The 56,868-nt window shown below is 65.0% G+C and carries 51 protein-coding genes and 4 pseudogenes (1 of these 55 only partly in view); 18 read left to right on the plus strand and 37 right to left on the minus strand.

Translation table 11 applies throughout. The features are described from left to right. The first annotated feature begins 321 nt into the window (after window positions 1-321). Window positions 322-822 carry a sigma-70 family RNA polymerase sigma factor gene (locus tag QMG52_RS06775; protein ID WP_283559668.1) on the plus strand — a complete coding sequence of 167 codons (501 nt, stop codon included), beginning with the start codon at window positions 322-324 and terminating at the stop codon, window positions 820-822. After that, window positions 819-1,568 carry an anti-sigma factor family protein gene (locus tag QMG52_RS06780; protein ID WP_283559669.1) on the plus strand — a complete coding sequence of 250 codons (750 nt, stop codon included), beginning with the start codon at window positions 819-821 and terminating at the stop codon, window positions 1,566-1,568. Before QMG52_RS06775 ends, QMG52_RS06780 begins: the two co-directional genes overlap by 4 nt. 306 nt (window positions 1,569-1,874) lie before the next feature. Here the strand turns inward: QMG52_RS06780 and QMG52_RS06785 are convergent, their stop codons facing one another. Next, a complete protein-coding gene (locus QMG52_RS06785) occupies window positions 1,875-2,564 on the minus strand; it encodes a hypothetical protein (protein WP_283559670.1) in 690 nt (229 codons plus the stop codon). Window positions 2,565-3,244: 680 nt separating this feature from the next. On the opposite strand from QMG52_RS06785, the gene QMG52_RS06790 reads away from it, so the two are divergent. Continuing rightward, complete coding sequence (locus QMG52_RS06790; RefSeq protein WP_283559671.1) at window positions 3,245-3,553, plus strand: MmcQ/YjbR family DNA-binding protein; 309 nt, start codon at window positions 3,245-3,247, stop codon at window positions 3,551-3,553. Window positions 3,554-4,366: 813 nt separating this feature from the next. Here the strand turns inward: QMG52_RS06790 and QMG52_RS06795 are convergent. The 5 genes and pseudogenes from QMG52_RS06795 to QMG52_RS06815 all read right to left on the minus strand — a co-directional run. Further along, a pseudogene (locus tag QMG52_RS06795) lies at window positions 4,367-4,570 on the minus strand (helix-turn-helix domain-containing protein); the annotation flags it as partial. Window positions 4,571-4,736: 166 nt separating this feature from the next. After that, a complete protein-coding gene (locus QMG52_RS06800) occupies window positions 4,737-5,342 on the minus strand; it encodes a recombinase family protein (protein ID WP_283559672.1) in 606 nt (201 codons plus the stop codon). 488 nt (window positions 5,343-5,830) lie between these two features. Continuing rightward, a complete protein-coding gene (locus QMG52_RS06805; protein WP_283559673.1) occupies window positions 5,831-6,457 on the minus strand; it encodes a PIN domain-containing protein in 627 nt (208 codons plus the stop codon). Then, window positions 6,454-7,248 carry an ImmA/IrrE family metallo-endopeptidase gene (locus QMG52_RS06810; RefSeq protein ID WP_283559674.1) on the minus strand — a complete coding sequence of 265 codons (795 nt, stop codon included), beginning with the start codon at window positions 7,246-7,248 and terminating at the stop codon, window positions 6,454-6,456. The genes QMG52_RS06805 and QMG52_RS06810 overlap by 4 nt, the downstream gene beginning before the upstream one ends. A gap of 16 nt (window positions 7,249-7,264) precedes the next feature. After that, complete coding sequence (locus QMG52_RS06815) at window positions 7,265-7,609, minus strand: helix-turn-helix domain-containing protein (RefSeq protein ID WP_283559675.1); 345 nt, start codon at window positions 7,607-7,609, stop codon at window positions 7,265-7,267. A 264-nt stretch (window positions 7,610-7,873) separates the two neighbouring features. On the opposite strand from QMG52_RS06815, the gene QMG52_RS06820 reads away from it, so the two are divergent. Genes QMG52_RS06820 through QMG52_RS06830 form a run of 3 tightly spaced genes read left to right on the plus strand, consistent with a single transcriptional unit; the run spans window position 7,874 to window position 10,019 of the window. Then, window positions 7,874-8,602: a glycosyltransferase family 2 protein gene (locus tag QMG52_RS06820; RefSeq protein ID WP_283559676.1), complete on the plus strand. Its 729-nt coding sequence runs from the start codon at window positions 7,874-7,876 to the stop codon at window positions 8,600-8,602. A 14-nt stretch (window positions 8,603-8,616) separates the two neighbouring features. Next, window positions 8,617-9,264 (plus strand): TIGR04282 family arsenosugar biosynthesis glycosyltransferase, encoded by a 648-nt coding sequence (locus QMG52_RS06825; RefSeq protein WP_283559677.1) that lies wholly within the window; start codon window positions 8,617-8,619, stop codon window positions 9,262-9,264. Next, the gene (locus QMG52_RS06830; RefSeq protein WP_283559678.1) at window positions 9,261-10,019 is read left to right on the plus strand and encodes a class I SAM-dependent methyltransferase; all 759 of its coding nucleotides are present in this window, start codon (window positions 9,261-9,263) and stop codon (window positions 10,017-10,019) included. Before QMG52_RS06825 ends, QMG52_RS06830 begins: the two co-directional genes overlap by 4 nt. Here the strand turns inward: QMG52_RS06830 and QMG52_RS06835 are convergent. Together QMG52_RS06835 and QMG52_RS06840 are read right to left on the minus strand one after the other, a co-directional pair. Next, window positions 9,962-10,465: a hypothetical protein gene (locus tag QMG52_RS06835; RefSeq protein ID WP_283559679.1), complete on the minus strand. Its 504-nt coding sequence runs from the start codon at window positions 10,463-10,465 to the stop codon at window positions 9,962-9,964. The genes QMG52_RS06830 and QMG52_RS06835 overlap by 58 nt on opposite strands. Beyond that, on the minus strand, window positions 10,462-11,667 hold the full coding sequence (locus QMG52_RS06840) for a molybdopterin-dependent oxidoreductase (protein ID WP_283559680.1): 1,206 nt from the start codon (window positions 11,665-11,667) through the stop codon (window positions 10,462-10,464). Before QMG52_RS06840 ends, QMG52_RS06835 begins: the two co-directional genes overlap by 4 nt. Window positions 11,668-11,775: 108 nt before the next feature. Between QMG52_RS06840 and QMG52_RS06845 the strand changes: the two genes are divergently transcribed. The 4 genes from QMG52_RS06845 (at window position 11,776) to QMG52_RS06860 (ending at window position 15,501) form a co-directional block, all read left to right on the plus strand. Then, window positions 11,776-13,260: a glycosyltransferase family 87 protein gene (locus QMG52_RS06845; RefSeq protein ID WP_283559681.1), complete on the plus strand. Its 1,485-nt coding sequence runs from the start codon at window positions 11,776-11,778 to the stop codon at window positions 13,258-13,260. 5 nt (window positions 13,261-13,265) lie between these two features. Then, on the plus strand, window positions 13,266-14,129 hold the full coding sequence (locus QMG52_RS06850) for an MTAP family purine nucleoside phosphorylase (protein WP_283559682.1): 864 nt from the start codon (window positions 13,266-13,268) through the stop codon (window positions 14,127-14,129). After that, window positions 14,126-15,187: an NAD-dependent epimerase/dehydratase family protein gene (locus QMG52_RS06855; RefSeq protein ID WP_283559683.1), complete on the plus strand. Its 1,062-nt coding sequence runs from the start codon at window positions 14,126-14,128 to the stop codon at window positions 15,185-15,187. Before QMG52_RS06850 ends, QMG52_RS06855 begins: the two co-directional genes overlap by 4 nt. A gap of 95 nt (window positions 15,188-15,282) precedes the next feature. Continuing rightward, on the plus strand, window positions 15,283-15,501 hold the full coding sequence (locus QMG52_RS06860; RefSeq protein WP_283559684.1) for a hypothetical protein: 219 nt from the start codon (window positions 15,283-15,285) through the stop codon (window positions 15,499-15,501). Here the strand turns inward: QMG52_RS06860 and QMG52_RS06865 are convergent. Beyond that, window positions 15,498-16,322 (minus strand): shikimate 5-dehydrogenase, encoded by an 825-nt coding sequence (locus QMG52_RS06865; RefSeq protein WP_283559685.1) that lies wholly within the window; start codon window positions 16,320-16,322, stop codon window positions 15,498-15,500. The genes QMG52_RS06860 and QMG52_RS06865 overlap by 4 nt on opposite strands. Window positions 16,323-16,594: 272 nt before the next feature. On the opposite strand from QMG52_RS06865, the gene QMG52_RS06870 reads away from it, so the two are divergent. Beyond that, window positions 16,595-17,749, plus strand: coding sequence for a glutamate--cysteine ligase (locus tag QMG52_RS06870; RefSeq protein WP_283559686.1), 1,155 nt, complete (start codon window positions 16,595-16,597; stop codon window positions 17,747-17,749). 158 nt (window positions 17,750-17,907) lie between these two features. On the opposite strand, the gene tsaD is transcribed toward QMG52_RS06870, so the two are convergent. The 6 genes from tsaD to QMG52_RS06900 all read right to left on the minus strand — a co-directional run bounded on the left by tsaD (window position 17,908) and on the right by QMG52_RS06900 (window position 23,702). Next, on the minus strand, window positions 17,908-19,011 hold the full coding sequence (gene tsaD, locus QMG52_RS06875; RefSeq protein ID WP_283559687.1) for a tRNA (adenosine(37)-N6)-threonylcarbamoyltransferase complex transferase subunit TsaD: 1,104 nt from the start codon (window positions 19,009-19,011) through the stop codon (window positions 17,908-17,910). Beyond that, window positions 19,008-19,454 carry a ribosomal protein S18-alanine N-acetyltransferase gene (gene rimI, locus QMG52_RS06880; protein ID WP_283559798.1) on the minus strand — a complete coding sequence of 149 codons (447 nt, stop codon included), beginning with the start codon at window positions 19,452-19,454 and terminating at the stop codon, window positions 19,008-19,010. Before rimI ends, tsaD begins: the two co-directional genes overlap by 4 nt. Window positions 19,455-19,561: 107 nt before the next feature. Next, window positions 19,562-20,380 carry a tRNA (adenosine(37)-N6)-threonylcarbamoyltransferase complex dimerization subunit type 1 TsaB gene (gene tsaB, locus QMG52_RS06885; protein WP_283559688.1) on the minus strand — a complete coding sequence of 273 codons (819 nt, stop codon included), beginning with the start codon at window positions 20,378-20,380 and terminating at the stop codon, window positions 19,562-19,564. Window positions 20,381-20,389: 9 nt separating this feature from the next. After that, on the minus strand, window positions 20,390-21,013 hold the full coding sequence (gene tsaE, locus QMG52_RS06890; RefSeq protein ID WP_283559690.1) for a tRNA (adenosine(37)-N6)-threonylcarbamoyltransferase complex ATPase subunit type 1 TsaE: 624 nt from the start codon (window positions 21,011-21,013) through the stop codon (window positions 20,390-20,392). Between the two features lie 136 nt (window positions 21,014-21,149). Next, complete coding sequence (gene alr / locus QMG52_RS06895; protein WP_283559691.1) at window positions 21,150-22,397, minus strand: alanine racemase; 1,248 nt, start codon at window positions 22,395-22,397, stop codon at window positions 21,150-21,152. A 9-nt stretch (window positions 22,398-22,406) separates the two neighbouring features. Next, complete coding sequence (locus QMG52_RS06900; RefSeq protein ID WP_283559692.1) at window positions 22,407-23,702, minus strand: carbohydrate kinase family protein; 1,296 nt, start codon at window positions 23,700-23,702, stop codon at window positions 22,407-22,409. Between the two features lie 33 nt (window positions 23,703-23,735). Between QMG52_RS06900 and QMG52_RS06905 the strand changes: the two genes are divergently transcribed. Next, window positions 23,736-25,295: a family 4 glycosyl hydrolase gene (locus QMG52_RS06905; RefSeq protein ID WP_283559693.1), complete on the plus strand. Its 1,560-nt coding sequence runs from the start codon at window positions 23,736-23,738 to the stop codon at window positions 25,293-25,295. A 23-nt stretch (window positions 25,296-25,318) separates the two neighbouring features. On the opposite strand, the gene QMG52_RS06910 is transcribed toward QMG52_RS06905, so the two are convergent. The 5 genes from QMG52_RS06910 to QMG52_RS06930 form a co-directional block, all read right to left on the minus strand. Further along, window positions 25,319-25,720 carry a type II toxin-antitoxin system VapC family toxin gene (locus tag QMG52_RS06910; protein WP_283559694.1) on the minus strand — a complete coding sequence of 134 codons (402 nt, stop codon included), beginning with the start codon at window positions 25,718-25,720 and terminating at the stop codon, window positions 25,319-25,321. Beyond that, a complete protein-coding gene (locus tag QMG52_RS06915) occupies window positions 25,713-25,940 on the minus strand; it encodes a type II toxin-antitoxin system CcdA family antitoxin (protein ID WP_283559695.1) in 228 nt (75 codons plus the stop codon). The genes QMG52_RS06910 and QMG52_RS06915 overlap by 8 nt, the downstream gene beginning before the upstream one ends. Window positions 25,941-26,057: 117 nt before the next feature. Continuing rightward, the gene (locus tag QMG52_RS06920) at window positions 26,058-27,395 is read right to left on the minus strand and encodes an ABC transporter substrate-binding protein (protein WP_283559696.1); all 1,338 of its coding nucleotides are present in this window, start codon (window positions 27,393-27,395) and stop codon (window positions 26,058-26,060) included. A gap of 40 nt (window positions 27,396-27,435) precedes the next feature. After that, the gene (locus QMG52_RS06925) at window positions 27,436-28,431 is read right to left on the minus strand and encodes a carbohydrate ABC transporter permease (RefSeq protein ID WP_283559697.1); all 996 of its coding nucleotides are present in this window, start codon (window positions 28,429-28,431) and stop codon (window positions 27,436-27,438) included. Then, window positions 28,418-29,296 carry a carbohydrate ABC transporter permease gene (locus QMG52_RS06930; RefSeq protein WP_283559698.1) on the minus strand — a complete coding sequence of 293 codons (879 nt, stop codon included), beginning with the start codon at window positions 29,294-29,296 and terminating at the stop codon, window positions 28,418-28,420. Before QMG52_RS06930 ends, QMG52_RS06925 begins: the two co-directional genes overlap by 14 nt. 195 nt (window positions 29,297-29,491) lie before the next feature. On the opposite strand from QMG52_RS06930, the gene mshA reads away from it, so the two are divergent. Next, window positions 29,492-30,739, plus strand: a complete 1,248-nt coding sequence (gene mshA, locus QMG52_RS06935) for a D-inositol-3-phosphate glycosyltransferase (protein ID WP_283559699.1) — start codon at window positions 29,492-29,494, stop codon at window positions 30,737-30,739. A gap of 339 nt (window positions 30,740-31,078) precedes the next feature. On the opposite strand, the gene QMG52_RS06940 is transcribed toward mshA, so the two are convergent. Beyond that, on the minus strand, window positions 31,079-32,542 hold the full coding sequence (locus tag QMG52_RS06940) for a protein adenylyltransferase SelO (RefSeq protein ID WP_283559700.1): 1,464 nt from the start codon (window positions 32,540-32,542) through the stop codon (window positions 31,079-31,081). Window positions 32,543-32,927: 385 nt separating this feature from the next. Here QMG52_RS06940 and QMG52_RS21910 point away from each other — a divergent pair. Continuing rightward, a pseudogene (locus tag QMG52_RS21910) lies at window positions 32,928-33,137 on the plus strand (ABC transporter permease subunit); the annotation flags it as partial. A gap of 150 nt (window positions 33,138-33,287) precedes the next feature. Beyond that, window positions 33,288-34,975: pseudogene (locus tag QMG52_RS06950) on the plus strand (glycoside hydrolase family 13 protein). An 85-nt stretch (window positions 34,976-35,060) separates the two neighbouring features. Here QMG52_RS06950 and QMG52_RS06955 read toward each other — a convergent pair. From QMG52_RS06955 to glmS, 8 genes are all read right to left on the minus strand, one after another. Beyond that, complete coding sequence (locus tag QMG52_RS06955) at window positions 35,061-36,146, minus strand: inositol-3-phosphate synthase (protein ID WP_283559701.1); 1,086 nt, start codon at window positions 36,144-36,146, stop codon at window positions 35,061-35,063. Between the two features lie 205 nt (window positions 36,147-36,351). Beyond that, window positions 36,352-37,389 carry an L-glyceraldehyde 3-phosphate reductase gene (gene mgrA, locus QMG52_RS06960; protein WP_283559702.1) on the minus strand — a complete coding sequence of 346 codons (1,038 nt, stop codon included), beginning with the start codon at window positions 37,387-37,389 and terminating at the stop codon, window positions 36,352-36,354. Then, a complete protein-coding gene (gene treZ, locus QMG52_RS06965; RefSeq protein ID WP_283559703.1) occupies window positions 37,386-39,179 on the minus strand; it encodes a malto-oligosyltrehalose trehalohydrolase in 1,794 nt (597 codons plus the stop codon). The genes mgrA and treZ overlap by 4 nt, the downstream gene beginning before the upstream one ends. Window positions 39,180-39,201: 22 nt before the next feature. Further along, the gene (treY, locus tag QMG52_RS06970) at window positions 39,202-41,664 is read right to left on the minus strand and encodes a malto-oligosyltrehalose synthase (protein WP_283559704.1); all 2,463 of its coding nucleotides are present in this window, start codon (window positions 41,662-41,664) and stop codon (window positions 39,202-39,204) included. A gap of 73 nt (window positions 41,665-41,737) precedes the next feature. Continuing rightward, entirely contained in the window at window positions 41,738-43,930 is a 2,193-nt protein-coding gene (gene glgX / locus QMG52_RS06975) for a glycogen debranching protein GlgX (protein WP_283559705.1), read from the minus strand. 78 nt (window positions 43,931-44,008) lie between these two features. Then, window positions 44,009-45,778, minus strand: coding sequence for a bifunctional ADP-dependent NAD(P)H-hydrate dehydratase/NAD(P)H-hydrate epimerase (locus QMG52_RS06980; RefSeq protein WP_283559706.1), 1,770 nt, complete (start codon window positions 45,776-45,778; stop codon window positions 44,009-44,011). 1 nt (window position 45,779) lies between these two features. Further along, complete coding sequence (locus QMG52_RS06985; RefSeq protein ID WP_283559707.1) at window positions 45,780-46,127, minus strand: holo-ACP synthase; 348 nt, start codon at window positions 46,125-46,127, stop codon at window positions 45,780-45,782. Between the two features lie 273 nt (window positions 46,128-46,400). After that, window positions 46,401-48,305, minus strand: coding sequence for a glutamine--fructose-6-phosphate transaminase (isomerizing) (gene glmS / locus QMG52_RS06990; RefSeq protein ID WP_283559708.1), 1,905 nt, complete (start codon window positions 48,303-48,305; stop codon window positions 46,401-46,403). A 97-nt stretch (window positions 48,306-48,402) separates the two neighbouring features. On the opposite strand from glmS, the gene coaA reads away from it, so the two are divergent. From coaA to QMG52_RS07005, 3 genes and pseudogenes are all read left to right on the plus strand, one after another. After that, a complete protein-coding gene (gene coaA, locus QMG52_RS06995; protein ID WP_283559709.1) occupies window positions 48,403-49,371 on the plus strand; it encodes a type I pantothenate kinase in 969 nt (322 codons plus the stop codon). A gap of 2 nt (window positions 49,372-49,373) precedes the next feature. Continuing rightward, window positions 49,374-50,243 (plus strand): M15 family metallopeptidase, encoded by an 870-nt coding sequence (locus QMG52_RS07000; RefSeq protein WP_283559710.1) that lies wholly within the window; start codon window positions 49,374-49,376, stop codon window positions 50,241-50,243. 71 nt (window positions 50,244-50,314) lie between these two features. Further along, window positions 50,315-50,471 (plus strand): annotated as a pseudogene (locus QMG52_RS07005) (MscL family protein); the annotation flags it as partial. A gap of 55 nt (window positions 50,472-50,526) precedes the next feature. On the opposite strand, the gene glmM reads toward QMG52_RS07005, so the two are convergent. The 8 genes from glmM to rpsM form a co-directional block, all read right to left on the minus strand. Further along, window positions 50,527-51,879, minus strand: coding sequence for a phosphoglucosamine mutase (gene glmM / locus QMG52_RS07010; protein WP_283559711.1), 1,353 nt, complete (start codon window positions 51,877-51,879; stop codon window positions 50,527-50,529). A gap of 191 nt (window positions 51,880-52,070) precedes the next feature. Then, window positions 52,071-52,586, minus strand: a complete 516-nt coding sequence (rpsI, locus tag QMG52_RS07015) for a 30S ribosomal protein S9 (RefSeq protein WP_283559712.1) — start codon at window positions 52,584-52,586, stop codon at window positions 52,071-52,073. Between the two features lie 39 nt (window positions 52,587-52,625). Further along, window positions 52,626-53,069 carry a 50S ribosomal protein L13 gene (rplM, locus tag QMG52_RS07020; protein WP_283559713.1) on the minus strand — a complete coding sequence of 148 codons (444 nt, stop codon included), beginning with the start codon at window positions 53,067-53,069 and terminating at the stop codon, window positions 52,626-52,628. Window positions 53,070-53,408: 339 nt separating this feature from the next. Further along, window positions 53,409-54,299 carry a tRNA pseudouridine(38-40) synthase TruA gene (truA, locus tag QMG52_RS07025; protein ID WP_283559714.1) on the minus strand — a complete coding sequence of 297 codons (891 nt, stop codon included), beginning with the start codon at window positions 54,297-54,299 and terminating at the stop codon, window positions 53,409-53,411. A gap of 50 nt (window positions 54,300-54,349) precedes the next feature. Continuing rightward, window positions 54,350-54,955 (minus strand): 50S ribosomal protein L17, encoded by a 606-nt coding sequence (gene rplQ / locus QMG52_RS07030; protein WP_283559715.1) that lies wholly within the window; start codon window positions 54,953-54,955, stop codon window positions 54,350-54,352. Between the two features lie 81 nt (window positions 54,956-55,036). Further along, a complete protein-coding gene (locus QMG52_RS07035; protein WP_283559716.1) occupies window positions 55,037-56,047 on the minus strand; it encodes a DNA-directed RNA polymerase subunit alpha in 1,011 nt (336 codons plus the stop codon). Between the two features lie 153 nt (window positions 56,048-56,200). Next, a complete protein-coding gene (gene rpsK, locus QMG52_RS07040) occupies window positions 56,201-56,602 on the minus strand; it encodes a 30S ribosomal protein S11 (RefSeq protein ID WP_028265083.1) in 402 nt (133 codons plus the stop codon). Between the two features lie 52 nt (window positions 56,603-56,654). Then, window positions 56,655-56,868 carry the 3' portion of a 30S ribosomal protein S13 gene (gene rpsM / locus QMG52_RS07045; RefSeq protein WP_196396962.1) on the minus strand. It continues 164 nt past the right edge of the window, so the window shows 214 of its 378 coding nt (coding positions 165-378); its start codon lies beyond the right edge, outside the window; its stop codon occupies window positions 56,655-56,657.

Consider the following 56,868-nt stretch of genomic DNA (forward strand, 5'->3'; position numbering starts at 1 on the left):
ATGGAGCCTCCGCCCACCCGACACGACAACCGGGCTTTTGTCATGCCCGGACCCAAAAGTTGCCGAAATTCACGCCCCCGCCAGAATTCCGGCCTCAAAAAGCCACTACTCGCGGATCCGGGTCTGATGACAAAGACACCGGAGTCTTACCTGCGGGTCTTGCGGTAGATTGCACGGCGCAGGTACGCCGCTATGCAGTAAGACGCCATGATCGGAGACAATGGTTCAGCCGGGTGCAGGATCTCATGCGTACTGAACTTTTCCGGACCATCGGCCGTCTTACCGGGTAGGGCCATTCCACGCTGACGTCAGGGGGCATCCATGCCATTGCACGAGCAGGTAGTCGCAGAGATCTACCGGGAGCACGCGCCGGCGCTGCGGCGCTTCGTCATGGGAATAACATCCAGCCCGGACCAGGCCGAGGACGTCGTGCAGGAAACAATTCTGCGCATCTGGCAACGGGCCCCGGGAATCACCACCAGCATGCGCAGTTACCTTTTCCGGACGGCCAGAAACATCATTATCGATAATTTCCGCAGGCAGCAGCGCAGGGCACAGCAAACACAGACCGACGACCTGGAGCAGATGGCGGGTACCGTTGAGCACGTGGATGGGTTACTGACAAAGGTCCTGATGGAGGAAGCCCTGGCCCGGCTGAGCGCCGAGCACCGCGACGTCATCATCGCCTTGCATTACCGGCGTTTCACGGCGGTCGAAGCTGCCGGACAGCTCAACATCCCGACAGGAACGGTCAAGTCACGGGCTTTTTACGCACTCAAAGCCCTCCGCGCCGTTCTGGATGAGATGGGAGTGAAACCATGAACACAGACCCGGCAGACCACGAGGCTCTGCATCACCTCGTGGGCGCATATATTCTCGGCGGTCTGGACCCCCGGGAGCGGGGGTTTTTCGAACATCACCTTTCCCTGTGCCCGCTGTGCGCTGGCGAGTTGCTGTCGCTGCGAAGCCTGACCGGATTTCTTGATGCCGTGCCGGCGGAGGCCGCTATCGCCATCGGCTCCGCCAACCCGGCGCCCGGACCGGTGCCCGTGGCCGGGGTCGGTTCCGAGGACCGGGTCGATTCCGAGGACCGGGCCGGTTCCGAGGAGGGGGACCAGGCCGGGGTCGGGCCGCTGATGGCAAAGCTGGCCATCCGCCACCGGCGTGCCCGCTGGCGCAGTGCGGCACTGGTTTCCGCTGTCGCCGCAGCATGCCTGGCCATCGGATTCGTGGCGGGACCGGCCGTCAACGGACCACCGAAGCCAGAGGAGAGTTACACCATTAGCGCAGCCTCCGGGCCCCAGGTGCAGCTGGGTCTGCTGAAGAAGGCCTGGGGGACCGAGCTGTCACTGGACGGGCACAGCCTGCCCGCGCGGGGGGTTCTGTCCCTTTGGGTCAAGGACAGGGCAGGCAACTATGACCGGGCGGCCAGCTGGAGCGCCACGGCCCAGGGCCAGGCCAAGGTCACAGGGGCGACGCCGGTCACCATCGCGGATATGTCCAGCGTCGAAATCCGCGACGCCGGCGGCCAGAAAATCGCTGTCCTCTCCAGAGTGGCCGGAGACTAACGCACCGGCAGGACAGTGAACCCGCTTGGGTCCGTTCCTGCGCGCGTTCACCTTCGGCCAGCAAGGCGACCTACGGGTGCAAGAAGCAGCGGGCCGGCTACGGGTGCATCGGGGGCAGGTGCCTGAAGGCACTGATCGGCACCGTCACCACCAACTACAGTGTCGCTGACCCGGCACTGATGCTGGCGCTCTGACTTCCCGGCGCACGCCGCCGTCGGAGCAGCAACAGCAGGTTAAATATCGATGCTCCGTCTCCTCAGGTTTGCTGATGAGGAGACGGAGCATCGACGGGGTTTGTTGCGGGTGCTACTTGGTGTTCACCGTGATGGTGGCGACGCCGACAAGCATGCCTTCCTTCACAGCGTCCGTCTTGAACGTCTTGTTCAGCAGACCCGCGGCGACGTCGGAGATCTTCACCTCGGTTCCCTGCAGGATTGCGGTCTCGCCCTCGGTCTTGAGCGGCATCAGCGTGGAGCCGTCCAGGTTGAAGATGTAGGCCTGCTTCGCCGCGACGGTCCCGTTGACTGCCACATCGCCATAGAGCTTGGAGGTGCCCGGGTCAATGGTGAAGTTGGTCAGGTCCACCTTGGTGTCCCCGGCCGTCAAGGAGAAGCCTGAACCGGCGTGGCTGATCAGACCCTGCACAAACGGGCGGTAGGCCTCTGCCGGATCATAGTAATCAACCTTGCCGCCCGTGATCGGGAAGATCAATGAACCGTCGGTCAGCTGCGCGGTCCCGATGACTCCCGGGGTCAGGCCCAGGGTCTTCAGCGCAGCGCCGAAGGAAGCGTCGAGCTTCACCGCGGTGGTGGTGCCTGTCAGGGCCGGAATGGAGGCCAACGGCTTGGGCGTCGACGTCATCGCCGATGAGCTCGAGGACGCACTCGTCGTTGTGCTGGAGGCGGCCGTATCGGTACTGCTGCACGCTGCCAGCGAGAACAGGAGTGCTCCGGATGCTGCAACCGCGCCGACTGTGGTGAAAATTGATTTACGCATGATAAATAATCCCTAACTGTGTGATTGGTGTCCGTTGCCGAAGGTGTCTATCCACCGGCTGGCCTGTCACAGGTACTTCGCGGCGGCAGCGGGAGCGGATGGGGTCAGCTATTAACCGTTACCGTCCCGTTACCGTCAGGCCACCGGATGTAGCCGTCGCAGACGGACCCGTTCGCCCCACTCGATCCGGCCGCTGGGCTCGGCGCCTCGGATCCGCAGAGTGCCCTGGGGGCGGTTTTGGCGCGATGTGAGTTGGACCGCCACGACAACGATGGGCCACCCCTGGCTATGGGAGCCTTGTTTCTAATCTGGCGGGTTGCTTTAATCTGGTCCCTGTGGCTCTCGCGCAGAACCGTGATGACCGACCCGACACCCGGATCCACACCAGCCACAGACGGTTTCTGAAAGGACAATTTCCAGATGACGGGCATGTTTGCGGGCGACGGGGCGCGCCACGGGGTGCACTGCGGAGCCGGGTAGGCCAGGTCACACGGCCGTAGTCCGGGGAACCACAACGAAGTCAGGGTTCCGGCCACGGCATGGCTCTCGTCGAAGGTGAGATTACGCGGTGCGAGTCATTGTGGCATTCGTAAAGTTGGAGCAACCCACGGCTGCCCTCGATCAGCACCCTGTCATCCCAGCTAGTGGACGGCTGGTGGATCGGATGCCATCCTGATGCGATGGCCAACGAAGAGGACGTCCGGCGCATATGCTTTTCCCTTCCCGGCGTCAGCGAACGACCAAGTTGGGGACAGCCCGCCTGGTTCGCCCGCACCCTGATGGCCCGGATGTGGGAGGAAGGCGTACTTACGGTGAAGAGCCAGGAGCGAGACGCCCTCGCAGGCATCGCCCCGGATATCTACTTCTGGACTCCCCACCACCAACGTTCACCCATCCTTGTCCTCATCCGTCTCGACAAGATTGCGTCCGAGGAACTCCAAGAACTCCTGGAGGAGTCATACCGCATCGCCGGTGCGCCACAGCGGTAGCTGCATAGCAGGGATTTCGAACATGGCACACCCAGTCGCACCTTCGTTTTCAACCCCACCGGTTACCGGCATTGTTGCGGGACTGCTGGGCGCCGTAGCCAGCGCGCGGGTTCACGGTGCAACGGCTCCCCCCGCTGGTATCGAACGAAAGCCTCGACCTGATCTCCGGCCAACGCGGTAAAATTTCTGGTATACGCCGACCAGACCGAAGGACCTCAAACCAGGACCCTCATGGACGCCGCCAGCAAAGCTGGCATGCCGGTGGCCGACTTCATCGAAACGCTCCCGAAGGCCGCAATTATCTGCAATGGCGAGCGCCAACGTTGACCAGCTCGAAAAAGGTTCTGCAGGGCAGAGCCGCCCGTAAGCCGGTCCCTTCATCAGGCATTTTGCTGCATCCCCATAACACTCCGGCCATGGCAAGAGAAAGGCCATTTCAAGCCGCCCCGCACTTCTGCCCGGAGACCGGCCGCTGGCTGCAACAACGGGACGTCAATACCGGTCGATATCTTTAGTCCCGCTTGTTCAAGGCCGTGATGGCGGGGCGATTCTGTTCTGGACAATATCCATGACGGGCGGGATGGCCTCTGTCTGCCTCGCGGCGGATAGCAAATCGTGATGCATTCGAGATGCAGTGGAGGCGGGAACGGCATCTCCGGATCTTAACTTTCGGCGAGATCCGTTAAGGCGAGATCCGTTAAGTAGTCGATGACATCGAGATGATGGCGCGTTAGTGGACATATGGCCGTGCTGGCTGTTCAAGATGTCATTTGCAGAGGCGACGCCGAATCGGAGTCTGGGGAGGATCGGTAATTAAACTCGCACTACGCATGCGGACTCGTCTGCGCGTTTGATGGCACGGTAGACCGTTGAACGCGCTACTGCGAAGAGTTCGGCAAGTTCCGCCGTCGCGTGTGTCCCGGCCCGGTGAACCGAGAACAGGTGGGCTTCCTGTTTCTGTGAGAGCTTGGGTTGTTTCCCGCGCAGGCGGCCTTTTGCCTTTGCCAATCGGCATCCAAGTAATCGGTCGTCGCTTCCACGACCACGAAGTCCTGGCAGTCGCCAGAGAGCTCGAACGACTCAGCTAACAGCCCGAGCTGGGTGAGAGCTTAAAATGGGATCTCCCGGCGCTTTCATTTGTATTGCCGTGTTCCTGGTCCGGTGATTCCAGGCTTTGCTGTCGTCAGCCAGATTCCATGCTGAGGTAGCGGTAGACGGTGGCCCGGCTTGTGCCGATGATCATTCCGATGTCGGCCGGTTTTAGACCCTGGGTTTTTAAATCGCGGGCCCGCTTGACGTTGGGGTGGTTGGCGGTGATTTCCTGGCGCTCTGCCTTGCGGCCGTGGGCGGCGGCGACGGCCATGCCGGCCTTGGTGCGTTCGGAGAGTTGGTCGCGTTCGAGCTGGGCGAAGGCGGAGATGATGGTGACCATGGCTTGGGCCATGGCCCGGCCCGGTTCACTGGCGGGGTCTGTGGCGATGCCGTCGCGCAGCGAGCGGAACTTGATGCCGTCTGCCTTGAAGTCGTCGAGGAGTTCGAGCAGGTGGCGGGTGCGGCGTCCGAGGCGGTCCGGTTTCCAGGCGACGACTTCATCGCCGCGGCTGAGGCGCTCCAGCATCTTGTCCAGTTTGGGACGGCTGGTTTTGGTCCCGCTGATCCCATGGTCGCGGTAGATGCATTCACAGCCTGCAGCTTCCAGCTCCCTGATCTGCAGTTCGGTGTCTTGGTCCGCGGTACTGACCCGGGCATATCCCAGACGTGTAATGTGTCTTCCCCTCCAACGTCCCATCAAAGACTACTTTCCTGTGATGATGAGAATATAAGGATGAAACACATTGTTGAGACTTCCCAAGGTGCAGACACGCCGCAAACTCGAGGCGCAGAAGGTGGCGGCTCGTGCTCCGGTCAATGGTTCCTTTGACAAGACCGCCCGCCGTTGGCCCCATCGCACAGCAACTGTTAGTTACAGAAGACGCCTGCGCAGCCGCTCCGTGTCCGTACGGGTATCTCGGGATGAATGGCCTAATTGTCTTGGCTCAGTTGGAAGGGGTGTACCGTCCCTAATTTCAGGCTCCTAGCCTCAATTGCAGTGACACAAAATCACGCGGGTTGTCTCCTTGCAAGTGAGACACCCGCGCAAGGGTCACAACTAGCGCCTTGGCCGTAGCGTCCGCTGCTCATTGCCGGCGCAAGTAGCCGTCGTCCAGGTGGTCAACAAGACAAGGGGCAGTCACGACCGGAATCCCCTTCCGGTGGGGCGCGACTCTTACTGTGTGACTACGACTTAGGAAACTCGTCCTTTAAGTCAGTTTGCTTGAATGGCAGCAGTCCGTCGTCCTTCTCCCTGACGAAACCATAGAGTTTCTTGAGCTGAGTCTTGTCCGGGATAAGCCCGTAGGCAACACTCTCTTGAAATAACTGCACAGTGCTGAAGTTGGGGATGCCGGCCTTTGTAGCGAGGTCCACAGCGTCCTGGTCATCGATCATGGCTACGACGTCGAGACCGCGAGATTGGAGGACCCGAGCGTGAGCGATGAGTACCATTTCACCGCGGTTTTTGCCTGAGCCCAGCATGGACTTAAGGCAGTTGTTCGTTACCCACGCCCAATGGAAATCATAGTCGTCGTCTTGGTGCTTTTCGGGCGTCACGAGCGTGGTGATGTGATTGCCGCCGATGACGGTCAGAAGCTTCCTTCGGCAAGCGGCGAACCGCTTGTCCTTGCCCGACTTGTGCTCAACCTCGTCTACCACTGCGTCCGGGACAGCAATGCTGTTGGTCATCACTTTGAGGGTCTTAAGATAAAGATCCGTCGTGTCACTGCGGCCCATAAAGTTCAGGATTGGGCCAGCATCCAAGATGACTAGTTCGCTATGGTCCCGTTGGTTATCAGATTCGACCGTCACTTGCGGCGGCCGAACCTCGTCGGAGGCAGTGCCGCTTGTTTGGGCTGGATGCCGACATCGTCGAGTTCGGCTTTGAGATCTAAGGAACTCATGCCGCGAATTCTAGCGACCGCTTCCAGTCCTATCAGATTGTTCACGTATGCTTCCATGGCTTCTGCCACGATCCGCATCGGAGCTTGGGGCATCATTGCCTTCCGCTGTGAGGCTCGATGTTCGTCTGACCAGCCATAGCGGGCGGCCAACTTTCCGGTCGAATGAGATTTCCAAGCGTCCTTCTGACCTACGGCCAGCCATCCGGCATTCTCGAGCTGAATGAGAATCATCATGGGGGAGACCTCGAAGTATCGTACGAGATGAGCCAGGTCAGCCTCGTTCAACTGCTTGTGCTCTTTGTCGAGGCCTTCAAGGAATTCCGTCACTCCCTGCCGTGGGACCAGCAAATGACGAGCGAAGGTGTCGGCTCGGATTTCTTCAGGGTTCCGGGCGCCGCAATCGATCACGCCGCCGTTGGCGAAGTCTCCCAGTTCGAGATGGCCCAATTCATGTGCAAGTGTGGCTCGTTGGCGTTCCGCGGACGTGGTGCAGGCGACTGAGATGATTCTCTGGTGGGTTTCCGGGTCCTGAATGACCATGCCATCGAGCCCGTCGTCCATCTCCACGATTGCTACATCAATGCCAAGGCGACCCTCGATCAGATCGCTCAAGTCGTTAATCGGGGCGTTGCCTAGGTCGTACTTACGGCGGAACCTAGCCGCCGCGTTAGCGGCCTTGTCCTCATTGCTCGTCGTCATCGTCGGCTTCAGCTAATTAGGCAGGCTGGATGGCCTTGAGGGCACGAGTCAGGTAGTTGTCCATTTCGAGAAGGTAGAAAAGGTGATCCTTCACCGAGTCCGTGTCGGGGTATTTCCCAGTCGCCGTCCGAGCAGCGTACTGCATGCGATCGCGTAGCGGGTGGGTTTCCATGAGGCTCGATTCCGGGCAACCCAATGCCAATGCAATAGCCGAAAGCTCATAAGGTTTCACGGGGCGTTCACCGTTTTCGATGCGCGTGATCGTGGATTGGGAGAGGTCGATCTTCTCCTCCAAGGCACGCTGCGACATCCCATTTTGCATGCGGTAATGCTTAATGCGGTCGCCTGTCGTCATCGTCATTAGACTCGTCTCCTTGTATTGAACATCATCCTCTGAATCACAGGTTCGATGTTTGATTCAATCCTAGCGCGCGGGCTTAGCGGACGCCAGTCGGCGTGCCACTGAACGTCCCTCGTGGCAGGGCCATTTCAAAGTCCGTGAGTGTTCGGGCGATGTTGGGGTCCCGGCCGGTGCCCTTCCCTGTGAATGTGGTTTGATAACAAGCAGCCACGCCAACGTGCCGGGCGCCGGTCCTGGCCGGCCGCGACGGCATAGGGTTGAACTGTGAGTGATTCAGAAGTGCCCGTAATAGTTGATGTGATCCTTCCCTGCCTTGACGAGCGGGGCGCCCTGCCGTGGGTGTTGTCCCGGCTGCCGCAGGGGTACCGGGCCATCGTTGTGGACAACGGCTCAACCGACGGATCGGCGGACGTCGCCGCCGAGCTGGGGGCGATGGTGATTCGTGAACCGGTCCGAGGTTTCGGCTCGGCAGCCCATGCCGGGCTGCGGGCAGCAACGGCAGATTACGTGGCTTTCTGCGATTGCGATGGTTCCATGGATCCGGCCGCGCTTCCCGGGCTGATGGCCCTGGTTCTGGACGGAACTGCCGATCTGGTGATGGGCAGCCGGCGGCCAAAGCGCCGATCCTGGCCACTGCACGCCCGGATAGCCAATCTGGTGCTGGCCTGGCGTCTGCGCCGACTCACCGGAGAAGAAGTGACTGATCTGGGCCCGATGCGCTGTGCGGGCCGCGAGGCCCTTCTCTCGCTGAATCTGCTGGACCGGCGCAGTGGCTATCCGTTGGAAATGTTCCTCAAGGCCAGCCAGCGCCATTGGAGGATCAGCGAGCTGCCGATCAGCTACTCGCCGCGGACGGGTAAGTCCAAGGTCACCGGAACGGTCCGAGGTACCCTGACAGCTGTTATGGACATGTCCGCCCAGCTGCGAAGCGCCCGGCTTCTCTGTTGGGCGGCACCCGTCCAAAGTGTCCGCGGGAACGAAGAAGAGGAGTGATACGTGAAATTAACTTGACCATTGCAGTCATCGCCAAAGAGTGCCTCCCCGGCAAGGTCAAGACCCGTCTGTGTCCGCCTCTGACTGCGGAACAGGCAGCCAGCATTGCCCGGGCCAGCCTGAGCCAGACGCTTCAAACGGTCCGGGGAGTCGCCTCAGCCGAACGGCTGCTGGTACTGGACGGACGCCCGCAAGCACGGGATTCCGTCGGATTCCAGGTGGTCCCGCAGGCGGACGGTGGCCTGGATCAGCGGCTGGCCGCGATCTGCGACGCAGTCGTGGGACCGCTGTTGATCATCGGCATGGACACCCCCCAGTTGACCCCGTTCCATCTGCAGGGGCTGCTCGAAGATTGGTCCACCGGGGCACCCGTGCACGACGCTTGGCTGGGCTTGGCGGCTGATGGCGGATTCTGGGCCCTGGCCATGCGTGAGCCGCGGGGCGACCTCATCCGCGGCGTTCCGATGTCCACCGCCAGCACGGGTACCGTACAGCTCGCCCGGTTGACCGCCGCCGGGCTCAGCGTCGGCCTTCTGCCTTGTCTTCAGGACGTGGACACCTTCCCCGATGCGGTCGAGGTCGCGGCCCAAGCGGCTGGGACCTCGTTCGCTGCCGCCGTCGGATTCGTGGCCGATAACGTACTGGCGGGCGGGCGGTCATGAGCCAGGCGACGCTCACCCACAGCCTCCGCCCCGCCGCCGGCTACCCGCGGGGTGCGGCAGAACATACCGGCACGATGCCGCATTTCGGGCAAGGGTCGGCCGAGCCGTACGCCCGAGCGTTGGATCAGGGTAAGGGATCGCTGACGCTGTGGCCGTTGAACCCCGGCGACGGGCTGGAACCTGTTGTTTTCAACGTGCACAGCTGGTGCGCGCCCGCCACGGCGCTGGAGCGCGCCCTGTTGGGCAGCCTCGACGGGCCCCTGCTGGACATCGGCTGCGGCCCGGGCCGGCTCCTGGCCGCGTCCCAGTCACTGGGGATAACCGCGCTCGGGCTGGACACCAGCGCCCCGGCAGTACAGCGCGCCCTCAACCGGGGAACACGGGCTGTACGGCAGTCGGTCTTTGCACCCGTCCCGCACGCCGGCCGGTGGCGCGCGGGGTTGCTGCTGGACGGAAATATTGGCATCGGTGGGAACGTCAGCGCCCTGCTGCGCCGCTGCGGCCAGATTTTGGCCGCGGACGGAACCCTGCTGGTGGAGACCGATGCGGATGACAGCGTTGACGCAGCCTTCCACGCTGTAATGGAGGACGACGACGCGAACTTCAGCGAACCGTTCCGCTGGGCCCGCGCCGGTCTCACGTCCCTGACGGCGAAGGCTGAGTCCAGCGGTTGGCAGGTAACGACAACCCACCGGATTCAGGGACGGGTTTTCTGCCGCCTGAACCGTCGCCCGGTTCGCCGTTCCAGCAGGTAGATCACGGCGGCGGCGCCGATGGCGAGCGCCAGCCAGAGCCAGGCAAGATGGGCAGCGTAGTCCGCTTCCAGCACGCTGGTGTTCCGGGCCACGGATTGGGCCCAGACCAGCGTGAGCGTCAGCAGAGTCAGCACCGCACCGGTCATGAGCGCGCTCCGAAGGACGGCAGCCGAGGAGCTCCCCAGCCCGAAGGTGAATCGGTTCAGGGCGGCACCGACCAAGCTGGTCAGTGGGACCAGGAGCCCGTCATGGAGCAGTACCGCGCAGGCCAGCCAGAACAGCAGGCCCACCAGCTGGGCCACGCCCAGCTGCGAGGGCAGGCCTAGGAGCCCATAGGCGGCAATGCCCGCACCCACCAGTCCCAGGACCAGGCGGATCACATGAAGGCCGGTTCCGGTCTTCGGGTTCGGTCCCGCGGGCGTGGATTGTTGTACCGGCGTGCTCACAATATCTCCAGACTCTGCAGCCATTTGGTCTGCAGGACGCCCGGGCGGCCCGGGGCAATAATCCGTGCCGGATAGCCATGGTCCAGCTCCAGCACCCCGCCGTTGAGCTCCAGGGCCACCAGCGTCTGTTCGTCCGCCGTATACACGGCGGGCATGCTCATAAAACGGTAGGCGCCCTCTGGTTCCAGACTTGTCACCAGCAGATCCGATTCCGGCGCCGCCCCCATGGCCTGCACCAGGTCCCGGATGCGAACACCCCGCCACCGCGCGGTTTGGCTCCACCCCTCAACGCACGCTATAGGGAGTTCATGCTCCGCCTGCGGCAGGGCGCCCAGCTCTCCCAAGGTGTAGCTGCGGCTCTGCCCGCGGTAACTGATGTTCAGCTTCCAGCCCGGATTCTGCGCCAGCGGACCAACCTTGGCATCGGCTGCCGTGCGGTTCACTGGAACGCCCTGCGGACCCGTACCCATCTTCCGTGGAGCGAAGAAGTTGGCCGGTGAAAGCCAGGCGAAGGACTGGCCGGCGGTGCCGAGCACCACCGCACCCGTGGTCACGCCTACCGCTGCCAGAAAGCCGCGCCGGGACCAGCGCCCGGTCACGGCCGGGGGCTGACGGCCGCCCGGGCCCGCCGACGCCGCCGTCGTCCTCACTTGTGCCGCCGTCGTCACTTCTGCTTCCCGGGGCCGCCGTGCCCGCCGCCAGTGTCCGGCGATCAGCGGAAGCTTGGCGGCGATGTGCAGCAGCAGCGATCCCCAGACCACCCAGGACAGCCAGTAGTGCGTCTCGCGGAACGGGAAGGGCCACGGGTACCACTTGTAGGTGTTGATCAGCCCCGTCACCACCTGGACCAGCGACGACGCGACAAGCAGGGCAATGGACCCGCGCTCCAAGGCGTGGATCACGGAACGCACCGGAGGCCATTTGAGCAGTTCCGGGTAGACGGACCACAGTTTGGCCAGCAGCAGCGGGATGGAGGCGATTCCGGAGGTGATGTGCAGCCCCTGGGTCAGCTGGTAAATCCCGACCGGCCGGGTGGGGAACAACATCCAGGACGGCGGGTTCTGCAAGCCGTGACTGAACAGACCTGTAGCGAAGCACACCGTAAAACAGATCCCCAGCCACCGGCCCAGCACCACGGTCAGCCTGGTACTGCGCACCGGGGAGGCGAATTTGGCAGCGAGCGCATCGGTAAGCCTGTTCATGCGGAGGTTCTCACTACCGATCGGTGGAAGGACAAGTCTGCTCGTACCCGAAACGCACGAGACGCCAGATTGGTGCCCGGTTCCCTGCGGATAGGGCAGGATCGAAGGGTGGATGCACCCAAGAACACACTAGACGACGACGGCGCCGGGCGCCCAAAAGCGGCGCCGGTGCTGGCGCTGCTGCTTTTGCTGATGGCGGCCGTCTTATGGTGGACGGTGCAGCCGCACAACCCTTTTCCGTTGGCCGTGCTGGCCGGCACCCTCGTTTCCTGGCTGCTGTTGGCAGCCGCCGTACGGGCACTGCGCCGGATCCGGCCCGCCAGGACCAAACCCATGACTGTCGGCGCCGTCGTTATTGCCGGTTCCCTGCTCCTGGGCCTGGCCGTACTGAGCGCGCCGCCGGCCACCAGCAACGATTCGGCCCGCTACGCGTGGGACGGCATCGTACAGAACGCAGGGATCTCTCCCTACGCGCACGTGCCCCTGGACGAGTCCCTGGTTGCGCTTCGTCCCTCGTGGCTGTTCGCTCCCGGCACCGCCGCGGCGAAGGGCGAAACCCGCTGCGCGCCGGATCTGTTTGCCACCGCCCCGGTTCCCACCCGCGGATCACCGTCCGGGGAACCGCTGTGCACCGCCATCAACCGGCCCAACGTGCCGACCATTTACCCGCCGACGGCGGAACTGTACTTTCTCGGCATCAGGCTCGCGGTGCCAGATGCCGTGGGCTACCTGGCGTTCCAGGTCGGCGGGCTGCTGGTGAGTTTAGCGGTGACGCTCCTGCTGCTGGCGGCCCTCCCCCGTCTTGGGCTGCCGCGCTATGTGGCGGCGGTGTGGGCCTGGAGCCCATTGGTGCTGATCGAAGGGGTCAACAATGCCCATGTCGATCTGCTCGGCGGGGCCCTGCTGCTCGCGTCCGGGCTGCTGCTGACCGCGGGAAAGACGGTTAAACCGTTGCGCTCCGGAGCGATGTTCGGTGCAGCGGTGGCCACCAAACTCATTCCCGCCATTGCAGCCCCGGCGCTGCTGTTCCGGCGGCCGGTCAGGTTCATCGGTGCGGCTCTGGCCACCTTCGCCCTGCTGTATACACCGTATGTGCTGACGGCGGGCTGGAGCGTCATCGGCTTTCTTCCCGGGTACCTCAAGGAGGAGGGCTACAGCGACCAGATTGGCATCCGCTTCGCGCTGGCCCAATTCGTCTCCGGCGGACCCTGGCCGATGCTGCTCAGCGCGGTGGCGCTGCTGGCGCTGGCGCTGACGGTGCTGCGCAAGACGACGGCGCACAACGTGTGGGAACAGCAGACGCAGATGATCGGGCTGGCCTTGCTGATCATCAGCCCGAACTATCCCTGGTATGCCCTCATGCTGTTGCCCTTCGTCATTCTGAGCAGGTACTGGGAGTACATCGGCGTCATGATCGCGCTGAACATCATCTACCTGCTGCCGGGGGATCCGGTGTTCAGCGGCCCCGTCAACCGCGGCAGCCTTGCCGCCGCGGCCGCGGCCATCGCCGTGGGCGCCTGGCGCCGCCGTCGGGCATCCCACCTGGACTGTGCCCGCCACGGCCTGGAGACTACGCCTGAGATGGCAGGATAGACGCTATGCAACTACAGGACCACGGCCTCGCTCAGGCGCGTATCGGCATTATCGGCGGCTCGGGGACGGCGCGTCTCCTCGGGGCCCAGGTGCTGGACGTCATCACGCCCGATACCCCCTACGGTCCCACTTCCGGCCCCGTCACGCTGGCCTCGGTGGCGGGGCGGCCCGTCGCTTTCCTCGCCCGGCACGGTGCCGGCCATTCGCTGCCGCCGCAACAGATCAACTACCGGGCCAACCTTTGGGCGCTCAAAAAACTGGGCGCGGAAGCAATCATTTCGTCCTCGGCGGTGGGTGGGCTGCGCCCTGGTTACGCCCCGGAAACGTTTGTCCTCACCGATCAGCTGATCGACCGGACCGGCGGCCGGCGGGACACTTATTTCGACGGCGTGCTGCCGACCGGCGTGCGCCACCTGCCGGCCGCCGACCCGTTCTGCGGCACGCTCCGCGGGCATCTGAGCGACGCGCTGCTGGCGCGTGGCCTGCAGTTCCGCGACGCGGGCACCGTGGTCGTCATCAATGGGCCGCGTTTTTCGACCCGGGCCGAATCCGCTTGGTATGTTTCCGGCGGTGCTGACATCATCAGCATGACCCAGTATCCGGAACCCGTGTTGGCGGCCGAGCTCAACATGGGCTTCGCGAACCTTGCCTACGTCACCGACTCCGACACCGGCCACGATGGTTCGGCTCCGGTCACGGCCGAGGCTGTCTTTGACCGTCTGACGAGCGCCCAGCCGCACATTTTCGCGGTCCTCGAAGCGGCAGTCGGCAGCTTTGCTGACGGCTACCGTGCTCCGCAGCTGATGGATGCTGAGGCGGTCCGGATCATCATGGAACAGCCGGTTCTCAGCCCGGCGGCCAGCCGATGAGACTGCTGGTCACCGGAGGTGCGGGCTTCATCGGCTCCGCCGTCGTCGAGGCGGCACTGGCAAAAGGCTGGGACGTGCGGGTCCTGGACTCCCTGGACCCGCAGATCCACCCGCAGCCGCCCCGGCTTGATCCCCGCGTAGAGCTGACCGTCGGGGACACGGCGGACCCAGCCGCGGTCCGCGGGGCGCTCACGGGGATCGACGCCGTCTGCCATCAGAGCGCAAAGGTGGGTCTCGGCGTGAGCTTTGCTGACGCGCCCGATTATGTCAGGAACAACGATTTCGCCACCGCCGTCCTGCTGGCCGCAATGGAACAGTCGGGGATAAGGAAACTGGTCCTTGCCTCGTCGATGGTCGTTTACGGTGAAGGAGCATATCTGGATCCGGTCTCGGGACAGCCGGTTCGCCCCGGTCCCCGGCTCGTGGCGGATCTGGAAGCAGGTATGTTCGATCCGAGGAACCCGTCCACGGCAGAACCGCTCATCCCCGCCATGGTCACCGAGGCCGCCCGGTTGGATCCCCGCAATGTCTACGCCGCCTCCAAGGTCAGCCAGGAACACCTCGTGTCCTCCTGGGCGCGCGCCGTTGGTGGCGAGGCGATAGCACTGCGCTACCACAACGTCTACGGACCGATGATGCCCAAAAACACTCCTTATGCCGGGGTTGCGTCGCTTTTCCGTTCCGCGATCAGCAGGGGTGAGGCCCCGCAGGTGTTTGAGGACGGCCTTCAGCGCCGCAGCTTCATCCACGTCCGCGACATCGCCTCGGCGAACATCTTCGCCCTTGAGGCACTCCAGGACGGGTACGGGCGCCAGTTCGGAGCGTACAACGTCGGTGCCGATGCCCCGCAGACCATCGGAGATGTGGCGCGGGCGCTCAGCACTTTCAGCCACGCGCCAGCACCCGTTGTGACGGGGAGGTTCCGGCTCGGCGACGTCCGGCATATCACCGCCTCGTCGGAGCTGATCAAGAAGGAGCTCCGATGGCGCCCGCTCGTGGGCTTCGATGAGGGGATGCGGGAATTCGCCTTGGCACCCTTGCGTGGCGACGAAGAATAGCGTGGGCCGGATCTCCACGCGGCGCGGACCTGCTCCCGGCTCGGGCGCATGTCAGGACCCTCGGAGATTCCAGGTCAAACGCTGATACTTGAGCCATGTCCGAGACGATAATGAGCGACCGACGGGCCACTTGGGCCGAGGTCGCCGCGTGGCGCGCACAGTTGCGGGATAGGGCCCTGAGTTGTGGCGTCACTGACCCGCGACTTCGTGCCGACGGCGCCGTGATCATGCACCCGTCGGACGCCGGTTTTCAGCTCAACGACCACTTCGGAGGGCCGGCTCCCCTGCGCGGCGACGAGGGCCAGCACATTTAGGCGCGGGAAAATTCCGACGCCGCGCGCACCTGCTCCGGGCTTGGACGCACGCCGGTGTACAGCACAAACTGCTCCTCCGCCTGAATCGCAATGACCTCGGCACCGGTAATAACCTGCTTGCCGGCACTGCGGGCGGCGCTAATGAGTGGTGTTTCGGACGGCAGGGCGACGACGTCGAACACCTCCCGCGCGGCAGTCACGGCGTCGTCGTCGAACGACTGCACCCTTTCGTCTTCACCCCTCATACTCCCCCTCATGCCAAGAGGTGTGACGTTAATGATGAGGTCCGCCGTCGTTCCTCCCACCTCCGGCAGCCAGCCGAAGCCGTAGAGGTCCGCAAGTGCGCGGCCGGTTGTTTCATTGCGGGCAATGACGGTAACCGCAGTGAAGCCGGCATCGCGCAGCGCCGCCGCCACGGCCTTGGCCATGCCTCCGGAACCGCGCAGGAGCACGGAGTAAGCCGCGGGCACGGCGTGGTCCTTCAACAGCCGCGCAATCGCGAGGTAATCCGTGTTGTACGCCGTGAGGACGCCGCCGCAGTTCACTATCGTGTTCACCGATGCAATGGCCTCGGCCGACGGGTCCATCCGGTCCACCAGCCCAATGACGGCCTCCTTGTAGGGCATCGACACCGCAGCCCCACGGATCGGCAGGCCCCGGATCCCGGCCACCGCCGCCGCAATATCAGTCGGAGAGAAGGCCTTGTAGACAAAGTTCAGGCCCAGCTCCTCGTAGAGATAGTTGTGGAAGCGGGTCCCGATGTTGCTCGGCCGCGCTGCCAATGAAATGCACAGGGTCATGTCTTTGTTCAAAATAGGCACCCTCCCATTCTGCACCTCCCGTTCCACTCTCCCGGCAACACTCTGCCGGCAACACACTGCCGGCAACACACTGCCGGCAACACACTCCGGGCAAACGATTTGTTCCGAGCGCGTTCGGCGGCGGCATCCGGGCCGAGCTTTCCGCCATGGGATGAGCGTCACATCGGCTGCTGCGGCACCCGGTCCGGCGCACCCCTGCACTAGAATAGGCCAGTATTCGTGCGGCATTCGGGCCGCCTATTCCGGTCCCGGAGACGATGTGAGGAGAACATATGAAGATCGATTTCGCCTCATCGGCACAGTCCACATTGGGCGTGGAATGGGAACTGGCGCTGGTGGATTCCGGGACGGGCGAGCTGGTTCCGGTCGCCGACAAGGTGCTTGCCGCCGTGGGCCGTGCCCACCCCGAGCTGAGTGCGGACGAGGAACATCCGCACATCAAACAAGAGCTGCTGCTGAACACCGTGGAGCTTGTCACGGGCGTGTGCCATACGGTGGCCGAGGCCAAAGCCGATTTGTCCCGGACCCTGGCGACGCTGCGCGAAGCCACAGATCCGCTGGGGGTTGAGCTGCTCTGCTCCGGCTCGCACCCGTTCAGCCAGACCAGCCGCCAGGCGGTCACGGATAAGGAACGGTACGCCAAACTGATCGACCGCACCCAGTGGTGGGGCAGCCAAATGGTGATCTACGGCGTCCACGTCCACGTGGGTCTGGACAGCGTCCACAAGGCCATGCCGGTGCTGGACGGCCTGGCCAACTACTTTCCGCACTTTCAGGCACTCTCCGCTTCGTCGCCCTTTTGGAACGGTGAGGACACCGGTTATGCCTCCCAGCGCGCGCTGATGTTCCAGCAGCTGCCGACCGCCGGTCTGCCGTTCCAGTTCGCCACCTGGGCCGAGTACGAGGCGTATGTGCAGGACATGTTCACCACCGGTGTCATCGATTCGATCAGCGAAATCCGCTGGGACATCCGCCCGGTACCCGGATTGGGGACCGTTGAAATGCGCGTCTGCGACGGCCTGTCAACGCTGGAGGAAGTGGGCGCCATCGCCGCGCTCACGCAGTGCCTGGTGGACGACTTTTCCCGCACCCTCGACGACGGCGGCAGCATCCCGACGATGCCGCCGTGGCACGTACAGGAAAACAAATGGCGTGCGGCCCGCTACGGCTTGGACGCCATCATCATCCTCGATGCCGCCGGTAACGAACGGCTCGTGACGGAGGACACGCTGGAACTGCTGAACAAGCTGGAACCGGTAGCCAAACGCCTCAATTGCGCGGACGAGCTCGCCGATGTGGAGAAGATTATCCGCCGCGGCGCCGGCTACCAGCGTCAGCGGGCGGTGGCCAACGCGCACGACGGCGACCTGCACGCCGTCGTCGACGACCTGATCCAGCGGCTGCGCTCCGGCCCCGCCGCACGCTGACCCGGTCCGCTCCTCAGACGACCGTCGAGTGGACAGATCCGCCCCCAAAACGCGCTCTTTCAGGGCAGACGCACCCACTCAGCGGACGGACGGCCGGTGCCGCCGAGGTTACAGGCTGGGTGAGATTAGAGGCTGATGCGGTTACAGGCTGGATGCGGTTAGAGGCTGATGCTGCCGACCGGCATGGACGAGTCCGGGGCGAAGGAGATGCCGCTGGGACGGACCCCGTGCATCACCAGTTGGGCGCCTAGCGCGGCCACCATGGCGCCGTTATCCGTGCACAGAGCCAGCCGCGGTACCAGCAACCTGATTCCGGCGGCGGTGGTGCGTTCCTGAGCAAGCTCACGGAGCCTGCTGTTCGCTGCCACCCCTCCGCCCAGCAGCAGCGTGCTGATCCCCCGTTCACGGCAGGACAGCACGGCCTTGGCGGTAATGACGTCCAGCACTGCTTCCTGGAAACTGGCCGCGATATCCGCCAGCGGCGGCTGCCGGCCCTGCGCTTCGAAGGTTTCCACGCACCGTGCGACCGCCGTCTTGAGACCGGAGAAGGAGAAATCATAGCGGTGCGGACCCGGCGCCTCGGTGGTCCCCATATATTTGGGCGCGGTGAGCCCGCGCGGGAATGGGATGGCGCCGGGGTTCCCGGTCTTCGCCAGCGCATCGATGGCCGGACCGCCGGGGTAGGTCAGTCCCAGCAACCGCGCCACCTTGTCGAAGGCTTCACCGGCCGCGTCGTCGATCGTCGCGCCCAGCAGTTCAACGTCCTCGGCGATGCTGCCAACGCGCAGGATTTCCGTGTGCCCGCCGGAGACCAGCAGTGCACCGATGTTCTCCAGGCTTCCGTTCCTTAGCTCCCCGGCACCGGACTGAGCCGAGACTGCTTCGTCCAGCAGCGCCACGCCCACATGCGCCACCAGGTGGTTGATAGCGTACAGCGGTTTGCCTGTTGCCAGCGCCAGTGCCTTGGCCGCGCAGACGCCCACCATGAGCGCGCCCGCGAGCCCCGGGCCGCTGGTGACGGCGATCGCGTCAACGTCTGCGAGCGCAACGCCGGCAGCCGCGAGGGCCTGGTGGAGCGAAGGAATCATGGCGTCCAGATGGGCCCGGGAGGCGATTTCCGGAATCACGCCACCGAAACGGACGTGCTCCTCCATCGAGGAGGACACCGTGTTGGCGAGCAGCTGGGTTCCGCGGACTATACCCACGCCGGTCTCATCGCAGGAGGATTCGATGCCCAAAATCAGGGGTTCGGTCCGGTTCATGCCGTTACCTCATCAGTTGCCGTCAGCCGGAGCCGCATAATCAGGGCATCCGTTCCGTCCCGGTAATAGCGGGGTCGGGTGTGGATCTGCTCAAAACCGAAGCGCAGGTAGAGCTGCTGGGCCCGCGGATTGTCCGCACGGACCTCCAGCAGGACATCGGCAGCCCCGCGGCGGCTCGCCTCAGCCAGCAGTTCGGTCAGCAGCGCACGTCCGATCCCCCGGCCCTCGCACTCAGGCTGCACGGCGATGGTCTGCACGTCGGCAATGGGCAGGATGCACATCAGTCCGGCGTAGCCGACAATCCGGCCTGCCAGCTCGGCCACCAGATAGCGCCGCGTCTGCGGCTGGGCGAGTTCGTCCACGAACATCTGCCGCGGCCAGAAGTCCACCGGGAAAAGCGAGACCTCCAGCCCGCAGACCGTGTCAATATCCGCGGCCCTCATGTCCCGCAGCTGGTGCTCCGGAGCCTTGCGATGGCCCCGAATCTGGTCGTCGCCGGGGCCCGTGAAGTCCCCCGCGGCCGACGGCTCCCCGCACCCTCCCTGCCCGATCACAGCGCACGCTTCCGCGGCCCGGGGACCTTGGCGTCCGACTCCCGCAGGTACAGCGGGGTGCTCGGCAGCAGCGGGGCGCCCTTGGCATAGTCAGCTTCTTGAAGTTCGTCAGCCTTTTGACGTTCGTCAGCCTTTTGACGTTCGTCAGCCTTTTGACGTTCGTCAGCCTTTTGAAGTTCGACGGCGGCATAGCGTCCCAGCGATGCCGCCGTGGGCTGGGCCTGGGCCAGAGCCTGGGGCACGGTGCACCCGCCGCGCTCGAGAACGTCACGGTAGAGACCGGCACCCGCACCGAGGACGGGCAGCGCCGGCAGATCCGCCGCGGGCCCGACGTGGGGCCCCTCCAGCAACGTTGCATCCCGGGAATATCGGGCCCAGTACACTTCCTTTCGGCGTGCATCGGTGGCGATGACAAAATCCCGTTCCGGCTGCGGGGGTCCCTTTGCAGGGTCGTCGGCCCGGTATCCCGTACCGAAGACGACGTCCCAAGCCAGCGCGTTCAGGCTCATCACGCCATGCAGCGGAACATCCCAGACGTAGCTGAGCATCCGTGCCACCGCGATGCCCGAACGGAGCCCGGTGAACGGACCGGGCCCAACGCCGACGACGATGGCGTCCAGGGCCGCCCCCTCGGTGACCGGGTCACCGAACAGCGATTCAATGCCCGGCACCAGCACCTCCGCATGGCTGCGGGTATCCTCGGTGGCAAAGCTGGCAACGACGGCGGCGCCGGCCGGGCGGGAGCCGCCGGCTGCCGTCGTCCTGATCAACGCCGCGCTGGCGATGGCGGAGGTATCAATGGAGAGAATCAGCACTAACCCAACCTAGTCCATCGGTTCTGCGCCGGGCGGTGGCATCCGGCCGGTGCCGGACGCGAAGCCGGTGCCGGAGCGGGAGTCTGAGCCGGAGGGGGAAAGATCGGATAGGTCGGCTCCGTTCCACCGGGGACCGATGGCGCTGATCCGCAGCAGTCTCGGCTCGTCCGCGCCGTCGTCCGCGCCGCCTTCGTTCGGTGCTGCTCCGCCTTCGCCTGCCCCGGTGGCCCGCAACAGGTGGATTTCCAGCCGGCTCTCGGTCAGGTGTTCCACCCGGCCCGTGCCCCATTCCACCACCGTGACGGCGGAATCCATCGTATTCTCCAGGTCGATGTCGTCGACTTCCCCGGCGGATTCCAGTCGGTACGCGTCCACGTGCACCAGGTCCGGACCTCCCGGGTTGGGCCCATCGGCGAGGTTGGGATGGATCCTCACCAGCACGAACGTGGGCGAGATGATGCCTGGGCGGACTCCCAGTCCCCGGCCCAGTCCCTGGGTGAAGGTCGTCTTTCCTGCACCGAGCTCCCCACTGAGGACCAGCAGGTCCCCCGTGGCGAGCAACGCACCCAGCCGTTCGGCGATTGCCTGGGTCGCCTCCGTGGTTGTTACCCGAAATTCCCACATCCTGCTCATTCGACCCGCCAAGCCGAAATCCACCCTGCAGCCGCGGCCGCCTGTCGCAAGTGGCGCACACGTATGGGCTCCAGGCACACAAGAACGCACCCTGCGCCAACGCCGGGGCCAACTCCGCGCTGAACGATCCGAAGCATCAGGCTCGCTGCGCTTTCGTGGCCGCGTTCCCGGCTGCCGCCCCGGTTGAGGCAGCGTGAATTGAACCACTGGGAAGAGCACACCCGCGGGCTTCGTTGAGATAGACCCGCGGCACCCGGGGCCCGATCCGGGTAATGATTTCGTAGTTGATGGTGCCCGCAGCGGCCGCCCAGTCGTCCGCGGTGGGGCCGCCGCCGTCGCCCGTTCCGAAGAGCTCGGCTTCCGCGCCCAGCACCGATGCACCCCCCGCGACCGATGCATCCGGCCCCAGATCCACCACCATCTGGTCCATCGCCACACGACCCACTACAGGATATGTCTGTCCATTGATCCGCACCGGACCGCCGGTGGCCACCCGGGGGATGCCGTCTCCGTAACCCAGCGGGATCAGGGCCAGGGTGCTCGGCCGGTCCGTCACATAGTTCAGGCCGTAGGAGACGCCCTGATGAGCCGGCACATCCTTGCAGGACGCGACGAGTGTCTTGACGGTCATGGCCGGGCGCAGACCCAGCTCCGCCGAGGTCTGGTTTTCGAAGGGCGAGAGGCCATAGATACCCAGTCCGGCGCGGACCAGATCAAAATGCGCGTCCGGCCGGGAAAGAATGGCCGGGGTGTTGGCCAGGTGCCGGACCTCCAGGTCCGCGCCGGCGTCCTCCGCGACGGCGACCGCCTCCCGGAACCGCTGCAGCTGTTCGTCCGTTTCGACGCGGTCGGGCTCGTCCGCCACGGCGAAGTGAGTGAACACCCCCACCACGCGCAGCAGGCCCTGTTCCTGGTAGTCCATCGCCTCACCGACCAACGAGTCCCAGAGTGCGGCTGTGCTGCCGTTGCGGCCCAAACCCGTGTCGATTTTTAGGTGCACCCTGGCCGGCCGCTGCCGGTCGCGAGCGGCAGCAACAATGTGCTCCAGTTCCCAGCCCGAGCAGCCCACGTCGATGCCGGCCTCCAGCGCAGCTCCGAAATCGCTGGCCGGGGTGTGCAGCCACGCCAGCACGGGGGCGTCGATGCCGGCCCCGCGCAGCTTCAGGGCCTCGGAGATGTGAGCCACTCCCAGCCAGCTGGCGCCCGCTTCCAAAGCGGCCCCAGCCACCGGAACCATGCCGTGGCCGTAGGCATCGGCCTTGACCACCGCCATCAGTCTGGCCGGGGAAATGACGTCGCACAGCTGTCGTACATTGTGCCGGATCGCGTCGAGATCGATCTCGGCCCGGCGTTCGGAAAAGGCAGGCGCTTCGGTTGGAATCACCCTTCCATTTTAGGCATCCGATTGATGGGCAATGGTCGCCGAGGCGCGGCGCACCGCCTCCGCCGGCACATCCAACAGCACATCCTCAAGGAACGAGTAGCGGCGCAGCCACTGTTTCCGCATACCTTCGCGGGACGTGTTCACCCGGCGCCACCAGTCCGCAATGTCGCCCCACCCGGGCGCCGCCAGCGACCCGCCCACCTGCTGCACCGAGAGCGCTGCGCACAGGTTCGCGAAGCTCAGCCGGTCCGCCAGCTTCCAGCCTGCCAGGCAACCGACCACGAAAGCCGCCCCGAAACAGTCACCCGCGCCGGTCGGGTCAAAGGCATTCACCGGCAGCGCCGGCACCCATTCCTCCTCCCCGGTGATGGAGTCCACCGCCAGCGCCCCTTGGCCGCCCGCTGTAACCACCGCCAGCGGGACCTGGTCCGCTAAGGAGTACAAGGCGGCCCAGGGGTCATCCGTACGGGTCAGCGCCATGGCCTCCACCGAGTTGGGCATAAACGCGTGGAAATGCTTCAGATTCGCCAGCATGCCCCCGTGCCAGCGACCGCTGGGATCCCAGCCGACGGCGCCAAAGAGTTTGGTGCCGTTCCGCGCAGCTGCGAGCGCCCACGGCGCCAACTCCTCCTCCAGGGGCACGACGGCGGCCCGGGCTGTGGGTGGCGGGTCGCCGATGAGCTCGGAGGCGGACAGCGGGGAAGGGTGCCCGTGGGTCACCATGGAGCGGTCCTTGAGGACCGAGAGCGAGATGGTGACCGGTGAATGCCAGCCGGGAAAGCGGCGTGACGAGGACAGGTCCACGTGCTCGCGGGCGGAGAGGATGTTCCAGTTGAAGTCCCCGTAGCCATCATCGCCAAACGCGGCGGCCAGCGTGACATTCAGTCCCAGCCGGCTGGCGGCTATGGCCTGGTTGGCCACTCCCCCCGGGCACGATCCCATCCCCTCGGACCAGAGCTCGGTGCCCGGCGACGGGAGCTCCTGAAGACCGGTGAAGATGATGTCCCAGAACACCGAGCCGGTCAGGATCAGATCAAAGCGTTCCCGCTGCGTAGCGCGTTGGACGGCCAGCGGATCGAACCGGTGGTGCACCGGGTTTTGACGGCACGCGGCTCCGGAGGGGCCGGAGTCGGGAGCCGGTGCGCCGGCGAGCCCTGTGTCAGGGACCGATTCGCCGGCGGGACGGATGCCGGAAACCGGAGCCGCGGGCGGGGAAACCCGCGGGGGCGGAGCACCGAGGGACGGATTCCGCAGGGCTGGCGCTCGAAGGGATCGAACACCTTCTGGAAACTGGCTGGTACCCATGTACGGCACCCTACTGTACGGCACAATAAATGTATGCGGGCTCCCGGAACGGACGACACAGCTTCAGCGCCGAGACGGCCGGACGGCGCCGCGGCTCAGCACATCCGGGCGACCGGTGCGCGGCTGGCGGTTATTGGCGGTGGCGGCTTCCGCGTGCCGCTGGTCTACCGCGCCCTGTCCGGACCGCGGTATGCGGGACTGATAACGGACCTGGCGCTTTACGATCCGGATCCGGAACGGCTGCAGGCCATCCGGCGCGTGTTGGAGACCATGCCCGGCCTGAAGAATCCGCCGCGGCTGCAGCTGTGCACCGCGCTGGAACAAGCCCTGACCGGGGCGGACGTGGTGTTTGCCGCCATCCGGCCCGGGTCCACCGCCGGCCGGATAGTGGATGAGAAGGTGGCCCTGGACTTGGGGCTGCTGGGACAGGAAACCACCGGCGCGGGCGGCATCTCCTACGCGCTGCGTTCGATTCCGCAGATGCTCGCGGTGGCGCATGCCATGACGCGGATTTGTCCGGGCGCGTGGCTGGTGAACTTCACGAATCCCGCCGGCATGGTGACCCAGGCGCTGGAACCGGTCTTGGGCCCACGGGTGCTGGGGATCTGCGATTCCCCGATAGGCCTGGTGCGGCGCGCAGGCGGCGCCGCCGGGTTCAGCTTGTCTGGCGGTCCGGAGGCCGGCCGGTCCCCGGGCTCCGGTTCCAAGGGGTCCGGTTCCAAGGAGTCCGGTGGCACGCTGACCGGTGGCACGCTGACCGGAGTCGACTACGTGGGCCTGAACCACATGGGTTGGCTGCGCGGCCTCACCCGGGACGGCAAGGACTACCTGCCGGCGCTGTTGGCACACCCGGGCAAGCTTGCCGGGTTCGAGGAAGGCCGGCTGTTCGGCGCGGACCTGCTGCGGCTGCTGGGCTGCATTCCCAACGAGTACCTGTTCTACTATTACCGCCGGCGGCAGGCGCTGGCCGGCATCCTGGCCGCCGGGCAGACGCGCGGCGAATCCATTGACCGGGCGCAGGCGCTGCTGTATCCGCAGCTCGCCGCCGCAGGTCCGGAGGCCTTCGGGCTGTGGGACGCCGCCCGCACCGCACGGGAAGAAGGCTATCTGGCCGAGGCCCGCAACGTCTCCGGTACCTCCGATGCCTCCGGCGCCTCCGCGACCGGGGATACTTCCGGCGCTACCACGCACCGCGATACCAAGGATCTGGCCGGCGGCGGCTACGAGCAAGTGGCCCTGGATGCCATGCACGCCCTGCTCACCGGAACGCCCGCGGAACTGATCCTCAACGTCCGCAACGACGGCGCCGTTGCCGCCCTGCCCGACGACGCCATCATCGAGGTTCCCGCGCGGGTGGACGGCGGCGGTGCCCGGCCTTTGACGCAGTCCACTCCGGACCTGCATCAGCTGGGACTGATGCTGACGCTCAAAGCCGTGGAAACCGCCGTCGTGCAGGCCTCCACGGAAGGAAGCCGGGACGCCGCGCTGCGCGCCTTCACCCTTCACCCGCTGGTGGACGGCGCCGAACTGGCCCGGGCGCTGCTGGACGGCTACGAAAGGGCCTTCCCCGCGCTCGGCCGGATGTGGCGCTGACGGAGGGTGGCGACCAACTGCGGTCAGCGGCTGATGGCCTCCGCAATAGGGCAAGCACGGGCTAAGCGCCTGTCGGTGGTCAGCAGTGGTACGTCCATCCTGCTGGCGAGCCGCACGTAAAGTGCATCCGCCAGACGGATATTATCGCGGTACTCCCAAGCCCCGGTCAGCAGATCTCCCAGCAGGTGACGCGTCAGAGGGAGAGTCGCCAGCCACTCCAAGGCACCGCGGATGTCGGCATCGGAAAGCTTTCCCGCGCGATGCAGCTGGCCGAGCGCGGAGAGAACTTCGGCGTCGAGATGGGCCGGGGCATGAAGAACAGTGCCCCGCAAACGGGTGGCAGCAGCGGCCGCATAATCCGTACCCGCCAGCAAGTCCACCAGCACTGACGCGTCGACCACCACGATCTCGGCTGCGTCAATCATCGGTATGGCCGAATTCGGCACGGGCGGCGTCCAACGCCCCCAGAGCCGCGTCGTGCGGGACCACCTTTTCCCGGACGGGTAGGTTGTCCAGCCAGGCATCGGTGTCGCAGCGTTTCAGCTCCGCGGCAATCGCGGCCTGGGTCAGCGCGGAGACATTCAATCCACGTGCACGGGCGCGCGCAGCGAGTTCGTCAGGCACATGCACATTCAATCGAGCCATACACAACACCATACACACAATTCCCGGTCCGGGGAACGTTCGCCGCAGGATTCCTGCACGCCGCGACCCCCGTCGGCACCGCCGAGTGGCCCCAAACCCGACCAGCACCGGTACCGGCTACTGCCCCATGGCCTTGTTCGCCGCGTCCTGCGCCTGTTGCAGCCCCTCCTTCACCGGCGTCCGGCCCAGGAAGATCTCATTGAAGATGGGCTTCCAAGCGTTGAACGCCGCCGAATAGTTGGAGCCGATCGGCGCGCTGACGGTCTTGCCCTCCGCCGCCTTGGCGAACTGGCCTGCATCGATGTTCTTGCCCTGCCAGAATTGCTGGTAGGAGCTCTGCGCGCCCGTCACGGCGGGAACGGCGGCACCCTCGGCGCCGATGAACTTGGAACCGTCCGCCGAACCGAGCCACTTGAGTACCTTCACCGTGGCGTCCGCGTTCTTGGTTTTCGCGTTGCCGGCGGCAACAATGTTGTTCACCACCGATACCCGGCCTTCGGGACCGGCAGGAATCGGCGCAACCGCCCAGTCGAATTTGGCGCCGTCGGCCACGTTCTTGAGGTTATAGGTCCCGGACTGGAACATGGCCACCTTGCCCTGGATGAACGCGTCCCGCAGGAAGTCTCCGTTGTCATTGGTGTCGGCGGCACCGGGCGAGACATGGTACTTATTGATCAGATCCACGATGTACTGGAACGCCTGGGCACTCTTTTCCGAGGCGAAGACGAACTTCTCCCCGTCTTGGAATGCGCCGCCGTTGGAGCCGATGAAGTTGTAGTAGATGGCCTGCAGGTCCTGGCTGGCGTTGTAGCCGTACTGGACAATGTGGTCCTTGTCGAAGGCGGGATCATCTGCGCTCTTGCCGTTCGCATCCAGGGTCAGCTTCTGCGCGGCCTTCAAAAAGGTGTCCCTGGACGGATCGGTCGGGTCCCAGCTCAGGTTCGCCGGGTCCACGCCCGCCTTGGCCAGCATGGCCTTGTTGTAGTAGACGGCGATGCCGCCGTCGGTGAGCTGCGGAACGCCCCACAGCTTGGCGTTGCGGGTGTATTGGTCGACGGCGGCCGGCACCCAGCCACTCTTCTCGCCGTCGAACTCAGAGCCGATCTGAAGCAGGTTGGAATTGTCCGCATACGGGGCAAAGTAAGATCCGCTGATCCAGAAAATGTCATCCGCATTGCCGCCGGATACGTCCGTGCGCAGCTTGTCGAAGTAGGTGTTGTAAGGCTCCAGCGTGGTTTTGACGGTGATGCCGGGATTCTGGGATTCGAATTCCTTAAAGGACGCGTCGTAGGCCTTTTGCACCTGTTCGTCCCAGAGCCTGACGGTGACGGTCGCCGCGGAGCCGGATTTGTTGTTGGTATTATTTTCAGCCGCCGGCGAGCAGCCCGTGGCCGCCATTGCCAGCACGGCGGCACCGGCCACGGCCGTTGCCCCCTTGCGCCATATGTTTTTCATTGTCCTGTCCTTATCCGTCCGCGCGGGCCGCGCGGACTCTCTATTTGAATCCGGTAATCGCGAGGGAGGAAATAATGTGCTTTTGGAAAATGGCGAACAGCACCAGCAGCGGCGCCATGGCCACGGTGGTGGCCGCCATCACCAGGGTCCAGTTTCCGTTGTACTGCGACTGCAGGCCGGCGGTGGCCACCGTCACCGTCTGCCAGGTCTTTCCACTGGTGATGATCAGCGGCCAGAGGAAATTGTTCCAATGGCTCACCACGGTGATGATCGTCAGCGTGGCTAGGATGGGCCGGCTCAGCGGCAGCACAATGCTCCACAGGATGCGCAGGGTTCCGGCGCCGTCCAGCCGCGCTGCGCTGATCAGATCCTGCGGAATGGAGCGGAAATACTCCCGGAGCAGGAAAATCGCATACGGCGATCCGAAGACGAACGGCAGCACCAGCCCCCAGAACGTGTTGCGCAGACCCAGCTCGGAGAACATGGTGTACAGCGGGATGACCGTCACCACCTGCGGCACCATCAGCGTCCCCAGATAGAGCCAGAACAAGGCATCGCGGAACGGGAATTCGATGCGCGCGAAGGCGTAGGCGGCCAGCACGGAGAAGCCCAGCTGTCCGACGACGACGATCAGCACCAATTGCGCCGTCACGGCGATGGGGGCCCAGAAGTCCCGGTCGCCGGAAAAGAGCGTCAGGAAGTTCTCACCCGTCGCCGGCGACGGCAGGTTCAGGGCCGGCTGCGCGGCGAACTGGCCGGGCGTTTTGAATGCGGTCATCAGGCTCAGGACAAACGGCGCCAGCGTGATCACCAGGCCCAGGCCCAGAATGAGGTAGCTGAGCACGTTAAGGCCCAGCACGGCCGGCTCCGGCCGGCGCGGGACCAGACCGCTCGGGACCGGCCGCGGGGCACCCGGGCTGCGCGGCGTCTGGCGACGGGCCGTGCCGCGTTTCGCCGTCGTCGTTCCGTCCCCCGAAGGAAGGGACCTGGATGAAGAGGATCGGAACGGAAAGGGTCGGTTCTTAGGCGAGGTCATAGGTGATCCTTTTGCGGAAATAGAACTGCTGTGCCAGCGTCACGGCCACCAGCACCACAAACAGCACCAGCGCCATCACAGAGGCCCGGCCCAGGTTGAAGGTCTGGAACGCTTCGCCGTAAATCCGCGTGGCGATGACGTCGGTGCTGCCCCGCGGGCCGCCATTCGGGGTGAGCGCATAAATGGTGTCAAAGGCCTGGAAGCTGCTGATCACCCCGGTGACCAACACAAAGAACATGGTGGGCCGCAGCAGTGGCAGCTTGACCTGCCAGAACGTCTGCCAGGCATTGGCCCCGTCCACCCGGGCCGCGTCCACCAGCTGCATCGGAATGGCGGCCAACCCGGCCATAAAGAACAGCGTCACGTAGCCCACCTGGGACCAGATGCTCACGCTGGCGACGGCAGGGAGCGCCAGCACGGGGTCCGACAGCCACGCCGTCTGCCCTCCGAGCATCGCGTTCAGCGCGCCGCCGGTGGGAGCGAAGATCCACTTCCAGACCACGCCGAGCGCCAGCGGGGCACAGATCCATGGCACCACATAGACCACCCGGAACAGACCCGAGCCGGGCAGAGCGCGGGACAGCAGGGTGGCGCAGAACAAACCCAGAACTGTCTGCAGCGGAATGACCATGAGCACAAAGAGCAACGTCACCAGCAGCGACCCGCGGAAAGCGGTGTCGCTGAAGACGTCCGCAAAGTTCTCCAGCCCAACAAATTTTGCCGGACTGAGCAGATCCCAGCTGTTCACCGACAGCCAGATCACCACCAGAATGGGAAAGACAAGGAATGCCAGGATGCCGAATAAGCTTGGAGCCAGAAGAAGGTATCCGATTCCTGCCTCGCGGCGGACGAGTTTGCCGGCCATGAGGATTCACCTTCTTCCCTTTGCAGTACAGTGTCCGCACTACCGTGGGCCCGCACAAGCGCCGGCCCACACAACGGTTGGTCCGTCATGGATTCGACTGCACACTAGATTCAACCGCAGAATGCGCCCAAGCGCATCGCACACCGTCGCTAAGGAACAAAAAAGGCAGAATCAGGCTGCCAAGAGGAGCGTCTCATGCATACCGTCCGGCGCGTGGCCATGCTGTCACTGCACACCTCCGTGCTGGACCAGCCCGGCGTCGGCGATGCCGGGGGCATGAATGTCTACGTCCGCTCTTTGGCTCTTGAACTGGCGGCGGCCGGCGTCGAGGTGGAGATTTTCACCCGGCAGACATCCGCGGAACAGCCTGCCCGGGTTCCGCTCGCAGAGGGCGTCGTGGTCCGTCACGTCGCGGCCGGCCCGCTGCACAAAGTCCCCAAGGAAAAGCTGCCAGCGCTGGTGCCGGACCTGGCCGGCGCCGTCGCCGGAGTGCGCCAGGAGGGCGGCGGCGTCGGCTTCGATGTCATCCACTCGCACTATTGGGTCTCCGGCATGGCCGGCCTGCTGCTGGCCGGCCAGTGGCGGCTGCCGCTGGTGCACACCATGCACACGATGGCCCGGGTCAAGAACCAGCACCTGCCACCGGGGCAGAGCGCCGAACCCAGTCTGCGCGAGGAGGGCGAGCAGCAGATCGTCCGCCGTGCCACCCGGCTGATCGCCAACACCACGGCCGAAGCGGCGGAGCTGGAGCGCCATTACAACGGGTGTGAGAGCAGAATCGATGTGGTGGCCCCGGGTGTGGATCTGAAAATCTTCAAGCCCGCCTTCCGGGACAGGTCACGCCGCCAACTGGGAATAGCGCCGGAGACGTTCCATGTGGTGTTTGCGGGCAGGCTGCAGCGGCTGAAGGGACCACACGTGCTGATCAAGGCCGCCGGGGTGCTGCACCGGCTCCGGCCCGACATCAACCTCCAGGTCACCGTCATCGGATCGCCCAGCGGTTCCGACCACTACAATCTTGCCCGGCTGATCTCCAGCCAAGGCCTCGACGATGTGGTCACCCTGAAGCCGGCCGTGGCGGCGGTGGAGCTGGCAGACTGGTACCGTTCCGCCGACGTGGTCGCGATGCCGTCGTCAAGCGAATCCTTCGGCCTGGTGGCACTGGAAGCCCAGGCCTGCGGCACGCCCGTGGTCGCGACCGACGTCGGCGGCCTTCCCCGCGCTGTCAGTGACGGCCGCACCGGGCTGCTGGTTGCCGGCCGGGACCCGGAGCCTTGGGCCGCTGCGTTGGAGTCCCTCTATGATTTCCCGCAGACCCGGGAGGACATGGGGCGGGCGGCTTCTGTCTACGCCGAAACCTTCGGCTGGCAGCACACCGCCGAGCTCACCATCGCCAGCTACGACCGCGCGCTCGCCGGCCGAAGTGCCGTAGCCGGGCGGTAGTCAGACACACAAAGGCCAAATTCTGGAGGGCGACGGCGGGCCGCACCGCGAAGTACTCAGTCCGTTTCAGGGCCACGACAATGGCTCAGGGCTCAAACCTCCTTAAAGGCTGTTTCGATCTTTTCCATGATCGCCGGAGAAGGCATCCGATCATTCGAATGCTTAGACATGAAAGGTACGATACTTCCAGAATGCACCGCAGCGGACCAGACGTCATCGTCCGATAGCCAACCAACACCTCGGCGGTCAAGGCGAAGCCTCACTGGATGCACATCCGCCTATAAATATGAGTCGGTAGTCCGCTAGGCATGGTGGCGGCGGTCCAGCTCAAACTCAGGCTCAGGTTCCGCAGAAGGTCCGGTAGGCGCCGAAGTTTTCCGGGGCGGCGGCCGCGTAGCGCTCGAGATCTGGGCGCTCGTCGTAGGGGGTAGTCACCGCGTCCAGGAGCCGTTTGAGCGGATCCAGGTCGCCCCCGGTCGCAGAGGCGAGGGCCTCCTCAACGAGATGGTTGCGCGGGATGTAGACGGGGTTGACCCGGTCCATCACGTCGGCGTCCGGACCCAAGGCGCGCCAGCGCTCCGCCCAGGCATCGAACGCCGCCGGTTCGAGGAACAGGCCCCGCGCGGGTTCAGTGTGGCCGCGGACGGCCGTGCCGAGGCTCCGGAAGAATGATGTGTGGTCGACATGGCCCTCCTGAAGCAAGGTGAGCAGCTCGTGCACCAGCGGCGAGGTCACTTCGTCCCCGAGGCCGTCGCGCAGACCGAGCTTGGTCTTCATACCGGCCGACCAGGCGGCGCTGTACTGCCGGCGGAATGCGCCTAGTGACTCCACCGCGAGTGCAGCCGCTTGCTCCTGCTCGTCGTGGAAGAGGGGTAGGAGAGCCTCTGCGAGCCGGGCGAGGTTCCACTCCGCCATGACCGGCTGGTTGCCGTAGGCGTAGCGTCCGCCCTCGTCGATAGAACTGTAGACCGTGGCCGGGTCGAAGGCCTCCATAAATGCGCACGGCCCGTAGTCGATGGTCTCGCCCGAGATTGTCATGTTGTCGGTGTTCATGACCCCGTGGACGAAACCCACGAGCATCCACTGCGCCACCAGCGACGCCTGGGCGGCTATCACCGCCTGGAATAGTGCGAGATAGGGGTGCTCGGCCTCCGCGGCGCCGGCGTGGTGACGGCTGATCGCATGATCGGCGAGGCGGCGCAGGAGGTTGATGTCGCCCGTGGCCCGGGCGTACTGGAAGCTGCCCACGCGCAGATGGCTGCTCGCGACCCGTGTGAGCACTGCTCCTGGCAGCAGGGTCTCGCGCCGCACCGAACGCCCGGTCGCCACCACGGCGAGGGATCGTGTCGTGGGTATACCCAAGGCGTGCATCGCCTCACTCACGACGTACTCGCGCAGCATCGGACCGACCGCGGCCAGGCCGTCGCCACCGCGAGCGAACGGTGTGCGCCCGGAGCCCTTAAGGTGGACGTCGCGAAGGTGGCCGTCCGCGTCGGCTATCTCACCGAGCAGGAGTGCGCGCCCGTCGCCGAGACGGGGGGCGAACCAGCCGAACTGGTGGCCGGCGTAGGCCTGCGCCACCGGAGTCGCGCCACTGGGGACCAGGTTACCGATCAGCAAACGTACGCCCCCAGAACTCCGCAGGGAGGCGGCGTCCAGACCCAGCTCGGTGGCCAGCGGCTCGTTGAGCACGAGCAGTCGCGGGTCCGGACCCTCCTCTGCCCGCCAAGGAAGGGCCATCTCCGCAAACTCCCGGGCAAAGCGACCGTAAAAAGTAGCGCTTGATAGGGCTGTGGCACTCATCCATCAAGAATACCTGCGACACCGTGACCGGTGTCACCTTCCGAAGTCCCCAGCGCCGGACTCCTTGGCCTTGGGGACCGAGATGAGTCGACATAAACACCGAGCACCATCCGAACGCCGATAACAGCGCATATATCTACGAGAAGTCGCCTCTAAGCTGGCCGCTGCCGCCGCCCCGTTTAGCGGCCTCCCCATGAGGTGGTGCGCCTGCCTCAAGGTATCAAGCTGCATTCGCGCGTCCTTTTCACGCGCATCAACCAGCCGCTGACCGCACTGGCAGCGTAGTATCGCTGACCATCCTCACCAACACGCTGGTTGGCCTACCCCCTGCCCGCAATATGCACCGCCCGTTCTTCCAGGCGCTCTGTTACTTCTTCATCGCCGCGTGGTTCGTTCCGTTCCCCATCATCATGCTGCCGGTCACCAAGGAACGGCTCTGCTGGGGCTGGGCAACCCGGTAGGCTTGTTTTTGCTGTACGCAGTTTATGGTCTGAGCTTCAATGTGTTCGTCTACACGGCGTTCATCAAGTCCATTCCGGCCGAGCTGGAAGAGGCGGCGATCATGGACGGCGCCAGCGTCTGGACCACGTTCCGACAAGTCATCTTCGCGCTGCTCACGCCGATGAACGCCACGGTAGGCATTCTCACGTGCATGCATGTGAGCCTGGAACGATTTCCTCCTGCCGCGTGTCCTAATCGCCCAACGCTGGGTTATCTCCGGCGTCATGAGAGGATCCATCAAATAATGAGCATCGAAAATCCTGCCCTGCATCCGGACGCCAATTGGTGGCGGCAGGCGGCGGTTTACCAGATCTATCCGCGCAGTTTCGCCGACGCCAACCGGGACGGCCTCGGCGATCTGCCCGGCTTGACCTCCCGCATGGGGTACCTCTCGGAGCTGGGCATCGACGCCATTTGGCTGAGCCCGTTCTACCCGTCGGCGCTGGCTGACGGCGGATATGACGTGGACGACCACCGCAACGTGGACCCGCGGCTGGGCAGCCTTGCGGACTTTGACGCCATGGTGGCGTCCGCGCATGCCGCCGATATCCGCATCATCGTGGACATCGTGCCCAATCACAGCTCCAACCGGCATGTCTGGTTCCAGGAGGCCCTCGCGTCCGCGCCCGGGTCTGCCGCGCGGGCGCGCTATCACTTCCTTGACGGGTTGGGGGACGACGGCGCCCGGCCGCCTTCCGATTGGCCGTCCCACTTTGGCGGGGGTGCCTGGACCCGGGTGGTGGAACAGGCCGGCCCCAATGCGGGTAAACCGGGGCAGTGGTATCTGCACCTGTTCGCCCCGGAGCAGCCGGACTTCAATTGGGATCACCCCGAGGTGCGTGCGGACTTCCACACCACGCTGCGCTTCTGGGCCGACCGCGGCGTGGATGGGTTCCGGGTCGATGTGGCCCACGCCCTGGTCAAGGACATGTCGTTGCCGCTGCGGTCGAAACCGGCGCTGGCAGCCTGGTGGATGACGGCACCGACCCGCTCTTCGACCGTGATGCGGTCCATGAAGTGTTTGCAGGCTGGCGGGCGGTCCTGAATGAATACAATCCGCCGCGCACAGCCGTGGCCGAGGCGTGGGTGCCGTTCACCGACCGGCGGCTCAAATATGCCCAGCCCACCGGGCTGGGCCAGGCGTTCAACTTTGACCTGCTGCAGGCCCCGTTCGTCGCCGCCGAATTCCGTGCCATCGTGCAGAAATGCCTGGCGGAGGCGGCAGGTTCCGGCGCGTCCTCCACTTGGGTGTTCTCCAACCATGACGTGATCCGGCACCCGTCCCGCTACGCCCTGCCCGACGGCAGCACGGAGGACGACCTGGAAGCCTGGCTGCTGGCCGACGGCGAGGCACCTGCTGCCGATTTGGCTCGTGGCCTGCGCCGGGCGCGCGCTGCCACGCTGTTCATGCTTGGGCTGCCAGGTTCCGCCTACCTGTACCAGGGTGAGGAATTGGGCCTGTTCGAGGTGGCCGACCTGCCGCAGGCCTCCCTGCAGGACCCCACCTGGTTCCGGACAAAGCACAAGGTGAAGGGCCGCGACGGCTGCCGGGTCCCGCTGCCGTGGGATGCCACTGCTGAGAACTTCGGGTTTGGCGGCACCCCGTGGCTGCCCCAACCCGCCTGGTTCGCGGACAAGGCCGTCACTGTCCAGGACGGCGTGGCCGGGTCCACCCTGGAGTTGTACCGTGCCGCGCTGCGCTGGCGCCGCAAACTGCAATGCGACGAGTCGTTGGCATGGCTTTCCGCGCCCCGCGATACGTTGACGCATTACCGCCGCCCCAACGGCTGGGAGGTGCTCACCAACTTCGGTGACGCTCCCACACCGTTGCCTGCCGGCGTTGACTCCGCCACGGTGGTGCTCAGCAGCGGCGCCCCGTGGGCTGCCGGCGCCTGCATCCCGGCCGAAACCACGCTCTGGCTGGCCCCGTAACCCGGTTTCGACGGGTCCACTCCCTGGACGCAGATAAGTCTGCGCCCGTTCCCTGCGGGAACGGGCGCAGCACGATCACGAACGACTAACGGTCCACGTCTCCGCGGATAAAGGCCTCGACCTTTTCGTGGGCGAGGTCATCGGCATACTGCTCCGGCGGGGACTTCATGAAGTAGCTGGAGGCGGAGAGGAGGGGCCCGCCGATGCCCCTGTCCAGGGCAATCTTGGCGGCCCGGATGGCGTCAATGATCACGCCGGCCGAGTTCGGTGAATCCCAGACCTCAAGCTTGTATTCCAGCGACACCGGTGCATCCCCGAAGTTGCGGCCTTCGAGCCGGACGAAGGCCCATTTGCGGTCATCGAGCCACGCCACGTAGTCGCTCGGGCCGATGTGCACGTCGTCTGCCGCCAGTACGGCGGAGGTGTTGGACGTGACGGCCTGCGTTTTGGAGATCTTCTTGGATTCCAGCCGGTCGCGCTCCAGCATGTTCTTGAAGTCCATGTTTCCGCCCACGTTGAGCTGGTACGTCCGGTCCAGCACCACACCGCGGTCCTCGAACAGTTTTGCCATCACACGGTGAGTGATGGTGGCGCCGATCTGGCTCTTGATGTCGTCACCGACGATGGGCACCCCGGCCGCGGTGAACTTGTCTGCCCATTCCTTTGTTCCGGCGATGAAGACGGGCAGCGCATTGACAAAGGCCACGCCGGCATCAATGGCGCACTGTGCGTAGTGTTTGGCGGCGGCGTCGGAACCGACGGGCAGGTAGCAAACCAGGACATCGGCCTGCACCTCGTGCAAAACCGCGACCACGTCGACGGCTTCCTCATCGGATTCCACGATCGTCTCGCGGTAGTACTTTCCAAGCCCGTCCAGCGTCGGTCCGCGGCGCACCGGCACGTCCAAGTTGGGCACATCGGCGAGCTTGATGGTGTTGTTTTCGCTCGCGCCGATGGCCTCGGAAAGGTCCAGTCCCACCTTTTTTGAATCGACATCGAAAGCGGCCACAAAGTGCACGTCATTGACGTGGTACGGGCCGAACTCCACATGCATCAGACCGGGCACAGCGGCGGCGGGGTCCGCGTGCTGGTAATACTGCACGCCCTGCACCAGTGACGAGGCGCAGTTTCCGACTCCGACAATGGCTACCCGAATTGGATGAGAAGACACGGAACTCCTTATTAATTTTGCAATTCATATTCTGCAATTCAATGGTGCAACAGACCTGGCCCGCTGCGGCCGCAGCTGTTGGCGGGGCAAGGCGTGGCGGCGCCCAGAGGCGCCTGATCATTATAATCCAACAGGGAACCGGCTGAAGTTGTTCCCTGTCCTGATAAACACCCCCCGGGCGGGCATCCTAAAACGTGAGGCTGGCTTACCGCTGGGCCCACAGGTTGATGGCAGACTCGACGGCGAACTCGTCAATGGCAGTTAACTCATCCGTGCTGAATTGCAGGTTCTGCACGGCGGCCAGATTGTTTTCCAACTGCCGAACGCTCGAAGCGCCGACCAGTGCCGACGTGACGGGCGACCCCTTGGGCTGGTCCCGCAGAACCCAGGCGATCGCCATCTGCGCCAGCGACTGGCCCCGTCCGCCGGCGATCCTGTTAAGCTCCCGCACGCGCGTCATCTTGTCTTCGGTGAGGGCCTCCCCGGACAGAAAACGCTCCTTCGCGGCCCGGGAGTCGGCCGGAATCCCGTCGAGGTAGCGGTCCGTGAGCATGCCCTGGGCCAGCGGCGAGAAGGCGATCGAGCCGGCGCCGACCTGGTCCAATGCCTCGTACAGGTTCGGGGTCCCGTCTTCTGTCCAGCGGTTGAGCAGAGAATAGGAGGGCTGGTGGATCAGCAGCGGGGTGCCCAGATCCTTGAGGATCCGGGCCGCTTCCAGGGTCTGCTCAGGCGTATAGGAGGAGATACCCGCGTACAGGGCCTTACCGGAGCGCACCGCGGTGTCCAGCGCGCCCATGGTTTCCTCCATCGGGGTGTCGGGGTCCGGCCGGTGGCTGTAGAAGATGTCCACGTAGTCAAGGCCCATCCGCTGCAACGACGCGTCAAGGCTGGAGAGCAGGTACTTCCGGGATCCCCATTCGCCGTACGGCCCCGGCCACATGTAGTAGCCGGCCTTGGTCGAGATGACCAGCTCATCGCGGTACGGCGTGAAGTCATCCGCCAGGTGCCGGCCGAAGTTGGTCTCCGCGGATCCGTCCGGCGGCCCGTAATTGTTGGCCAGGTCGAAGTGTGTGACGCCCAGATCGAAGGCACGGCGCAGGATGGCCCGCTGCTCCTGAAAGCCCTTGTCATCGCCGAAGTTGTGCCACAGTCCCAGGGAGATGGCGGGCAGCTTCAGCCCGCTCTTCCCCACGCGGCGGTACGGCATCGAGTCATAACGATCTTCGGCAGCGGAATAGGTCATGCCTTCATCATGCCACCAACCCTGCGGAAGACCACGGCGCTGCGGCCCGGCAGTTCCAGCTGCCCGGCGGAGAGCACCGCGCCGTCCCGGGTGCTGAAGAGAATCTGCGCAACGCCGGCAGAGTTCGGAATGGCGCACGGTTCGTCGGCGAGGTTCACCGCGACGCCCACCGCCTCCGGACCGCTGCCGCGGTGCATCAGCAGCCACCGGTCCGCCTCGCTGAAGTCCACCCGCGTTGCGCCCGGCGTCGGGTCGGTCAGGGCCGGAGTGCTTCGGCGCAGGGCGATCAGCTGCCGGTACTGCTCCAGCAGGTATGCGTGCGCGCCGCCGGCGGCCTCGTCCCAGTCGAGCTTGGAGCGGGCAAACGTCTGCGGGTCCTGCGGGTCCGGCACCGCGGCCGGATCCCATCCCATCCGCTCAAATTCGCGGATCCGGCCTTCCGCCGTCGCCTTTCCCAGCTCCGCTTCCGGGTGCGAGGTGAAGAACTGCCACGGCGTCCCGGCCCCGTACTCCTCGCCCATGAAAAGCATCGGGGTGAAGGGGGAGGCCAGATTCAGCACCGCTGCCACGGCCAGCAGGTCAAAGCCGACGGCGGCGCCGAGCCGGTCTCCGATGGCGCGGTTGCCGATCTGGTCGTGGTTTTGAATGCAGACCACCAGCTGCCAGGGTGCGGCGGCCCGCGGGTCAACCACCCTGCCGTGGTGCCGGCCCCGGAAGCTTGAGTACGTGCCGTCGTGGAAGAACCCGTTGGTGAGAACCTTGGCCAGCGCCCCGACGGAGGCAAAATCCGCGTAGTAGCCATCGGTTTCACCGGTGATGTTCACATGCACGGCGTGGTGGAAGTCGTCGCTCCACTGCCCGGTCAGCCCGTCGCCATGGGCCGCGCGGGGGTAAACCAGGCGGGGGTCATTGAGATCGGATTCCGCGATCAGGGACAGCGGCCGGCTGAGCGCCACGGATGCCGCGTCGGCGCGCACGGCCAGTTCCTCCAGAATGTGCACCGCCCGACTGTCCTGGAGCGCGTGCACCGCATCCAGCCGCAGCCCGTCCACATGATAGTCACGGAACCACATCAGCATGTTTTCCACGATGTACCGGCGCACCTCATCGGAGCCCGGCCCGTCGAGGTTCACGGTGTCTCCCCAGGTGTTGGAGGAGCCTTGCGCCAGGTACGGGCCGAACCGCGGAAGATAATTGCCGCTGGGCCCCAGATGGTTATAGACCACGTCTTGGATCACGCCCAGCCCGCGCCGGTGGCAGGCATCGACGAACCGCTGGTAGGCCTCCGGCCCGCCGTAGACTTCGTGCACCGCGTACCACAGCACGCCGTCGTATCCCCAGTTGTGCGTGCCATTGAACGCATTGACCGGCAGCAGCTCGACGAAGTCCACACCCAGGTCGACCAGATAATCCAGTTTGGCGATGGCGGCATCGAGCGTGCCCTCCGGCGTGAACGTGCCGATGTGCAGTTCGTAGATCACCCCGCCGGCCAGCGGACGCCCGGTCCACGCGCCGTCGCCCCACAGGTAGCCTCCGGCGTCGAAGGTCCGGGACAGCTCGTGCACGCCGCCCGGCTGGCGCCGCGAGCGCGGATCCGGCAGCGGCGTGTCCTCGCCGTTCAGCAGGTAGCCGTAATCCACGTCGGCACCGCGGGGCGCGCCGGCAGCGGCCCACCAGCCGTCCGCGCTGCGCGTCATCGGCAGCCGCTGGCCCTCGGCCAGCAGGGTGACGGATTCGGCATCGGGTGCCCAAAGATCAAAACGCGTGCTGGCGGTGTCCCGGTCGATCATGGTTCTCCTCGGTCGTTGTGGTTTAGTCGCCGGTCCGCGCCAGCAGCGCCACCGGAAAGTCGGTGAGAATTTCCGCCACGGGTACCGGCTCCGCCGGGTGAGTGCGCCCAGTCAGCAGATCGGTGCACCCGTAGGGAAGCACGACGGCGGTCCCCCGCCAGCCGCCGTCGGCCTCCAGCCCGCGGGACAGCCGGGTAGCCACAGCGATCGCCGCGCCGGTATCAAACGCCAGCAGGTGGCCCGCGGCAGGGCCGTTGGCCTGCACCGGTGTGTAGCCGGTGAACAGTTCCGGCCGATCCCGGCGCAGGCGCAGCGCACGCGAGGTCACCAGCAGTTTGGCCATCCCGGTGTCGAGGCCGCCAGACCCGTCGGCAGTTGCATCGAAAACGCCGGCGCCGTCACCGCTGCTTTCACCGTTGCCGGCACCCGCGGTGCGGGCGTCCAGCGCTGCCAGCCGCCGCCGTCTTTCGTCAAAATCGATTGGCCGGCGATTGTCCGGGTCGGTCAGGGACTGCTCGTACAACTCGCTGCCCTGGTACACATCCGGGACCCCGGGAATCATCAGCTGCAGCAGTTTGGCACCGAGGGCATTCGCGTGGAAGTACGGCCGGATCCGGTCCACGAAGCCGTCGATCAGCGCCGTCACCTCCGGATTGTCATAGGCCGCATCCACGAGCGATGCCAGCTGCCGTTCAAAGGCCTCATCCGGAGCAGTCCAGGTGGTGGAATTCCCGGCCTCCCGGGCCGCCTTCTGCGCGTACCCTTGCAGCCGGCCACGGCTGAGCGGCCAGGCGCCGACCGCCGACTGCCAGAGCAGATTCTCCAGCGGTCCATCCGGGAGCGGGGCCAGCTCCCGGAGCCGTTCCAGCAGCTGTTCCCACTCCGCCGGTAGCTCTGAAAGCACGGAAATCCGCGCGCGGGTGTCCTCACCGCGTTTCGTGTCGTGGGTGCTCAGCGCATTCATGCCCAGCGGCTCCCGACCGTGCCGGGCAGCCATGAAGTGGTGGAACTCGTCCGTTCCGACGGACCAGACGGCCGGGTCCGCACCGACCTCCGTCAACGAGGTCAGCCGCGTGTATTGGTAGAACGCGCAGTCTTCCACACCCTTAGCCATCACCATTCCGGAGGTCTGCTGAAAACGGATGGCCAATTGATCCCCGGTCCGCGTTCCCTCCGCGGCCGCATCGGGCGCGGCTCCGGGTCGGCCACCCAGCAGCGGCAGCAGAATATCCAATGCCGGCCCCAGCTCCGAGCGCCGCGTGCGGGCCCGGCCGGCGGCGCGTTCCAGACGCTCGAGACCGATCGGCAGATAAGTCCGGTAGACGTCGAAATTACCAATCATTTCCGCCAGCGCATCCTCGGCATCTGCAGCGGACAGCGGGCTGCCCGGAGGAACCAGACGGGCCAGCCGGCGGATTTCCGAGTTCAGCATGCCGTCGGTCACTGCCCGTTTGGTCCCGTGGATCAGTTCCGCGTAACCGCATTCTTCGCCGCGCAGCCGGGCATCCAGCATGCTTAAGGGTGCCTCGCCTTCCGGGTCCACAAAGATCCGGTCCAGCTGCGCCAGCGCGTCGTAGCCGGTGGTTCCCTCGCAGTGCAAAGAGTCCGGCAGCGTTTCCCCTGGCTCGAGGATCTTCTCGATCAGCAGGTAAGCGCCGTCCGTGGCGTCCTTGAGCCGCCGCAGGTATCCGGCCGGATCGGCCAGGCCGTCCGGGTGGTCCACCCGCAGCCCGTCTACCCAGCCCTGCCGGACCCAATGCAGGATCCGTGCGTGGGATTCGTCGAAAACCCAGGGAACCTCGACCCGGATGCCGGCAAGCGAATTGACGGCGAAAAACCGCCGGTAGTTCAGATCGTGGTCGGCGCGGCGCCAGTCGACCAGCTCGTAGTGCTGCCGGTCGTGTACCGCTCGGGCCTGAGCGCCGGTGAGAACGCGGGCGCCGCCGTCCGGTTCAGCGCCGTCTGGTTCAGCGCCGTCGTCCGTTCCCCAGCTTCCGTCCGCCAGCGGAAAACGGTGCTCGTGATAGTGCAGCTCGGAGCCGTGCACCTCAAGCGCGTCCAGATCCGCCGCCGAGCCCAGCACCGGCAGCCTGATCCGGCCGCCACCGGCATCCCAGTCAACGTCGAACGCCTCCGCATAGCGGGACTCCCGGCCTTCCTTGAGCAACGACCACCACCAGGGGTTCGCAGCCGGCGTGGCCACGCCCATATGGTTGGGCACAATGTCCAGCAGGATTCCCATCCCCGCCGCATGCGCCTTGGCAGCCAGTGCGGCCAGCGCGTCCTCGCCGCCGCGCGCCGGATCCAGCAGCGAAGGGTCGACGACGTCGTAGCCGTGGTTCGATCCGGCCTCCGCCTTCAGCAGGGGGGACAGGTAGAGCCAGTCCGCGCCCAACCGGGCCAAGTAATCCACCTGCCCGGCGGCATCCCACAGCGTGAATCCGTCGTGGATCTGGAGTCGGTAGGTGGAAGCGGGTGTTTTCATCTGCGGGTTCCTCCGTAATGGCTGCACAACGGCGTCCCGCGCCTTGCCTTGACGCAAGACGCGGGACACGGCTCTAGAGTTCGCTGCTCAATCCCGGCATGGGGCTGACGCGTTCGGCCAATGAAGCGGCCACTGAATGGTCCGGCTCTTCCTCCTGCGCGGAATGTGCCCGAAGCACCATCAGAGCCTTGGCTTCGATGGCGATCTTGGCGGAGCTGCCCAACGTCACGGCATCATCGGCATGGACTCCAGCGGTGTCGATCACGACGTCCCATTTAGGAGCGTAATCCTTCGACGGGAGCGTCAGTTCCACCACATCGTCATGGGCATTGAAGTAGAGCAGGAAATTCACATCCGTGATTTGGTGACCCCGCCGGTCCACGCCGCTGATGGAGTCACCGTTGAAGAAGACTCCGATGGTGCGCCCGAACCCGCTGTCCCAGTCGTCGGGCAGCATTTCCCGGCCATCGACGTTCAGCCAGACGATGTCCTGGAGCTTGTCGCCTTCACCGCGCAGCACCGGCCGGCCATCGAAGAAACGGCTGCGGCGGAACGTGGGGTGGTCGGCCCGCAACCGGTTCACGGCGGCTGTGAACTCCACCAGCGGTTTATCCACGGCATCCCAGTGCACCCAGCTCAGCTCGGAGTCCTGGCAGTACGTGTTGTTGTTGCCTTGCTGAGTGCGGCCCAGCTCATCACCGTGCAGCAGCATGGGCACGCCCTGGGACAGCAGTAGCGTGGCGATGAAGTTGCGCTGCTGCCGTGCCCGCAGTCCAAGAACCTTTGGATCCTCGGTGGGGCCCTCAACACCGCAGTTCCAGGAGCGGTTGTGGGACTCGCCGTCGTTGTTCCCCTCCCCATTAGCCTCGTTGTGCTTGTCGTTGTAGGAGACCAGATCAGCGATGGTGAAACCGTCATGGGCCGTAACGAAGTTGATGGATGCCACCGGGCGCCGGCCCGATTTTTCGTAAAGGTCCGCGGAGCCGGTCAGCCGGGAGGCAAACTCACCCAGCGTTGACGGCTCACCGCGCCAGAAATCACGCACGGTATCCCGGTACTTGCCGTTCCACTCCGTCCACTGCGGCGGGAAATTACCAACCTGATAGCCGCCGGGACCAATGTCCCACGGTTCGGCAATGAGTTTCACCTGGGACACCACCGGATCCTGCTGAATCAGTTCAAAGAAAGTGGACAGCTTGTCCACGTCATAGAACTCCCGGGCCAGCGTGGAGGCCAGATCAAAACGGAACCCGTCCACATGCATTTCGGTGACCCAGTAGCGCAGCGAATCCATCAGCAGCTGCAGGGCGTGCGGGTTGCGCACGTTCAGCGAATTGCCAGTGCCGGTGTAATCCATGTAGTGCTTTTCGTCGCCGTCCATCAGACGGTAGTACGCGGCGTTGTCGATGCCCCGGAAGGAGAGCGTTGGGCCCAGGTGGTTTCCTTCGGCCGTGTGGTTGTAGACCACGTCCAGGATGACCTCGATGTCCGCCAGATGCAGGGCGCGGACCATCGCTTTGAAGTCCTGCACCTGCTGTCCCAGGTCCCCCGTGGAGCTGTATTCGTTGTGCGGGGCGAAGAATCCAATGGTGTTGTAGCCCCAGTAGTTCGACAAGCCTTGATCCAGCAGGGTGCTGTCCTGGACGAACTGGTGGACGGGCATCAGTTCAATGGCCGTGATGCCGAGCTTCTTCAGATGTTCGATGACGGACGGGTGCGCAACGCCAGCATAGGTTCCGCGCTGCTCTTCCGGCACGTCCGGGTGCAGCTGTGTCAGGCCCTTGACATGGGCCTCGTAAATGACCGAGTGGTGATACGGCGTGCGGGGGGAACGGTCACCGTCCCAGTCGAAGAAAGGATTTATGACGACGCCGAGCATCATGTGTGGGGCGGAATCGGCATCATTCTTGGAGTCCGGGTCTCCCAAATTATAAGAAAAAAGTGACGGATCCCAGTCGATTTTTCCGGCTACTGCCTTCGCATAAGGGTCAAGCAGCAGTTTGTTGGGATTACCCCGCTGGCCCTGCTCCGGGTCATACAGGCCGGTGACGCGGTATCCGTATTTCTGCCCAGGCTGGATCTGCGGGAGGTAGCAATGCCAGACGTAGCCGTCCACCTCGACGACGTCGACGCTGGTCTGCGTTCCGTCGTCGTCGAAAAGGCAGAGCTGCACGGACTCGGCAACCTCGCTGAAAATCGCGAAATTGGTGCCGTTTCCGTCAAAGGTGGCTCCCAGCGGATAGGCGTTTCCCGGCCAAACTTCCATGTGTACTCCCAGCTCAGTCCAACAAGTATTCACGACTCTTCCATACGCTAAGGAAACTTAGCGTATTCCACCCCTAGGTTACCGGGCCGGAGGGCGCAGTCTGCGCCAGATCCGCGGAACCGCCGTTGCGAGGTCCCTGGCGTGCAGCGGACCGCCGGCCCCGGCCAACGCACCGGCCCGGCCGTGCAGACTTGCGGCCGCGGCGCCGATGGCTGCCCAGCGGTCCTCGGCCGCGATGCCCAAGGCGCTGAAACGCCCGGTGTCCTCGGCCAGGGCCGCCAACAGCGCGCCCAGGATTCCCGCCAATGTGTCCCCGCTGCCGGCGGTGGCCAGCCAGGGCGTGCCATCGCTCTGGCTGAAGACGGATCCGCCCGGCGACGCAACCAGGGTGGTTGCCCCCTTGAGCAGAACGGTGGCGCCGGTCAGCTTCGCGGCCGCGAGGGCATGGGCCATGCCCTGCGCCTCAACCTGCTCCCGGCTGACATCCCGGCCCAGGCGCCGGAGCAGCTGGGCCAGTTCTCCGGCGTGTGGAGTCAGAATGATGTGCGCCCCGACGTTTGCGGGCAGCACGGTCAGCGCTCCTGCATCCGCAACAACAGGCAGTCCCGAGTCGAAGGCGTCACGGCAGCGCCGCAACTGACCGTCATCGCCGCCGGCATCGCCGCGCCTGTCACCGCCGGCACCACCACCGCTGTCACCCCTGTCAACGCGGCCGTCTCCGTTGATCCCGGGACCGGCCAGCCAGGCCTGCACCCGGCTGTTCGCCACGGTGCCTTCGCTGCAGACCACTTCGGGACTGCCGGCATGGATCAACGCGGCCACCGACCCGGGCCCCAGGTAACGGACCATGCCGACGCCGCAGGCCAGCGCCCCGGCGCAGGAAAGCTGCGCGGCCCCGGGATATTGGGCTGAGCCGGCCACGATGCCCAACACGCCACGGGTGTACTTCTGGTCATCCCGATCCGGGGCCGGCAGCAGGGCGGCCAGATCGGCGGCCTCGAGCCGGCGCAGCGCCGGGTCCCGGAGCTGCCCTTCCAGCCCGATGCCGATTACCTGCACTCGGCCGGCCATGCCCTCCCCGGGGGGTGAAAACAGCCCCGTCTTGGCTGCTCCGAAGGTCACGGTTAGCCCGGCCTTCAGCACCGGTTCGAACACCTCCCCGGTGTCCGCGTCAACACCGCTGGGCAGATCACAGGCCACGACAGAGGGGCCGCTAAGGTTTTGGAGTGATCTCACGGCGGCCGCCCACGGCTCCCGCAGCCCACCGCGGGCCCCGGTTCCCAGAACCGCGTCGATCAGTACGTCTGCGGCGACGGCCTCCGCCAGCCAACCGCCGTCGGCTTGGGCGCTTTCCGGGCCGTCCCCGAAAAGACCCTTCTCCCCGTTGCCGGCAGCGTATCCCTCGCCGTCGCCTGCAGCATCTCCCGCGGTGTCTGCCCTACCGTCGCCCGCAGCGTCTCCCCCACCAGCGGTGTCTCTCTCAGCCTCCACGTGACCGCCTGCCCCGCCGGCGTCCGGGTCCGGCAGCATCACGGTACGGCCGCCCGCCCGGCGGAAACCGGCCAGCGCGGCCGCATGCACTCCCGCGGAGCCCAGCACCGCCGTCGCCCGTGCTCCGCGCGCCGCCAGAGCCGCCGCGGCATAGAGAGCGTCGGCGCCGTTGTTCCCGCTCCCGACCAGCACCACGATTCGGGCGCCATAGACACCGCCGCAGCGCTCTTTGAGCAGCTGTACGACGGCGTGGCTGAGTCCGTGCGCGGCGCGCTGCATCAGGACCGGGCCCTGCCCGGCCGCGAGCAGGGGCTGTTCGGCCGCGCGGACATCCGTTCCGCTGTAGGCGCGCAGCATGTTATCCCTCGGCGATAACCATGGCGGTCGAAATTCCGCCGTCGTGGCTCATCGACAAGTGCCAGCGCTTGACGCCCTTGGCGGCAGCCACGGCGGCCACCGTGTCCTTGACCTGGACGGTGGGTCCATGTTCATCCAGACCGATCCAACAGTCCTGCCAGTTCATTCCGGCGGGGGCGCCGAGGGTTTTGGCTACGGCTTCCTTCGCGGCAAACCGGGCGGCCAGCGAGCGGGTGTTCAGTGTCCGCTCCGCCGGCACGAACAAACGTTCCCGCAGCCCTGGCGTTCGCTCCAGCTGGCGACCGAACCGCTCTACGTCCACCACGTCCACGCCAATCCCAATGATCATGGTCCCAGCCTAGCGGGCGAGGGGCCCCGAACGAGCGAAGCGAGTTTGGGGAGGACGCTAGGCGCTAGCGGGAGCCACCGCCACTGTTCCCGGACTCGTCACGCAAAGCGGCGGAGCGCCAAGCTCAGCCGGAGCTGGCTTCTCCGCCGAAGCCAGAATGCTGCAGCTCCGGACGAGCGCTGGTGAAATTCCCCCGCGAGTCCGTTCACATCTGCGGCTCAAGAGGGGGCAGGGGCAGGATCGGGTCGGGGCACGGAAGCGTGTCTGCCCCGGCTACTCGACGGTGACCGATTTCGCCAGGTTACGCGGCTGGTCCACGTCAAAGCCCTTAGCCGTGGCCAGCTCGCAGGCAAACAGCTGCAGCGGCACGGTGGTCAGCAGGGGGGCCAGCAACGGAGCTATCTCCGGTACGTAGAAGACGTGCTCCGCATAGGCGCTGACCGCCTCGTCGCCCGCTTCCGCGATCACGATTGTCTTGGCCCCGCGGGCGCGGATCTCCTGGATATTGGAGACCACCTTGGCGTGCAGGGAATCGCGGCCACGCGGGGAGGGAACAATCACCACCACGGGCAGTCCTTCTTCGATCAGCGCGATGGGGCCGTGCTTGAGCTCTCCGGCAGCAAACCCCTCGGCATGGATGTACGCCAGTTCCTTGAGCTTGAGGGCGCCCTCCATGGCCACCGGGAAGCCGACATGGCGGCCCAGGAACAGCACGGTCTTGGTCCCGGCCATGGACCTGGCAAGCTCCTTGATCTGCCCGGCGTTGTCAAGGATCTGTTGGATCTTCGCCGGCGCCTTCGACAGGTCGGCGAGGATGTCCTTGATCTCGCCCTGGAATTTGTTCCCGCGCAGCTGTGCCAGATACAACCCCAGCAGGTAGGCGGCTGTGATCTGGGCCAGGAATGCCTTGGTGGAGGCGACGGCGATCTCCGGACCGGCGTGCGTGTACAGCACCGCATCGGATTCGCGCGGAATGGTGGAGCCGTTGGTGTTGCAGATCGCGACCGTCATCGCGCCCTGTTCGCGGGCGTAGCGGACCGCCATCAGGGTGTCCATGGTCTCGCCGGACTGCGAGATGGAAACGATCAGCGTACGGGCATCCACGATCGGATCGCGGTAGCGGAATTCGTGCGATAGCTCCACCTCGGTGGGGATCCGGCACCAGTGTTCAATGGCGTATTTGGCCACCTGACCGGCATAGGCGGAGGTGCCGCAGGCGAGCACAATGATTTTGTTGACAGTCTTGAGCAGCGAAGGATCTATCCGGATCTCATCCAGGGTCAGCCGGCCATGCACGTCCGAACGTCCCAGCAGCGTCTGTCCGACGGCGTCGGGCTGGTCATGAATTTCCTTTTCCATAAAGGAGGGGTAGCCGTCTTTTTCCGCCGCCGCGGCGTCCCAATCGACGTGGTATTCCTTGCCCGCGGCGGGCGCCCCATGAAAGTCGGTGATCTCCACGGACTCCGGTGTGATGGTGACAATCTGGTCCTGCCCCAGCTCGACGGCGCGGCGGGTGTAATCGATGAAGCCGGACACGTCGGACCCGAGGAAATTCTCGCCCTCGCCCAAGCCCACCACCAGCGGTGAGTTCCGCCGCGCGGCGACGACGGCGTCCGGCTGGTCCGCGTGTACGGCCAGAAGGGTGAAGGCACCCTCCAGCTGCCGGCAGGTGCGTTGCATAGCCAGGGACAGCGCGTCCTCGGGGCCGTTGCCGGACTCCAGGACATCGCGGTAGGTATCCGCCAGCAGCACTGCAGCGACCTCCGTGTCGGTGTCCGAGGCAAAGGTGTGGCCCTTGCGCAGCAGGTCAGACTTCAGCTCGGCGAAGTTCTCGATGATCCCGTTGTGGATCAGCGCAAGCCGGCCCACGTCGGCCAGGTGCGGATGGGCGTTCAGATCCGTCGGGCCGCCATGCGTGGCCCAGCGGGTATGGCCGATGCCGGTTACGGCGTCCGGCAGCGGGCTCGCGTCCAGCACGGCCAGGAGATTCGCCAGCTTCCCAGATTTTTTCCGTGATTCGATGTGTCCATCCGCGACGACGGCGATGCCCGCCGAATCATAACCGCGGTATTCCAGCCGGCGCAGGCCCTCCAGTACGACGTCCAACGCACCATGCCCGGGTGCCGCGACACCATTCCCGCCGCGGGGGCGGCCCACATATCCCACAATTCCACACATGTCTTCAAGCCTAGCCGCCGCACACAAGGAAGGACGTAGGATCTCCACGCCTGGCGGCATTTCCGCAATGACCGCCGCACAAGGCAGAATCACTTAGGTGACTTTGCAACGGAACGAGTCCAGCGGCAACGACGGCGTCTCCCCCTTTGTGGAGCTGGACCGCCAGACGTGGTCCCGGCTTTCCAACGAGATCGAGCTGCCCCTCGACGAGGCGGATATTCAGCGGCTGCGCGGCCTGGGTGACCAACTGAACATGACAGAGATCCGCGAGGTCTACCTCCCGCTGTCCCGGCTACTCAATCTGTACGTGGCCGCCGCCGGCCAGCTGCACGCCGCCACCACAACGTTCCTGGGCGAACAGGTCCGCCGCACCCCGTTCGTGATCGGCGTCGCCGGCTCCGTCGCGGTCGGAAAGTCCACCACCGCCAGGGTGCTGCGGGAGATGCTCCGCCGCTGGCCCGATACCCCCGACGTGGAACTCGTGACCACTGACGGCTTTCTCTACCCGAATGCCGAGCTGGAACGGCGCGGGCTCATGCAGCGCAAGGGATTCCCGGAGTCCTACGACCGGCGAGCCCTCCTGCGCTTTGTCAGTGCGGTCAAGAGCGGCGCCGAGGAGGTCCGCGCCCCCTGGTATTCGCACCTTACCTATGACATTGTCCCGGGCAGGGAAGTCGTTGTGCGGCGCCCGGACGTGCTGATCGTCGAAGGCCTGAATGTGCTGGCTCCGGCACGTCCGCGGCTGGACGGGAGGTCGGGGCTCGCGGTCAGCGATTTCTTTGACTTTTCCATCTTCGTGGATGCCAAGACACCCTACATAGAGCAGTGGTATGTTGACCGGTTCAGGTCATTGCGGTCCTCCGCATTCGCAAATCCGGAATCCTATTTCCGCCGCTATGCCGATCTCTCGGACGCCGAGGCCGTGACAACGGCGGTGGATATCTGGAAGCGGATCAATGAGCCCAACCTCACGCAGAACGTTCTCCCCACCCGCGGCCGCGCCCAGTTGGTCCTGACCAAGGACGCAGATCATTCCATCCGCCGCATGCTGCTGCGCAAGACATAGCCATGGCCACGCTCCCCGGCCGCCGCTCGGTGGCAAAATTCCTGGTCGGTGGCACCGCCCTGGCCATTTTCGCTGCCTGCACCGCGCCGGCCCGGCCCGTGCCGTCGTCGTCGTCCGGTTCAAAGCCCGGCACGACGGCGGCGGCAGCGCCGGGCGCGGACGGCCCGCCCGCGGGCGCATCGGTTTCCGGCGAGTCTACAGCGCCCTCCCCACAACCGGCCGGGGGCGCCCCATCGCCGGCGGCCTCACCTGTGCATGCACTCACGGCAACGTTTTCGCTGACGGACCCTTCCAGTCCCTGGGTGCTGGTCAACAAGCACCATCCGCTGAACCCCGTAGGCTATGAACCGCCAGACCTTGTCCAGCCGCAGGTTGTACTCGGCAGCGGCGGCGAAACAGCCCTGCTCCGCGTCGAGGCCGCGGACGCCGCGGGCAGGATGTTCGCCGCTGCGGCCGCCGCCGGTGCGGCCATGACGCTGCTGAGCAGTTACCGCTCCTATGACACCCAGCTGGCGCTTTACAACAACTATGTGGCCGGCTTCGGCAGCGACGATGCGGACACAAAATCCGCCAGGGCAGGATACTCGGAACACCAGACCGGGCTCGCCCTCGACATCGGTGATGCCGGCGGCGCCTGCGCCTTCGACCCTTGCTTCGCGGAGCAGCCCGCCGCCGCGTGGGCGGCCGGGAACTGCCATCGGTTCGGATTCATCGTCCGCTATCAGCTGGGAAAGGACGGCATGACCGGCTTCTTCGCCGAGCCCTGGCATCTGCGCTATGTAGGGGTCGAAGTGGCGACCGACCTCGTGGCGAAGGGCTACGGCAGCTACGAGGAGTATCTAGGCCTAGAACCCGCGCCTGCGTATCTGTAGTCCGACACGCCGCCGGGACCGGACGGCTAGGTCCCTGAGATATCGGAGGACCCGCGCGATAACTTAGGGACATGCTAAAGGGATTCAGAGCTTTCATTATGAAGGGCAACGTCGTAGATCTTGCCGTCGCCGTGGTCATTGGTGCTGCTGGCCTGGGACGACGTTAGGTTCGGTGTCCTGCTGACCGCCGTCGTCAACTTTGTGCTGATCGCCGCATCGATCTACTTCGTCTCCGGGACTCGCTGCGCTCCCGAGCACAGTAGCGCTCACGGCAGTGGCTAGTTCAGCTTTGCAGGGCGAGCCGGGATTCGACGACGGCCGCCAGGTCCTCACAAATGCGCGTTGCCGTGACCATGTCCCCCGCCTCCACCATCACGCGGACCAAAGCTTCGGTACCGGAGGGGCGCAGCAGGACACGCCCAGACTGTCCGAGCTCGAGTTGGGCCAAGGCCACCGCCGCGCCGACACCCTCATCGGTTTGGGCCCGGTGTTTATCCACGCCCTTGACGTTGATCATCAGCTGCGGGAGCTTGGTCATGACGGTGGCCAGCTCCTTCAGGCTCCGGCCCGTCCGTGCCAGCTGCGCGGCAAGCTGCAGCCCGGTCAGCACCCCGTCGCCCGTCGTCGCATGGTCCGCGAAGATGACGTGCCCGGACTGCTCCCCGCCCAGCGTGAAACCGCCCTCGCGCATGGCTTCCAGCACATAGCGGTCCCCGACCGCTGTTTCCCGAATGCTGATACCGGCGGCGCGGAGCGCGATCTTCAGCCCCAGATTGCTCATCACGGTCGCCACCAGAACGTCGTCCTTGAGCCGGCCCGCATTCTTGAGGGCTACGGCTAGGATGGCCATGATCTGGTCTCCGTCGACCACCGCACCCTCATGGTCCACGGCAAGGCACCTGTCGGCGTCGCCGTCGTGCGCTATGCCAAGGTCGGCGCCGTGCCTCAGGACGGCGGCCTGCAGCTGCCCCAGATGGGTGGAACCGACTCCATCGTTAATGTTCAGGCCGTCCGGCTCGGCGCCGATGACAATGACCTCGGCGCCGGCGCTCTTGAAGACCTCCGGCGAGCATCCACTGGCTGCCCCGTTGGCGCAATCAAGGACCACCCGGACGCCGTCAAGCCGGTTCGGCAGGGTGGAGAGCAGATGGACCACATAGCGGTCCTCTGCATCGGCAAAGCGCTGAATACGGCCCACACCGACCCCGACCGGGCGGAAAATCTCGCGCTCCCGCTGGGCCTCGATGGCATCCTCGATCTCGTCGTCGAGCTTCTGCCCGCCGCGGGCGAAGAATTTGATGCCGTTATCCGGAGCGGGGTTATGCGAGGCGGAGATCATCACGCCGAAATCCGCGCCCAAATCGGCGATCAGGAAGGCAAGCGCAGGGGTCGGCAGCACGCCTGCGTCGTAGACGTCCACGCCGGCGCTCGCCAGGCCGGCCTCCACCGCCGCTCCGATGAACTCGCCGCTGGCTCGAGGATCGCGGGCTATGACCGCCCGCGGACGTTGGCCCTCCGCCATCCGATCATGACCCAGGACCACCGCGGCGGCCTGCGCCAGTGATAGTGCCAGCTCCGCTGTGAGCAGGCCGTTGGCCAAGCCCCGGACACCGTCGGTTCCAAATAATCTAGACATCGCCCCCTAGTCTAATCGATGGCGCTGTTCCGCCCGTTCACCCGATCGAGGTCGCACTTCGCGCCCATGCCGCGAGAATCATGAGCGCGAAGTACGTCATCGATGAAGGCGACGGGACGCGGAAAGCCCGCCGGAACCGTAGTTCCAGCGGGCTTTCTGATCCTGCGTGCGGGCCGCAGCCGAAGCGGTGTTTAGCGCTTGGAGTACTGGCCTGCCTTGCGGGCCTTCTTGAGACCGGCCTTCTTGCGCTCGATGACGCGTGCGTCACGGGTCAGGAAGCCGGCCTTCTTCAGCGTGGCGCGGTTGTTGTCCTCATCGATCTCGTTCAGCGAACGGGCAACGCCCAGGCGCAGCGCACCGGCCTGGCCGGACGGGCCGCCGCCGTGGATACGGGCCATGACGTCGTATGCACCGTCAAGGTCCAGGATCCGGAACGGCTCGTTGACCTCCTGCTGGTGCAGCTTGTTCGGGAAGTAGTCATCGAGCTGGCGGCCATTGACGATCCACTTGCCGGAGCCGGGGACGACGCGCACACGGGCGATTGCCTGCTTACGGCGGCCGACGGCTGCGCCGGAAACGGTGAGGGCCGGGCGCTCCTTCTTGGGGGCTGCGTCCGATGCCGGGGCGCTTTCCGACGTGTAGCTGGTGGGTACCGCTTCCTCAGCCGGGGCGGCCTCGGTGTTCAGCTCTTCAGTATTCTGAGCCACAATTCTCCTTGAAATGAATTTATTGGGTGGTGGCCAGAACTACTGGGCGACCTGGGTGATTTCGTACGTCGTCGGCTGCTGTGCAGCGTGCGGGTGCTCGGCGCCTTTGTAGACCTTCAGCTTGCCCAGCTGCTGTTCAGCAAGGGAATTCTTCGGGAGCATGCCGCGGATGGCCTTCTCTACGGCGCGGACCGGGTTCTTCTCCAGCAGCTCGGCGTAGTTGACGCTGGACAGGCCGCCCGGGTAACCCGAGTGGCGGTAGGCACGCTTCTGCTCGAGCTTGGCGCCGGTGAGGGCAACCTTCTCGGCGTTGATGATGATGACGAAATCGCCCATGTCCATGTGGGACGCAAAGGTCGCCTTGTGCTTGCCGCGCAGCAGAATTGCGGTCTGGCTTGCGAGACGGCCTAGGACAATGTCGGTGGCGTCAATGACGAGCCACTGGCGCTTGATGTCGCCGGGCTTCGGGGTGTACGTACGCACGGTTTTTGCCTTCGTTTCTTGTTCTTGGGTGGCGATAATAGTCGGTTACGCCTGCTATCTATGCGCGACCGGAACAGAGGTGAGGGCTCTATAAAACCAGTAATCCTTGCATCCCGATCACGCCTGCTGAATTGCGACCCATGCAACAGAGTCTCCAGGCAGGCGCGCAGTATCGAGAAAGGACACGCACAACGACTATCAACGATAGCGTGGATGGCCCGCATAGGTCAAAGCGTCGACTGCGGCGCACCGAAACCAGTGGACCGGGAATAGGCCGACGGCGCGCTGCCGCGGCTTGTGATTGGAAATCCACACACCCCAGCTGTTGTGCGGGGAGTGTTAGGACCGGATCGCCCGGGTGAGCTCCTGCCGGGCCAGCATCCCGGCGTCGTCCGGATAGCGGACCTCTTCAAGGACAAGTGGATGGGGCGGCGCGAGTCTGGATTTGGCGTTGCGTGCGCGGGCCAGCAGCCGCTCATGCAGCCAGTCCGGCTCTTCCAGCCCCTCGCCTACCTGCACCGCCGACCCGACCAGCGAGCGGACCATGTTGTGGCAAAACGCGTCGGCCTGGACGGTCACCGTAATGATCCCGTCCGCCCCGCGGGAAAACTCGAAGCGCTGGAGCTCGCGGCGGGTCGTTGCGCCATCGCGCGGTTTGCAGTAGGACCGGAAATCCTGCACCCCAAGGAGGGTGACCGCAGCGGCGTTCATGCGGTCCACGTCCAGTGCCTGCTGATACCACAGTGTGCTGTAGCGCAGCAGCGGATCCCACTGCAGCTGTGCATCCGCAATCCGGTAACTATAACGGCGCCAGATGGCCGAAAACCTCGCGTTGAAACCCGCCGGCGCGAGGGAGGCCGCATGGACCTCAATGACGCCCGTCAGCTTCCCGAGCCCCCGGCTCAGGGCTCCGCGCAGCCGGCGCACCAAGGAGACTGCCGGGTCCAGATCGTGACCGCGGAGCAGGCCGAACCATTCCGCCGTCGTCAGGTCACAGTGCACCACCTGCCCGCGGGCGTGCACGCCCGTATCTGTACGCCCTGCGACAGTCACCCGGACGGGGCGCCTGATCATCAGCGCCAGTGCTTCCTCCAGCGTTCCCTGGACCGTGCGCAGGCCCGGTTGCACGGCCCACCCGCTGAACGGGCCGCCGTCGTAACTGATATCAAGGCGGATACGCAAAAATCCGCTGCCCCTTTCTACGGAGGCAGCGGATTCCTGATCAGTCATGGTTCTAAATTACTTCGCGATCCCGGCGAAACCGAAATCATGGGAAGTATCTACTTTTCGTCTTCGGTCTTGGCGGTCCCGGCAACGTCCGCGGACTCGGCTGCAACGGCATCAGCATCAGCGGTCTCCACCGTTTCGGCGGCAACGGGCTCAGCCGCTTCGGCGGCAACGTGCTCCACCGCTTCGGTGGCAACGGGCTCAGCCGCCGGAGCAGCTGATTCGACGGGCTCGGCCGCCGGAGCAGCTGCAACCCTGGCGGACTTCTCCGCTTCGGCCACGACTGCCTGCTTCGCGCTGACCGGCTCCAACACCAGTTCAATAACGGCCATCGGGGCATTGTCACCCTTACGCGGACCGATCTTGGTGATGCGGGTGTAGCCGCCGTCGCGGTTCTCCACGGCCTTGGCAATGTCCGTGAACAGCTCGTGGACGATGCCCTTATTGCTGATCAGGCCCATGACGCGGCGGCGGGAGGACAGGTCTCCGCGCTTCGCGAAGGTGACCAGACGCTCAGCGTACGGCTTCAGGCGCTTGGCCTTGGTCTCCGTGGTGGTGATGCGTTTGTGCTCAAACAGGGCTGCGGCCAGGTTCGCCAGGATCAACCGCTGGTGTGCCGGGCTGCCTCCAAGGCGCGGACCCTTAGTGGGGGTGGGCATGGTGTTTTCTCCTCAAGTGTTGGCTGATCGGCCCGTGGCAGAAGGCTGCGTCGGGGCCGGCCGGCCGAAGTGTGTTCGTCTTTAGAGCTCGTCGTCGCCGTATGCGTCGTCGTTCTCGTCGATGGCTGCGGCACGTGCTGCTAGGTCAAATCCTGGAGGGGAATCCTTCAGGGACAGACCGAGCTCAACAAGCTTTGCCTTGACCTCGTCGATGGACTTGGCACCGAAGTTCCGGATGTCCATCAGGTCCGCCTCGGAGCGAGCCACAAGTTCACCCACGGAGTGGATGCCCTCACGCTTGAGGCAATTGTAGGAACGGACGGTCAGGTCCAGATCCTCGATCGGCAGGGCCATATCAGCGGCCAAGGCCGCATCCGTCGGGGACGGACCGATCTCAATACCTTCGGCGGCGGTATTGAGCTCGCGGGCCAGGCCGAAGAGTTCAACCAGCGTTGTGCCAGCGGAGGCAATGGCATCGCGAGGTGCAATCGCCTGCTTCGTCTCCACGTCGACTACCAAGCGGTCGAAGTCGGTGCGCTGCTCGACACGGGTGGCTTCCACGCGGAAAGTCACCTTCAGAACCGGCGAATAAATGGAATCCACCGGAATACGGCCGATCTCAGAATCACCGGCCTTGTTCTGTGCTGCGGAGACATAGCCACGACCCCGCTCGATGGTCAGCTCGAGCTCGAACTTCCCCTTCGAGTTCAGCGTGGCAATGTGCAGATCCGGGTTGTGGAATTCGACGCCGGCCGGCGGTGCGATGTCCGCGGCCGTGACGACGCCGGGGCCCTGCTTGCGCAGGTAGGCGACGACGGGCTCGTCGTGCTCGGAGGACACCGAGAGGTTCTTGATGTTCAAGATGATCTCGGTGACGTCTTCCTTGACACCGGGAACAGTGGTGAATTCGTGCAGGACGCCATCGATCCGGATGCTGGTGACAGCAGCGCCGGGAATGGAGGACAGCAGGGTACGGCGGAGGGAGTTTCCGAGCGTGTAACCGAAGCCCGGCTCCAACGGTTCAATGACGAAACGGGAGCGGTTATCGGAAACTACTTCTTCAGAGAGGGTGGGGCGCTGTGCAATGAGCACTGGGGGTTTCCTTTCAGCGAGCATCCGCTATATGACGCAACACAGGTGGTGGAAAAGACGGTCTGAGACTTAACGCCCGTCGAGTTGGCCCGTCACGGTCCATCCGGATTCAGAATCCGGACAGCTGCGACGGGCCAACTCGGGCACTATTGCTTAGACGCGGCGGCGCTTGGGCGGACGGCAGCCGTTGTGGGCGCTGGGGGTGACATCCTGAATGGAGCCAACCTCGAGGCCAGCGGCCTGCAGTGAACGGATGGCGGTTTCGCGGCCGGAACCCGGACCCTTCACAAAGACGTCCACCTTACGCAGGCCGTGCTCCTGGGCGCGCTTCGCGGCGGCCTCGGCAGCCATCTGGGCCGCGAACGGAGTCGACTTGCGGGAACCCTTGAAGCCAACTTCGCCGGCGGAAGCCCACGAGATGACGGCGCCATTCGGGTCCGTGATGGACACGATGGTGTTGTTAAAGGTGCTCTTGATGTGCGCCTGACCAAGCGCGATATTCTTTTTGTCCTTCTTGCGCGGCTTGCGAACCGCACCGCGAGTCTTCGGGGGCATTCTTTTCTCCTACAGAAAGTTATTTGTGAGGCACGTTGTCAACGCAGCGTTGTTAACGTGCGGCCTTCTTCTTGCCGGCCACGGTGCGCTTCGGGCCCTTGCGGGTGCGAGCGTTGGTTTTCGTACGCTGACCGTGGACGGGCATGCCGCGGCGATGCCGGATACCTTGGTAGCTGCCGATTTCAACCTTGCGGCGGATATCTGCAGCCACCTCGCGGCGAAGGTCGCCTTCAACCTTGTAGTTACCCTCGATGTAGTCGCGCAGC

The organism is Paenarthrobacter sp. PH39-S1 (assembly GCF_030063245.1).
Classification (GTDB): Bacteria; Actinomycetota; Actinomycetes; order Actinomycetales; family Micrococcaceae; genus Arthrobacter_M.

Bases quoted from the DNA above. Each gene is read 5' to 3' on its own strand.
- QMG52_RS06775 (WP_283559668.1), top strand. From the start codon at position 322: ATGCCATTGCACGAGCAGGTAGTCGCAGAGATCTACCGGGAGCACGCG.
- QMG52_RS06780 (WP_283559669.1), top strand. From the start codon at position 819: ATGAACACAGACCCGGCAGACCACGAGGCTCTGCATCACCTCGTGGGC.
- QMG52_RS06785 (WP_283559670.1), bottom strand. From the start codon at position 2,564: ATGCGTAAATCAATTTTCACCACAGTCGGCGCGGTTGCAGCATCCGGA.
- QMG52_RS06790 (WP_283559671.1), top strand. From the start codon at position 3,245: ATGGCCAACGAAGAGGACGTCCGGCGCATATGCTTTTCCCTTCCCGGC.
- QMG52_RS06800 (WP_283559672.1), bottom strand. From the start codon at position 5,342: ATGGGACGTTGGAGGGGAAGACACATTACACGTCTGGGATATGCCCGG.
- QMG52_RS06810 (WP_283559674.1), bottom strand. From the start codon at position 7,248: ATGACGACGAGCAATGAGGACAAGGCCGCTAACGCGGCGGCTAGGTTC.
- QMG52_RS06815 (WP_283559675.1), bottom strand. From the start codon at position 7,609: ATGACGATGACGACAGGCGACCGCATTAAGCATTACCGCATGCAAAAT.
- QMG52_RS06830 (WP_283559678.1), top strand. From the start codon at position 9,261: ATGAGCCAGGCGACGCTCACCCACAGCCTCCGCCCCGCCGCCGGCTAC.
- QMG52_RS06840 (WP_283559680.1), bottom strand. From the start codon at position 11,667: ATGAACAGGCTTACCGATGCGCTCGCTGCCAAATTCGCCTCCCCGGTG.
- QMG52_RS06850 (WP_283559682.1), top strand. From the start codon at position 13,266: ATGCAACTACAGGACCACGGCCTCGCTCAGGCGCGTATCGGCATTATC.
- QMG52_RS06855 (WP_283559683.1), top strand. From the start codon at position 14,126: ATGAGACTGCTGGTCACCGGAGGTGCGGGCTTCATCGGCTCCGCCGTC.
- QMG52_RS06860 (WP_283559684.1), top strand. From the start codon at position 15,283: ATGTCCGAGACGATAATGAGCGACCGACGGGCCACTTGGGCCGAGGTC.
- QMG52_RS06870 (WP_283559686.1), top strand. From the start codon at position 16,595: ATGAAGATCGATTTCGCCTCATCGGCACAGTCCACATTGGGCGTGGAA.
- tsaD (WP_283559687.1), bottom strand. From the start codon at position 19,011: ATGAACCGGACCGAACCCCTGATTTTGGGCATCGAATCCTCCTGCGAT.
- rimI (WP_283559798.1), bottom strand. From the start codon at position 19,454: ATGAGGGCCGCGGATATTGACACGGTCTGCGGGCTGGAGGTCTCGCTT.
- tsaE (WP_283559690.1), bottom strand. From the start codon at position 21,013: ATGAGCAGGATGTGGGAATTTCGGGTAACAACCACGGAGGCGACCCAG.
- QMG52_RS06900 (WP_283559692.1), bottom strand. From the start codon at position 23,702: ATGGGTACCAGCCAGTTTCCAGAAGGTGTTCGATCCCTTCGAGCGCCA.
- QMG52_RS06905 (WP_283559693.1), top strand. From the start codon at position 23,736: ATGCGGGCTCCCGGAACGGACGACACAGCTTCAGCGCCGAGACGGCCG.
- QMG52_RS06910 (WP_283559694.1), bottom strand. From the start codon at position 25,720: ATGATTGACGCAGCCGAGATCGTGGTGGTCGACGCGTCAGTGCTGGTG.
- QMG52_RS06915 (WP_283559695.1), bottom strand. From the start codon at position 25,940: ATGGCTCGATTGAATGTGCATGTGCCTGACGAACTCGCTGCGCGCGCC.
- QMG52_RS06920 (WP_283559696.1), bottom strand. From the start codon at position 27,395: ATGAAAAACATATGGCGCAAGGGGGCAACGGCCGTGGCCGGTGCCGCC.
- QMG52_RS06925 (WP_283559697.1), bottom strand. From the start codon at position 28,431: ATGACCTCGCCTAAGAACCGACCCTTTCCGTTCCGATCCTCTTCATCC.
- QMG52_RS06930 (WP_283559698.1), bottom strand. From the start codon at position 29,296: ATGGCCGGCAAACTCGTCCGCCGCGAGGCAGGAATCGGATACCTTCTT.
- mshA (WP_283559699.1), top strand. From the start codon at position 29,492: ATGCATACCGTCCGGCGCGTGGCCATGCTGTCACTGCACACCTCCGTG.
- QMG52_RS06940 (WP_283559700.1), bottom strand. From the start codon at position 32,542: ATGAGTGCCACAGCCCTATCAAGCGCTACTTTTTACGGTCGCTTTGCC.
- mgrA (WP_283559702.1), bottom strand. From the start codon at position 37,389: ATGACCTATTCCGCTGCCGAAGATCGTTATGACTCGATGCCGTACCGC.
- treZ (WP_283559703.1), bottom strand. From the start codon at position 39,179: ATGATCGACCGGGACACCGCCAGCACGCGTTTTGATCTTTGGGCACCC.
- treY (WP_283559704.1), bottom strand. From the start codon at position 41,664: ATGAAAACACCCGCTTCCACCTACCGACTCCAGATCCACGACGGATTC.
- glgX (WP_283559705.1), bottom strand. From the start codon at position 43,930: ATGGAAGTTTGGCCGGGAAACGCCTATCCGCTGGGAGCCACCTTTGAC.
- QMG52_RS06980 (WP_283559706.1), bottom strand. From the start codon at position 45,778: ATGCTGCGCGCCTACAGCGGAACGGATGTCCGCGCGGCCGAACAGCCC.
- QMG52_RS06985 (WP_283559707.1), bottom strand. From the start codon at position 46,127: ATGATCATTGGGATTGGCGTGGACGTGGTGGACGTAGAGCGGTTCGGT.
- glmS (WP_283559708.1), bottom strand. From the start codon at position 48,305: ATGTGTGGAATTGTGGGATATGTGGGCCGCCCCCGCGGCGGGAATGGT.
- QMG52_RS07000 (WP_283559710.1), top strand. From the start codon at position 49,374: ATGGCCACGCTCCCCGGCCGCCGCTCGGTGGCAAAATTCCTGGTCGGT.
- glmM (WP_283559711.1), bottom strand. From the start codon at position 51,879: ATGTCTAGATTATTTGGAACCGACGGTGTCCGGGGCTTGGCCAACGGC.
- truA (WP_283559714.1), bottom strand. From the start codon at position 54,299: ATGACTGATCAGGAATCCGCTGCCTCCGTAGAAAGGGGCAGCGGATTT.
- rplQ (WP_283559715.1), bottom strand. From the start codon at position 54,955: ATGCCCACCCCCACTAAGGGTCCGCGCCTTGGAGGCAGCCCGGCACAC.
- rpsK (WP_028265083.1), bottom strand. From the start codon at position 56,602: ATGCCCCCGAAGACTCGCGGTGCGGTTCGCAAGCCGCGCAAGAAGGAC.